The 57,671-nt window shown below is 42.5% G+C and carries 50 protein-coding genes; 25 read left to right on the forward strand and 25 right to left on the reverse strand.

Features of this window, described 5'->3' with window-relative positions; genetic code table 11:
* Positions 1-153: 153 nt before the first annotated feature.
* The gene (locus I6E84_RS02870) at positions 154-1,791 is read right to left on the reverse strand and encodes an ATP-binding protein (protein WP_197216016.1); all 1,638 of its coding nucleotides are present in this window, start codon (positions 1,789-1,791) and stop codon (positions 154-156) included.
* Positions 1,792-1,805: 14 nt separating this feature from the next.
* Complete coding sequence (locus I6E84_RS02875; protein ID WP_197216018.1) at positions 1,806-2,492, reverse strand: response regulator transcription factor; 687 nt, start codon at positions 2,490-2,492, stop codon at positions 1,806-1,808.
* Between the two features lie 244 nt (positions 2,493-2,736).
* Between I6E84_RS02875 and I6E84_RS02880 the strand changes: the two genes are divergently transcribed.
* A complete protein-coding gene (locus tag I6E84_RS02880; protein ID WP_197216020.1) occupies positions 2,737-3,273 on the forward strand; it encodes a Spy/CpxP family protein refolding chaperone in 537 nt (178 codons plus the stop codon).
* 109 nt (positions 3,274-3,382) lie between these two features.
* Here the strand turns inward: I6E84_RS02880 and I6E84_RS02885 are convergent, their stop codons facing one another.
* From I6E84_RS02885 to I6E84_RS02895, 3 genes are read right to left on the reverse strand one after another with little or no spacing between them, the layout of a single operon-like run.
* Positions 3,383-4,267 (reverse strand): exonuclease domain-containing protein, encoded by an 885-nt coding sequence (locus tag I6E84_RS02885; protein WP_197216022.1) that lies wholly within the window; start codon positions 4,265-4,267, stop codon positions 3,383-3,385.
* Positions 4,268-4,320: 53 nt separating this feature from the next.
* Positions 4,321-5,892 (reverse strand): hypothetical protein, encoded by a 1,572-nt coding sequence (locus I6E84_RS02890; RefSeq protein WP_197216024.1) that lies wholly within the window; start codon positions 5,890-5,892, stop codon positions 4,321-4,323.
* A 52-nt stretch (positions 5,893-5,944) separates the two neighbouring features.
* A complete protein-coding gene (locus tag I6E84_RS02895) occupies positions 5,945-7,984 on the reverse strand; it encodes a hypothetical protein (protein WP_197216026.1) in 2,040 nt (679 codons plus the stop codon).
* Positions 7,985-8,375: 391 nt separating this feature from the next.
* On the opposite strand from I6E84_RS02895, the gene ggt reads away from it, so the two are divergent.
* Positions 8,376-10,343, forward strand: a complete 1,968-nt coding sequence (ggt, locus tag I6E84_RS02900) for a gamma-glutamyltransferase (protein ID WP_197216029.1) — start codon at positions 8,376-8,378, stop codon at positions 10,341-10,343.
* Between the two features lie 23 nt (positions 10,344-10,366).
* Complete coding sequence (locus I6E84_RS02905; RefSeq protein WP_197216031.1) at positions 10,367-10,768, forward strand: hypothetical protein; 402 nt, start codon at positions 10,367-10,369, stop codon at positions 10,766-10,768.
* 103 nt (positions 10,769-10,871) lie between these two features.
* Here I6E84_RS02905 and I6E84_RS02910 read toward each other — a convergent pair whose 3' ends face one another.
* The gene (locus I6E84_RS02910) at positions 10,872-11,681 is read right to left on the reverse strand and encodes a helix-turn-helix domain-containing protein (RefSeq protein WP_197216033.1); all 810 of its coding nucleotides are present in this window, start codon (positions 11,679-11,681) and stop codon (positions 10,872-10,874) included.
* Positions 11,682-12,047: 366 nt separating this feature from the next.
* Between I6E84_RS02910 and I6E84_RS02915 the strand changes: the two genes are divergently transcribed.
* From I6E84_RS02915 to cysE, 9 genes are all read left to right on the forward strand, one after another.
* Positions 12,048-13,037: a proline racemase family protein gene (locus I6E84_RS02915; RefSeq protein WP_197216474.1), complete on the forward strand. Its 990-nt coding sequence runs from the start codon at positions 12,048-12,050 to the stop codon at positions 13,035-13,037.
* A 66-nt stretch (positions 13,038-13,103) separates the two neighbouring features.
* On the forward strand, positions 13,104-14,363 hold the full coding sequence (locus I6E84_RS02920) for an NAD(P)/FAD-dependent oxidoreductase (RefSeq protein ID WP_197216035.1): 1,260 nt from the start codon (positions 13,104-13,106) through the stop codon (positions 14,361-14,363).
* A 77-nt stretch (positions 14,364-14,440) separates the two neighbouring features.
* The gene (gene dapA / locus I6E84_RS02925) at positions 14,441-15,319 is read left to right on the forward strand and encodes a 4-hydroxy-tetrahydrodipicolinate synthase (RefSeq protein WP_197216036.1); all 879 of its coding nucleotides are present in this window, start codon (positions 14,441-14,443) and stop codon (positions 15,317-15,319) included.
* Positions 15,320-15,482: 163 nt separating this feature from the next.
* The gene (locus tag I6E84_RS02930) at positions 15,483-16,967 is read left to right on the forward strand and encodes an aldehyde dehydrogenase (RefSeq protein WP_197216037.1); all 1,485 of its coding nucleotides are present in this window, start codon (positions 15,483-15,485) and stop codon (positions 16,965-16,967) included.
* A 125-nt stretch (positions 16,968-17,092) separates the two neighbouring features.
* Positions 17,093-18,541 (forward strand): alanine/glycine:cation symporter family protein, encoded by a 1,449-nt coding sequence (locus I6E84_RS02935; protein ID WP_197216038.1) that lies wholly within the window; start codon positions 17,093-17,095, stop codon positions 18,539-18,541.
* Between the two features lie 290 nt (positions 18,542-18,831).
* Positions 18,832-22,530 carry a DNA polymerase III subunit alpha gene (gene dnaE, locus I6E84_RS02940; RefSeq protein WP_197216039.1) on the forward strand — a complete coding sequence of 1,233 codons (3,699 nt, stop codon included), beginning with the start codon at positions 18,832-18,834 and terminating at the stop codon, positions 22,528-22,530.
* Between the two features lie 179 nt (positions 22,531-22,709).
* Positions 22,710-23,087, forward strand: a complete 378-nt coding sequence (locus I6E84_RS02945; RefSeq protein ID WP_197216040.1) for an Hpt domain-containing protein — start codon at positions 22,710-22,712, stop codon at positions 23,085-23,087.
* The gene (locus I6E84_RS02950; RefSeq protein WP_197216041.1) at positions 23,088-23,957 is read left to right on the forward strand and encodes an RNA methyltransferase; all 870 of its coding nucleotides are present in this window, start codon (positions 23,088-23,090) and stop codon (positions 23,955-23,957) included.
* Positions 23,958-24,380: 423 nt separating this feature from the next.
* Entirely contained in the window at positions 24,381-25,274 is an 894-nt protein-coding gene (gene cysE, locus I6E84_RS02955; protein ID WP_197216042.1) for a serine O-acetyltransferase, read from the forward strand.
* 156 nt (positions 25,275-25,430) lie between these two features.
* On the opposite strand, the gene I6E84_RS02960 is transcribed toward cysE, so the two are convergent.
* The 3 genes from I6E84_RS02960 to I6E84_RS02970 form a co-directional block, all read right to left on the reverse strand.
* On the reverse strand, positions 25,431-25,955 hold the full coding sequence (locus I6E84_RS02960) for a hypothetical protein (RefSeq protein ID WP_197216044.1): 525 nt from the start codon (positions 25,953-25,955) through the stop codon (positions 25,431-25,433).
* Positions 25,955-26,380 (reverse strand): hypothetical protein, encoded by a 426-nt coding sequence (locus I6E84_RS02965; protein WP_197216046.1) that lies wholly within the window; start codon positions 26,378-26,380, stop codon positions 25,955-25,957. Before I6E84_RS02965 ends, I6E84_RS02960 begins: the two co-directional genes overlap by 1 nt.
* A gap of 113 nt (positions 26,381-26,493) precedes the next feature.
* On the reverse strand, positions 26,494-26,961 hold the full coding sequence (locus I6E84_RS02970) for a hypothetical protein (protein ID WP_197216048.1): 468 nt from the start codon (positions 26,959-26,961) through the stop codon (positions 26,494-26,496).
* Between the two features lie 727 nt (positions 26,962-27,688).
* On the opposite strand from I6E84_RS02970, the gene I6E84_RS02975 reads away from it, so the two are divergent.
* The 3 genes from I6E84_RS02975 (at position 27,689) to I6E84_RS02985 (ending at position 28,926) form a co-directional block, all read left to right on the forward strand.
* Positions 27,689-28,132, forward strand: a complete 444-nt coding sequence (locus tag I6E84_RS02975) for a hypothetical protein (RefSeq protein WP_197216050.1) — start codon at positions 27,689-27,691, stop codon at positions 28,130-28,132.
* Positions 28,133-28,309, forward strand: coding sequence for a hypothetical protein (locus I6E84_RS02980; RefSeq protein WP_197216052.1), 177 nt, complete (start codon positions 28,133-28,135; stop codon positions 28,307-28,309).
* Positions 28,310-28,383: 74 nt separating this feature from the next.
* Complete coding sequence (locus I6E84_RS02985) at positions 28,384-28,926, forward strand: hypothetical protein (protein ID WP_197216054.1); 543 nt, start codon at positions 28,384-28,386, stop codon at positions 28,924-28,926.
* A 142-nt stretch (positions 28,927-29,068) separates the two neighbouring features.
* On the opposite strand, the gene I6E84_RS02990 is transcribed toward I6E84_RS02985, so the two are convergent.
* From I6E84_RS02990 to pheA, 10 genes are all read right to left on the reverse strand, one after another.
* Complete coding sequence (locus I6E84_RS02990) at positions 29,069-29,701, reverse strand: hypothetical protein (protein ID WP_197216056.1); 633 nt, start codon at positions 29,699-29,701, stop codon at positions 29,069-29,071.
* A gap of 99 nt (positions 29,702-29,800) precedes the next feature.
* The gene (locus I6E84_RS02995; RefSeq protein ID WP_197216058.1) at positions 29,801-29,947 is read right to left on the reverse strand and encodes a hypothetical protein; all 147 of its coding nucleotides are present in this window, start codon (positions 29,945-29,947) and stop codon (positions 29,801-29,803) included.
* A 2-nt stretch (positions 29,948-29,949) separates the two neighbouring features.
* A complete protein-coding gene (locus I6E84_RS03000; RefSeq protein WP_197216060.1) occupies positions 29,950-30,579 on the reverse strand; it encodes a hypothetical protein in 630 nt (209 codons plus the stop codon).
* Between the two features lie 106 nt (positions 30,580-30,685).
* Positions 30,686-30,874 carry a hypothetical protein gene (locus I6E84_RS03005; protein ID WP_197216062.1) on the reverse strand — a complete coding sequence of 63 codons (189 nt, stop codon included), beginning with the start codon at positions 30,872-30,874 and terminating at the stop codon, positions 30,686-30,688.
* A gap of 234 nt (positions 30,875-31,108) precedes the next feature.
* Positions 31,109-31,648, reverse strand: a complete 540-nt coding sequence (locus tag I6E84_RS03010; protein WP_227681283.1) for a 2-amino-4-hydroxy-6-hydroxymethyldihydropteridine diphosphokinase — start codon at positions 31,646-31,648, stop codon at positions 31,109-31,111.
* The gene (gene folB, locus I6E84_RS03015; RefSeq protein ID WP_197216064.1) at positions 31,623-32,060 is read right to left on the reverse strand and encodes a dihydroneopterin aldolase; all 438 of its coding nucleotides are present in this window, start codon (positions 32,058-32,060) and stop codon (positions 31,623-31,625) included. Before folB ends, I6E84_RS03010 begins: the two co-directional genes overlap by 26 nt.
* Before the next feature lie 52 nt (positions 32,061-32,112).
* A complete protein-coding gene (gene rarD, locus I6E84_RS03020) occupies positions 32,113-33,075 on the reverse strand; it encodes an EamA family transporter RarD (protein WP_197100343.1) in 963 nt (320 codons plus the stop codon).
* 205 nt (positions 33,076-33,280) lie between these two features.
* Positions 33,281-35,587 carry a bifunctional prephenate dehydrogenase/3-phosphoshikimate 1-carboxyvinyltransferase gene (locus I6E84_RS03025; RefSeq protein WP_197216478.1) on the reverse strand — a complete coding sequence of 769 codons (2,307 nt, stop codon included), beginning with the start codon at positions 35,585-35,587 and terminating at the stop codon, positions 33,281-33,283.
* A 171-nt stretch (positions 35,588-35,758) separates the two neighbouring features.
* Complete coding sequence (hisC, locus tag I6E84_RS03030; protein ID WP_197216066.1) at positions 35,759-36,901, reverse strand: histidinol-phosphate transaminase; 1,143 nt, start codon at positions 36,899-36,901, stop codon at positions 35,759-35,761.
* A 138-nt stretch (positions 36,902-37,039) separates the two neighbouring features.
* Entirely contained in the window at positions 37,040-38,221 is a 1,182-nt protein-coding gene (pheA, locus tag I6E84_RS03035) for a prephenate dehydratase (protein ID WP_110922886.1), read from the reverse strand.
* A gap of 522 nt (positions 38,222-38,743) precedes the next feature.
* Between pheA and I6E84_RS03040 the strand changes: the two genes are divergently transcribed.
* Complete coding sequence (locus I6E84_RS03040; protein WP_110922887.1) at positions 38,744-39,685, forward strand: transaldolase; 942 nt, start codon at positions 38,744-38,746, stop codon at positions 39,683-39,685.
* A gap of 176 nt (positions 39,686-39,861) precedes the next feature.
* The gene (locus I6E84_RS03045) at positions 39,862-40,359 is read left to right on the forward strand and encodes a hypothetical protein (RefSeq protein WP_197100339.1); all 498 of its coding nucleotides are present in this window, start codon (positions 39,862-39,864) and stop codon (positions 40,357-40,359) included.
* Positions 40,360-40,441: 82 nt separating this feature from the next.
* On the opposite strand, the gene I6E84_RS03050 is transcribed toward I6E84_RS03045, so the two are convergent.
* Positions 40,442-40,957 (reverse strand): adenine phosphoribosyltransferase, encoded by a 516-nt coding sequence (locus I6E84_RS03050; protein ID WP_413786933.1) that lies wholly within the window; start codon positions 40,955-40,957, stop codon positions 40,442-40,444.
* A gap of 406 nt (positions 40,958-41,363) precedes the next feature.
* Here I6E84_RS03050 and I6E84_RS03055 point away from each other — a divergent pair, with 406 nt between their 5' ends.
* The gene (locus tag I6E84_RS03055; protein ID WP_197216069.1) at positions 41,364-41,528 is read left to right on the forward strand and encodes a rubredoxin; all 165 of its coding nucleotides are present in this window, start codon (positions 41,364-41,366) and stop codon (positions 41,526-41,528) included.
* A 27-nt stretch (positions 41,529-41,555) separates the two neighbouring features.
* Positions 41,556-42,605, forward strand: coding sequence for an alpha/beta fold hydrolase (locus I6E84_RS03060; protein WP_197216070.1), 1,050 nt, complete (start codon positions 41,556-41,558; stop codon positions 42,603-42,605).
* Positions 42,606-42,745: 140 nt separating this feature from the next.
* On the opposite strand, the gene I6E84_RS03065 is transcribed toward I6E84_RS03060, so the two are convergent.
* The gene (locus I6E84_RS03065) at positions 42,746-43,909 is read right to left on the reverse strand and encodes a WG repeat-containing protein (RefSeq protein WP_227681284.1); all 1,164 of its coding nucleotides are present in this window, start codon (positions 43,907-43,909) and stop codon (positions 42,746-42,748) included.
* A 512-nt stretch (positions 43,910-44,421) separates the two neighbouring features.
* Between I6E84_RS03065 and I6E84_RS03070 the strand changes: the two genes are divergently transcribed.
* Positions 44,422-45,354 (forward strand): DMT family transporter, encoded by a 933-nt coding sequence (locus I6E84_RS03070; RefSeq protein ID WP_197216071.1) that lies wholly within the window; start codon positions 44,422-44,424, stop codon positions 45,352-45,354.
* 111 nt (positions 45,355-45,465) lie between these two features.
* Here I6E84_RS03070 and I6E84_RS03075 read toward each other — a convergent pair whose 3' ends face one another.
* Positions 45,466-46,815 (reverse strand): solute carrier family 23 protein, encoded by a 1,350-nt coding sequence (locus I6E84_RS03075; protein WP_413786934.1) that lies wholly within the window; start codon positions 46,813-46,815, stop codon positions 45,466-45,468.
* Between the two features lie 738 nt (positions 46,816-47,553).
* Between I6E84_RS03075 and I6E84_RS03080 the strand changes: the two genes are divergently transcribed.
* The gene (locus I6E84_RS03080) at positions 47,554-48,987 is read left to right on the forward strand and encodes an L-serine ammonia-lyase (protein ID WP_197216073.1); all 1,434 of its coding nucleotides are present in this window, start codon (positions 47,554-47,556) and stop codon (positions 48,985-48,987) included.
* Positions 48,988-49,104: 117 nt separating this feature from the next.
* Here the strand turns inward: I6E84_RS03080 and I6E84_RS03085 are convergent, their stop codons facing one another.
* The 3 genes from I6E84_RS03085 to xthA all read right to left on the reverse strand — a co-directional run bounded on the left by I6E84_RS03085 (position 49,105) and on the right by xthA (position 52,111).
* On the reverse strand, positions 49,105-49,497 hold the full coding sequence (locus tag I6E84_RS03085) for a DUF4377 domain-containing protein (protein WP_197216074.1): 393 nt from the start codon (positions 49,495-49,497) through the stop codon (positions 49,105-49,107).
* Between the two features lie 390 nt (positions 49,498-49,887).
* Positions 49,888-51,111 (reverse strand): bifunctional glutamate N-acetyltransferase/amino-acid acetyltransferase ArgJ, encoded by a 1,224-nt coding sequence (gene argJ, locus I6E84_RS03090; RefSeq protein WP_197216076.1) that lies wholly within the window; start codon positions 51,109-51,111, stop codon positions 49,888-49,890.
* 178 nt (positions 51,112-51,289) lie between these two features.
* Positions 51,290-52,111 (reverse strand): exodeoxyribonuclease III, encoded by an 822-nt coding sequence (xthA, locus tag I6E84_RS03095; RefSeq protein WP_197216077.1) that lies wholly within the window; start codon positions 52,109-52,111, stop codon positions 51,290-51,292.
* 586 nt (positions 52,112-52,697) lie between these two features.
* On the opposite strand from xthA, the gene I6E84_RS03100 reads away from it, so the two are divergent.
* The 4 genes from I6E84_RS03100 (at position 52,698) to I6E84_RS03115 (ending at position 57,299) form a co-directional block, all read left to right on the forward strand.
* A complete protein-coding gene (locus I6E84_RS03100; protein ID WP_197216078.1) occupies positions 52,698-53,255 on the forward strand; it encodes a thioesterase family protein in 558 nt (185 codons plus the stop codon).
* A 15-nt stretch (positions 53,256-53,270) separates the two neighbouring features.
* The gene (locus I6E84_RS03105) at positions 53,271-54,158 is read left to right on the forward strand and encodes an ATP-binding cassette domain-containing protein (protein ID WP_197216079.1); all 888 of its coding nucleotides are present in this window, start codon (positions 53,271-53,273) and stop codon (positions 54,156-54,158) included.
* A gap of 187 nt (positions 54,159-54,345) precedes the next feature.
* Positions 54,346-55,137 (forward strand): ABC transporter permease, encoded by a 792-nt coding sequence (locus I6E84_RS03110; RefSeq protein ID WP_197216080.1) that lies wholly within the window; start codon positions 54,346-54,348, stop codon positions 55,135-55,137.
* Positions 55,138-55,601: 464 nt separating this feature from the next.
* On the forward strand, positions 55,602-57,299 hold the full coding sequence (locus tag I6E84_RS03115; RefSeq protein ID WP_197216081.1) for an AMP-binding protein: 1,698 nt from the start codon (positions 55,602-55,604) through the stop codon (positions 57,297-57,299).
* Positions 57,300-57,671 lie beyond the last annotated feature (372 nt).

Below are 57,671 nucleotides of genomic sequence, written 5' to 3' on the forward strand. Positions count from 1 at the left end.
AGAGCGTATTTACTATGCTAATGATAGTCGGTTCAATATGTTTATGGCTTTAGAATTTAACTATAGATAATACAAATGAGAGCATTATAGAAATTTAAAATAAATAAACCTCACACTGTATCCAAGTTATATATGGCTAACTATAATGACTTCTTAGCCCTCTTTAGATCCTATCGGCAATACTATCTGTACCACCAACCCTTGTATTCCGTCTTTGCGATTATAAGTATGGATATAACCCTTGTGAGCGGTCACTACTGCATGAACGATGGCCAGTCCTAGTCCATAACCACCCGTTTCACGATGCCGAGCAGAGTCCAGCCTTACAAATGGTTGGAAAATACGCTCTAAATCCTTTTCTGCCACACCGCCGCCTTCGTCCGTTATGCTGATCTGAATCGCAGGTGTCTTATCCTCTGTCTCTACTTCTTTAATTTCAGCAATAACTTTGGAACTAGGAGCAGTATGCATAAAGGCATTGCGAATAATATTCTCAAGGGCGCTATGCAGCTGTTCTTGATTGCCTAACACTGTCAAAGAAGTTGTTGATGCTGCTAATAGTGCAGAATCGGGCGATTGCCACTGCCATTGCACGTCTTTATTTTGAAACTCGAAACAGACATCCTGCCCAATCTCACTGATAATTTCAGCAATATCGACCGTGTCGTTTTCTAAGTTGTCAATGGTATATTGCTGCATTTGCAGTGACTGGATATGAATGATTTGCTCAATTAACTCATTCATTCGTGCTGACTCTTTGTCTATGCGGTCTAGATAGCGACTGGCATTAGGGGCAAAATCTCGAGTCAGCTCAGTCGCGACATCCAGACGTGCCAATGGCGAACGCAGCTCGTGCGAGATGTCACTCAACATCTGCTTGCGTGCCAGCTCACTTTCAGCCAACCGTGTTGACAGCTTGACCACATCATTAGCAAGTAAACCCAATTCGTCATCTCCCATTTTCGATAAATTTGGATGGGCTTGATAGTCACCATCAATCATACGGTGCACGGTGTTTTGTACACGGCGAATACGCTGAGTCATCGTACGACTGAGCCAAATACAAACCAAGATACTAAAGATAATAATCAACAACAGACGTATGGGAAAATTACTATGCTGCAGCTCCACTACGTCAGAAAAACGCAAATGCGGACGCAACTGTATAATAACCGTTTGTTCATCTGGTAGAGCCACAGTCACATCGGCCAGTTCAGGACGATTCTCAGAATCAGCTATCGTCGCGCTACTCGGAATCATAGGCGGCAAAAGATAGCTTAATGCCGATGGTTGAGCATTCAGCATATCTTTATCACGTCTAGGCTGTATTGGCAGCTTTGGCTCTAGTGATGGTGGCTCTGTTGCCTGCTGACCCTCTGGTCTAATTTTTGGTCTTGGCTCCTCTCCCTCTCCATCACGATAATAGTCTGGCTCTATCGCCTGCTGACCATATGGCCTAAGTTCCGGCCTCAGCTCATCCCTATCACGATAACGCGGAAATATAATGGCACCTTGCTCATCATAGACTCTAATTTGATTCATCAGCCATCGGTCTTGATGGTACATCTGCTTGACGGCTGTCAAGTCGCCAGCTTCTAGTGCCGTAACCATCTCTTGACGCTTAGTCAATAACGTATCGACCTGCACATCCATAAGAGCGGTGAGCGCTTTTTCACTCAACCAACGCTCTACCATGACCGATAGGATAGAAGTGATGAGGATAGTGACTAATAGGCTCAGAAACAGTCGCCAAAACAGGGTGATTCGCACCTTAAATTTAGGAGTATTCATCGATGATTCCATTATTAAAGTACTAGCTGATAACCTTTACCACGAACCGCTTTTATTGGCTCGTCATGAAAAGGTTGAAGTTTTTTACGCAGGCGTGATACATGCACATCTAAGCTACGATCAAAAGGTTGAAGTTCACGTTGCAATACATGCTCTGATAGCCATTCTTTACTCACCACCTCGCCTTTTTGTTTGAGGAGTGCCACCAATAGATCAAACTCTGTACCCGTCACTTGCAGCTCAATACCATCTATTTGACAACTTCGCTGATTTTGATCGAGATGCAAGCGACCTTCTGGTAATGGTGTGTGATCTGACACCGCCGCATTGGTGCGTTTAATTACTGCATTGATACGTGCCAGCAGCTCTCGAGGGTTACAGGGTTTGGTAATATAATCATCAGCGCCAAGCTCTAGACCGATGATACGATCAATCTCCTCGCCTTTTGCTGTCAACATAATAACAGGGATATCAATAATATTCGGTAATTGGCGCAGTACGCTGAGCCCGTCCATTTTTGGCATCATAATATCAAGCACCAGCAAATCATAAATAGGCGCCTGAGTACTCGCTATTTTCAGTTTTTTTATAACTGCCTCACCATCATGAACGCAGTCACATTGGATGCCGTGATTATGCAAGTACTCTTGTAATAATTGAGTCAACTCTTCGTCGTCATCACCTAACAGTATATTTGGCAAGATTATCTCCTTAAGCATTGAATAGCGTTGTTATTTATATTATCAGGCAAGAGCTTATCGTTATTCCATAAATGTTACTTTTCTTAATACTTCATAAATGTTCGTAACCTTCAACTGTCGTAAGATAGCACCTATCAACAGCAAGTATTGTGTTTATATTCAACGCTTAAAAACAATAATTGCCAGATAAAACGTTAAGTATTCATTCAATTAAACAACATGAAGTTAAATAAAGGACATCATTATGAAAAAATTACTATTGGGCTCAGTATTGGCATTATCTAGCGTATTTACTGTCACTGCCTGTACCAGTGTTAATGCAACTACCGATACCACACCATCGACGACTAAAATGCAAAAACAGCATAAAGCCGGTATGAAAAAGGGCGACATGAAAAAAGGTGGTATGAGAGGCCCATTGTCACAGCTAGATCTGACCGAAGCACAACAAACACAAATTAAAGCCATCATGCAAAAACAGCATGGCGATAATAAAGCGGATCGTACAGAAAACAAAGCAGAACGCGCTCAAATGCATCAGCAGATTCAAGCATTGACCAATGCTCGCACATTGAATAATGCAGCAGTAAGCCGTCTGGCTGATCAACAAGCAGCAAAAGAGAAGCAACGCTTTATTGAACGTGTGCAAACCCAGCATGCAATTGCTCAAGTATTGACTGCTGAGCAACGTGCCGAGCTTGCACAAATGAAAGAAGAAAGAAAAAATGACAGAAAAGGTGATCGTGAGCCACGTGGCGAACGTCCACAACCAGGCATGTAATAATCTACTCCGGAAAAGTATGATTTTTATCTAGCGACATAAGTTTTGAATAAAAAAGCGCCTCTATTTGATAGAGGCGCTTTTTTATTTGCTAATATAAATATTTAAATCAATCTGATATTTTAATTAATTTCAAAAACTCTTTCTCTGCCAAAACCTTAATATCTATACCGCTCTGTATAAGCTCTTCTACTTTTCGATGCTTACTACTTTTTTCGTGGCCTGCCAGCAATGTTAAATCTTGAACACCAACCACGAGGTAATCTAGCTTTTTTGAAGCACCTGCTTTCACATTAAACCCATTCTTGGCTGCTATCTCAGCAATCTCTGCTCTACCAATACTCAAGTCTCCCGTAAAACAAATATTAAGTCCTGCGTATTGACCTGCTTCATCTCCAGTTTTGGTAATATTACGTGGATAACTCTGATTGTTTACACGTCGCTGTTGATGATAAATACTATTATATTCACTAGCTTCTACCCAATCACGGATCGATAGACTATTCTCTCTGAGGATAGTTACGGTGATAAATCCACATGCTTTAGCATCCTCTAAGGCATCGTGATGAGTAAATCGATAATTCCATTCTTTACATATATTCGCTAGATTATAACCTTGAACCGCAAAGCGCTGACAAGTCCTACGCACTAATACAGTCGCATCTACCCACTGTAGCTCTGGTACCGGTAACTTATGGTTGTCAAGACTTTGCCTTAAAGCCCTTTGATCAAAATTCGTATAGCTAACAACAATATTTTCACCGATAAACTTCAGTATATTTCCATAGATGTCATGCATGTATGGGGCATCTTTCACCATACTGCTGGTAATACCATGCACTTCTATATTTTGACGACTGAAAGAGGTCAGAGGTGCGACTAAAGTGCAATAGGTATCAATCAACTTACCGTTTAAATATTTAGCCAACCCTATTTGGCAAATAGACCCTACATCACTATTTGCAGTTTCAACATCAATAGTCACAAAGTTCACTATATATTCCCTTATTTAATATAATTTTCCATACCATCCTCAATAGCAGCAAACTATCTTTCAGCCATCACTAACCTATCAAATACCATCTTGCCTATCATCGTACCATTGCCATCACGATAATATTGCATAAGCTCACGACCATACTGTCGCGCATCAATACTATTACTGGCATTCGGCACTTGCACATCACTTGGCAAATTTGGGAATGCCATGTCTTTAGAGCTGATAGAAGAATACTGCTGCAAAGCGTCCATTACGATGCCGCCTGACTTATTATCAGCAGACTGATATTTGCTTGGGAACGCACTACGCGAATGCTGCCATTTGAGCTGACCACGTTTGTCAAACCCATACAGTTCTTGTACGGTTGTATTGTCTAATAATTCTGACTCGTCCGTCTCAGCATCCTTATTCATACTGTCTTTCAGCATTGCCAATACTTGCTGTACCAATGCTTTACTGGTCAATTTATCAGTCTCAGTGGCGCTTGCCTCATAAGAAGCATCACTATCTTGGACCAGTTCAGGATATTGCTTACTGATACGATCGTAGAATATCTGCATATAATCTTGATAAAATTGCTCATAGCTATCAGCACTTTGCACACGGCGAATCACTTGAGCACTTGCTTGCATAACTGGTAACTGATGTTCCGGTAATTTAGGAGACAGTGATGCCAGTGTGTTGGGCGCGACATAATCAAACTGACTAACAGGTGCCGCTTCAAAGGTACGGTCTAGCGCCTCAAAATGGCTCTTTATCACCTCACTACCAAAACCTTTAGGCAGCGTGCCATCGTCAATCGCTATCTTTAACCACTTATTTCGCCATTTTGTACCGAGCTTGTCATCTAATAAATCTGAATTAAACATCGCAAAGTTATCTGCCCATAGATAGATATCACCGTTTTTGAAATCGATATAAATGGGCTGATTAATGCTACTGTGATGATTGCGCGCTTGATACTGCACACTGGCGAGCATGGTAGCCTTGCCAGCCATTGGCTGATAGACACCTTGAGAGTTGATAGACAGCGGCTTTAATAGATAAGCATCTAATAGCTTTGCTTTTTTCACGTCTACTGGTTTTGACTGCTCATCATAATTATCAAACAGCTGCTGGTACGATGCTGGCACGGTAATATCGCTATCATACTGACTGTCTACCCACGCTTCATAAGCATCTGAACATTCAAGGTAACTGTCTTTTAGTGTCGTTCTCTGAGCGTCATACTCCGTATCCAAAATATCTTTATTTTGCGTGTCGGCCTGAGAAATTAAGTCAGCATAAGCTTGATCGTGTGTGTCTTCGCAGTAATCATCTATATAACCTGACGCGACCGACTTTTCTTCTTTTGCATTGGCAATCTGCTGATCGTTATTAATCTCAATATTGCCGTGATAACTGAATGATTGGCGACGCTGTTTTTGTAACGCGGTTGCCAATGCTGTTTTGGCCGCGGTTGGTGTTTGCTGTGCCGTGATAGCCGTAGACTGGCCGAGACTAGTAGATTGACAACCTGTTAATAATAATGCGCCTGTTATGAATGCACTGGTGAATAAAGTGTGGCTTTTGAGCATTGACGGCAGACGACCTACGATGTCTTGTTGTACTGTTTTCATTTTTTGTCCTTAATAAATATGGGCTTGAACCGACGATAGTGCTAATGACGCTCTATCGGTTGTCCGTATCATCTTCAGCATCGTTGTAGTCTTCGCTATAGTCAGTGTCATAGTCATAGTCATAGTCATAGTCATCACTAGAGTCATACTCTGACGCATCACTGGCATAATCGTCACTGGCATCAGTATAATCACTATCGTAATCATAACGGGCATAACGGGCGGTATCTAGCCTATCTTCTGCTTGATGTTGTTCTGCCATCCACGCATTGCCATCGATAGCAGGTTTGGCGTTTTCACCGAAAGATTCTGCCAATAAAGGCGTTAATACATGATTTTTAAAACTGGTTTTATCGTAGCGCACCTGATTTAATACAGTGGTTGTAGAGCCCATCAAATCGCCACCGATATTCATGCGCTGTTGCTTGGCAAGCAGACGGTCTGAGCTGTCTAAGTAATAGTAGTTGATTTGATTGAACGAGATAGGACCGATGGCCTCAATCAATTGTAATAACGACCCCACATCTGCACTTTGATAGCCCTTATTGTATAGCTGCAATTTATCAATGGCTGTTTTTAGCATCGCACCATCAGGATACTTTTCTGGATTTGCATCGACATAATCTTGTAATGACTTGGACATGTACTTCAGCGTTTTACCGATCATCTCACCGCTTTGTTGACTACCGAAATATACTTTTACCGCTCGGCTAGCACCGACTTCTTTGGCAAACCGATCATTACGAATATCTACCGCACTAAAATGCTCAGGCGCCAGCTCTGCCATACTGTCCTGTATCGCAGAAATCGCCGCATCATAAAGTACTGCTGGCGGCAGTTGTTCCGTAATGCTCTCTGGCAACCCAAAACTAACGGTATGCGATGCCATCTCATTAGGTAGTGGCGTATGGTCAGGATTGGCAATTGCCATGATGGGCATAATGACTGAAGGATCGACCGTGATACGACTGTTGTCAAAATCAAGCGCGAGTGGTATTTGTACTGATGCGCTAATCGTTGGCGTCACATAATCATAGCTGTAGACGCTTTGTATTTGTCGCTGCTTAGGATTGTATTGACTGACACTGCTGAACATGAGGTTTTTATATTGATATTCATTTGATGCAGCTATCTGCTCAGGCGTACGATGAATCATGCTAAGCATTTGACCAAGCACGCCTGACGCTGACTCAGGGGGAAACGCGCTTGCTGTACCAGCCATTTCTGCTTGTTGTTTTGCCATCTGCATGGCTTCATATTGCTCTGTCATACTTTTGGGGTTTAATTCTGATAACTTTGAAAAAGCACTGTCCGATTCATAATCATCAGTTTCATAAGATTCTGCAGCATAGTCACTACGACTATAACCGTTTTCATCATAGCCATCTTGGTCGTAACCTTCATCATCATAGCCATACCAGTCATAACCATTTTCGTCATAGCCATTTTCATCATATGCAATGTCATCTGACTCCTCAGCATATTCTTCGACGACGACTTCATCTGCAGCATCGACATAACCATCATAATCTGATTCAGATTCATAGAAGTCCCCGTTATCTGAGTCATAGTCCGACTCATAGTCGCCTGAGGTTTCTTTTTTATAAACATAGGTCTCTAAAATAGTCTTAAGCAAACTGCTAGCGCCGGCATCGATACTGTCTGGACTGATAAAAGGCGCTGCTTGATAGTTGGCTTGCGAGACTGACACATGCTCCGTTGCTAGATGCTGGCGAATAGCGGTCAATAAATGCGATTTGGCTTGATTCTCTGTACTGGGATATTTTTCTTGGTCAAACAGTTGGACATAGCGTTCAGACTTGGCATGTAAACTGGCATTAAATGCACGGCCCTGTGCTTGGCTTTGTACGGTATCTGCCGTTTCAAAATCAATCATCTTTCCTGATACGGCAGCAGATGATGAGACGGTCGGGTTTGATTGACAGCCTGTCACCATGGTCGTCGCACCCACAGACAAAATGGCACAGCCAGCAATCATTATAGACTGACGCTTACTAGTGCTCGATGACTGGTGAGCGGATGATTGAGGTAAATTTGGCTGGTCATTTTTACGAAAAATAGGCGGTGACATGAGACTTCCTTAATCTAAGCTGACAAACAATTGTAAGTATCGTATTGGTAGTGTTATTTATATCACAAAACGTTACTCGCTAGCGATAATAGCGCAATTTTTCATTTAGTTTCCATAAATCATTGGGTTTCGCTATCCTATTTATTCATTGAACACTTAAAACGCTCTCGTATTAGACAGCTATCTATCTCTATGAAAATAAAAAGCAGTAGCACAATGAACAAAATACATTTTAAAACCACCATTTCTTCATATTTTTATAGACATATGTAGATAGCAACTCCCTATTCTCATGTTATTCTGTTATTTTGCGTGACATACCTCTCTATAATCTATCTATTGCTTGTCTATATACTTGTTGATTAACTTCTCTCATAAAAAGGACTTTACGATGTCACACCTGCCCTCACATTTACATCACGCTACCCAGCAATCCAAACTCAAGAAAAAATTATTACTTAACCCTAGTACGCTACTGATTACTGGGGCGTTATTACTGTCTGTATCTGCTCATGCGCTGGAACCAGTGGCATCGACTAATTCCATTAATAACAGCTCAATCAATAACACCTCAATTAATACCAGTGCGATAAACCTAGCCGTAATGGCTGATAACCCAACCATACTGTCTGAAACTCAGCGCATTACGGCCGCCAAATCAAGCAAGCTCACTGCTACAACTAACACGACTAATAACACAAATAGCGATCAAGCCATCTACTCTGCGGATGCGATTCATCATCCAGTTTGGGCTAAAAATGGCATGGTTGCGACTCAAGAAGCGCTAGCATCAGATATTGGCTTACAGATTCTTAAGCAAGGTGGTAACGCCGTTGATGCCTCGGTTGCCGTTGGTTTTGCATTGGCTGTTACTTTGCCACGTGCCGGTAATATCGGTGGCGGCGGGTTTATGATGATTTATGATGCCAAACAGGGCAAAACAGTGGCGTTAGATTATCGTGAAAAAGCACCCAGTAGTGCCTCACGTGACATGTATCTTGATGCCGAAGGCAATGCCGTCAGCGACTTGTCTCGTTATCATGGTTTAGCCGTTGGTGTACCGGGCACAGTGGCAGGACTGCTCAAAGCATTAGACGAACACGGCACGATGAGCCGCGGGCAAGTCATGGCACCAGCGATTGCACTGGCAGAGGATGGTATCGAAGTCACAGCAGGATTGTCCGAGTCGCTCACCGCCTTAAGTGATCGCTTGCAAAAATGGCCCAGTACTAAAAAGGTGTTTTTTAAACCAGACGGCAGTGCTTATCAACCGGGCGAACGTTTAAAGCAACCAGAGCTTGCCCGCTCGCTAAAGCTGATAGCGGCACAAGGGGCTGATGGGTTTTATAAAGGAGAGACGGCCAGTAAAATTGTCAAAGCTGTCAATGAAGCAGGTGGCCGTATGAGCCTACAGGATTTGGCCAACTATAATGCCGTGGCCCGTACGCCTGTAAAAGGCAACTATCGTGGTTATGAGATTGTCTCTATGCCACCTCCTTCTTCTGGTGGTATTCATATCATTCAGATTTTGAACATATTAGAAGGCTATCCACTCAAAGACTACGGGCAAAACAGCGCCCAAACCATTCACTTAATGGCAGAGGCCATGCAATTGGCTTATGCCGATCGTGCCGAATATTTGGGTGATGCTGATTTTGTAGATGTCCCTGTGAGCGGTCTAACTGCCAGACCGTATGCCGATAAACTGCGCACACTGATTGATCCCAATAAAGCCACGCCAGCTGCTACCATCAAAGCCAATAACCCACTACCGTACGAGAGTGATCAAACCACGCATTTTTCTATCGTGGATAAAGACGGCAATGCAGTCGCCAACACCTATACGTTGAATTTTTCTTATGGCACTGGGCTGGTTGCTGATGGCACAGGTATCTTATTAAATAACGAGATGGATGATTTTTCTGCCAAACCTGGTGTGCCCAATGGTTATGGCCTATTAGGCGGTGAAGCAAACAGTGTCGAAGCTGACAAGCGACCGCTGTCTTCTATGAGTCCAACGCTCGTGTTCAAAGACAGTAAGCCTTATATTGTAACGGGCAGTCCCGGTGGTAGTCGTATTATTACGACCGTGACGCAGGTTATCTCTAACGTGATTGATCACGACATGAATATTGCAGAAGCCACGCATGCCCCGCGCATTCATGATCAATGGTTGCCTGATGAAATCCGTATCGAAAAAGCATTAAATATCGATACCATCAAAAAGCTCGAATCTATGGGGCACACGGTGAGCCCGCAATCAGCCATGGGCTCAACGCAATCTATTATGATTACGCCAAGTGGTGTTTACGGCTCGTCTGATCCACGTATCGTTGATGCAGCGGTAGTTGGGTATTAGTCATAATACACAAGGATACAATTATGAAATCAATACAACTACCTCTACTCCTAACCAGCATATTAGGCCTCACTGCCTGTATCGATTTGGGTGCGCGGTTTATGTATGAACAAGACGATTTAGAAACTGACTCTGGCAATGCAGTAGGAATGTGTACCACAGAGATCAATCCAGCAACAGACAGACTTCTTTTTTCGCCACTACCTAAAAGTTGGGCAAAAGGTTACTGGGATCGAAATAACCTACCTAAAGGTACGCTGTATTTTACTTGTGATGGGAGCACACCTTTATTACCCAAAGGCTGTCAGGGCAACTCACTAACCACGCCACAGCTGCGTCGATACTGGAAGAAGCATGACTTAATGGTTGGTTCAGTAGAGTTTGATTGTCACAACGGTATCCCAAAATCATATAAGAATCACTAATTGAAAAGCAACAGTACTACCTATGAGCTGTAAGGAGACGTTAAATTATGAACGCACTCAGAGTTGGCTCAGCTGTGGTTGGTATCAATTTATTAATGCAAAATTAATGTTTCAGTGGCAAATGGTCGTGACGAAACTGAGTGGGTGACAATCCTGTAAATTGTTTGAACTGACGGCTAAACGCACTATGATCACCATAGCCGCAGTTCAGTGATATTTGCGTGATAGACATTTCAGGAATAGCCAATAATTTGATGGCATGTTCTAACCGCAGTTTTTGCACAAACTGTAATGGTGACATGTTTAATACTGCTTTAAACGTACGCTCTAGTTGCGATAAGCTCAAATTTGCCAACTCAGCCAATTGTGATATGTTGATTTTTTGGTCCAAATGTGCCCTAACAAACTGTGCAACTTTGGCCAAGCGGGCATGTTTACGTAAAATGCGTTCGTTGTCTTCATCAATATCAACAGAAATACCCACCATGGCCACAATTTGCTGTTGTTCATTGTAAATAGGCAGCTTATTGGTGATGCACCAACCTAATTGCCCCGAAGCATAACTATGCAATTCTAAATTATCGACAATGGATTTACCCTCTTGTAGTACTCGCATGTCTTGCAACATATAATCTTTACTTTGCCGATGAGAAAACACCTGCTCTGTCGTAAAACCGATGATATCTTGGCGCTTATCTATTTTGCAACGCTTTAATAGCGTCTTGTTTGCCAACTGATAACAAGCGTACTCGTCTTTGACGAAAAAAACTACATTGGGTAAAGTATCAAAAAGCGGTAATAATAATGACACACTACCAATAAAGGTCGCACTACTGTCAGGGTAGTAATGGCTTAAACTGTGCCGTAATGACGCGGCCGTTATTGTTGCGCTCTCTGCCGTCTCACTTATCATAAACTACTCCTTATCATGCTTGATGTGTTGTCTTCGTCATGCGTCAGCGCCTAGACACAGCTATTTTTTATACAAAATATCGTTCTAACTGCTGCTATCTATACTTCCAAAAGAGCTATACCTCGGTGCTTTTGAGTATGACATCGCATTTATTTTTGATACAAGCTTCTCTAGTGTACACCGATACATTGTGCAGAAATGCGCATTTTTTGCTAGAAAAACATCAAGACGACTTCATTCAAAACATTCATTCTATAAATAAGCCTTGATGACCCCTCACCTACTTTCCGCTTTTGAATGGTCATTTTTTAACTTGATAAATATCAAGGCAATGTGAATTTTTATGGATGAATGAGGATGGCAACCATGTCTGATACAGAGTACAGCTTTAAAATCATTGATTCGCATACAGGCGGTGAACCTACTCGTATGATATATGAAGGTTTTCCAGAAATTATTGGTAATACCATTCAAGACAAGCTGAGCTATCTCAAACAACATTTTGACCATTTGCGTCAAAGTATTATTTTAGAGCCACGTGGTAACGATGTATTGGTGGGTGCCCTACTTTGCCCCGTAACAAACCCTAAGGCCACTACTGGTGTCATATTTTTTAATAATACTGGCTATTTAGGCATGTGCGGTCATGGTGCTATGGGAGTCATCGCTTCGTTGGCATATCAGAATAAAATCACAGCAGGCACGCATTGGCTCGAAACCCCTGTTGGCTTGGTGAAAGCCATACTTCATGATGATGGCAGTTGCAGTGTCCAAAATGTGCCATCTTACCGATATAAAAAAAACGTCTTAATACAAGTGCCTCATCTTGGCCAAATTTGTGGTGACATCGCTTGGGGTGGCAATTGGTTTTTCCTAGTGAGTGACCACGGACAAGATATTCAAGCAAGCAACGTGAACACGCTGACACAGGTATGCATACAAATAAAAGATGCCTTGAATGCCGCTAACATCACAGGCGAAAACGGTAATGAGATTGATCATATTGAACTGTTCACTGCCAGCAATGACGACAATATAGATAGTAGAAACTTTGTGTTATGCCCGGGTGCGGCCTATGACCGATCACCTTGTGGCACTGGCACCAGCGCTAAGCTGGCTTGTTTAGCAGCTGAACACCAGTTAGAGGCAGGGCAAAATTGGCACCAACAAAGCATTATTGGCAGCCTATTTACAGGTAGCTATCAACCCGTCACTGATCTTTTAACCGAATCACCGTACCAATACCCTGCGCAAACCATTGTCCCAACCATTTGTGGCAACGCTTATGTGTGTGCCGAAACCACACTCATCATACAGAATCAAGATCCTTTTAAATGGGGTATTGCTACTCAGTAATTATGACCATTTAGATTGGCACACATATATCAACGCTATCAAACGCCCAAGTTATCGAGATCCATCATGACCACTCAAACATTCGACTTGCATATTATTGGTGGCGGTATTATTGGCCTAACGACCGCAGTGATGCTGCAAGCAAAAGGGATCAGTGTTGTACTGATAGAGGCCAACCAGGTAGGACAAGGTGCATCATTAGGCAATGCCGGACATATCGCCACAGAGCAAGTATTCCCAATCGCCGATGCCAGTATGCTACGTCATATCCCCGCCATGTTATTTAACCCAACAGGCCCATTGAGATTGGATTGGCATTACCTGCCACAGTTGATGCCATGGGCCATAAAGCTGTTAATGAACATGCGCCCTGGACCATTTTCGCGCATTCACGAGGCCTTGTTAACCCTCAATCAACATAGTCTACCAGCATGGCAAAGCTTTGCAGCGCAGTGGCAACTTAATGATTGGGTACAAGTGAAAGGATCATTATTGACGGTCGAAAAACAAGGTAGCCTATCGCCTTTAATCACTCACGGCAATCGGCTGAATGACATTGGCGTGGTGAACACTTTGCTAGAAAAAGAGGTGCTTTTAGCACGTGAGCCTGCCTTACAAGACAATCAGTTGGCCGCGTTGTTTTTTCCAAACACAGGGCATATCACAAATTTGACGGCAGTGATTAAACAGCTCAGTACAACGTTTACTGCACTTGGCGGACATATTATTGAGCACTGCCGAGTACTTGATGCCACTCCTCAGGCACAAGGTACTCTCTTGACTACCACTCAAGGAGATATTACTGCCTCTACCGTTATGCTATCGGCAGGCGCGCATTCTAAAAAATTGGCAAAACAGCTCACAGGAGTATCAGTGCCATTAGATACAGAGCGCGGTTATCACCTGATGTTACCGCATGAACATACACGGCTACAAATACCTGTCTCAAGCATGGATCGGCGCTTTATCATGACTCCCATGGAAGGCGGCCTACGCTTGGCTGGCACCGTAGAATATGCAGGACTTGACGCACCTGCCAATATGCAACAGGCAAAGATACTGTTGAAGCAGGCACAGCCAATGTTAAGAACACCGTTAAATACGACAGACAGTACGCCATGGATGGGCTTTCGTCCTTCAACATCAGACTCCCTGCCCGTTATCGACAAAATAGGCCACGTATTCTTAAATTTTGGCCATCAGCACTTAGGATTAACGCAAGCGGTGATCAGTGCGCAGATGATTACCGATTATTACTTTGATAATCAGCATGCCATCGACCCCAAACCTTATCAGATTAAGCGCTTTCAAAAATCATCGGCTTGAACCACTAATCTCGAATTAAAACACTATTAATTTTTTATTTCATCATCCATCAAACCCTCACTAACAAGGATAATTTTATGAACATCACCGGTATTTTAGTGCCAATCGTTACCCCTTTTGACGCCCAAGGTAATGTTGATGCCAACAAACTTACTGCACTGGTCAAAGCCTTTATTGATAAAGGCGTAGCTGGTATTGTCGCATGCGGCACAACAGGCGAATACTATACTTTTTCACCTGAAGAACGCGCTTTAGTCCTAACCACCATTGCCGATGCTGCCAAAGGTAGTGATAACAAAAATGCCATCACGCTAATTGCTGGTATTAACAGCTTATCAACTGACCACTCTATCGTACTGGCTGAACAAGCAAAAACCTTAGGTTATGATGGTCTAATGTTATCTGTTACCCCTTATAGTTTGCCGGAACAAGACGGTATTATCGCCCACTTTGAAAAAGTAGCCGACGTGAGCGAGCTGCCCATTATCATGTATAACTTCCCTGCCCGCGTTGGGGTGAGTATTGAGTTTGATACCATCAAACATCTGGCCAAGCACCCAAATATTATTGGTGTCAAAGAAAGCAGCGGCGACTTTAGTCATGCATTAAGGATGCTACAAGCAAACTTTAATGATTTTGAAGTGATTTGTGGTTGTGATGACCAACCCGTTGACTTCTTTTTTTGGGGTGCAAAAAGCTGGATTGCAGGGGCAGCAAATGTATTCCCAGCAGAACAAGTCGCGTTATTTAATGCCACACAACAAGGCGATTGGCAGACTGCCAAAAAAATAATGAGTGAGATTTACCCCGTTATCCATTCTATGGAATCTGGTAATTACAACCAAAAAGCCAAAGTGGGCTGCCTAAAAGGCACAGTTGATGTGGGCGCAGTTCGTGTGCCGCTCACACCCATGTCAGGCAGTGAAAAATCTGAGTTTTTAGCATTACTGTCTTAATTACCACTACTGGCTTTATAACCATAGTAGTGGGGGACATGATTGTTACCGACCGTAAATAGTAGATGATAGATCACAAATCAGAACCATTCACTTAAAGTCGCCGTCTCTACCATTAGTTGCAGTCACTTAGTATCAAAATCATCAGATAAGGATTACCTGCATGAACATCACCAAAGAACATGTGTTTGAACAAGCTAAACAGCAAAAGCTATGGGCAGGGCATTTAGTTGCTAGCAATGACCTATCAACCACCGTTATAGACAATACCACCCCAATTGACAACAGCCTAATTGGCAATATCGCATCTGGCAATGCCAATGATGTTGATATTGCCGTAAAAGTAGCAAGAGCTGCTTTTGATAATGGAGAATGGCGACGCTTGGCCCCTGCAGCACGTAAAACTATCATGCAACGTTGGTGCGCTTTGATGCACAAGCATTCTGAAGAACTGGCAGCTTTAGATTGTGTGGATGCAGGCAAACCCATCACAGAATGTCTGAACACAGACATTCCAGCCACGATAGAAACATTTGAGTGGTATGCAGAAGCTGCTGACAAAGTGTTCGGTAAAATTGCACCAACGGGTAATAGCGCATTGGGTTTGATTGTTCAAGAACCGATTGGTGTGGTTGGTGCGGTATTGCCATGGAATTTTCCAGCACAAATGTATGCATGGAAAGTAGCGCCAGCACTCATCATGGGCAACTCTGTCATTGTGAAGCCAGCCGAGCTTACCTCTTTATCAGCGTACCGTTTGACAGAGCTGGCATATGAAGCTGGCGTACCAAAAGAAGCCTTGCAAATGGTTTGTGGGCTTGGTGAACACGTTGGTGCAGCATTAGGTCAACACATGGATGTAGATATGGTGTCATTCACTGGATCAACTGAGGTCGGCCGATTGTTTTTACAGTATGCGGCGCAAAGCAACTTAAAAGAGATTGTCTTAGAGTGCGGTGGCAAAAGCCCGCAAATTGTCTTTGATGATGCCGTACTAGATGGCAATGCCATCAATGATATTTTATCTGCTGCTTTTTGGAACATGAGTGAAAATTGTAGCTGTGGTTCACGATTGTTGGTGCACAGCAGCCAAAAAGAACGTCTACTTGATCAGCTAAAAAAAGGCCTTGAAGGATGGAAAGTCGGCTCGCCATATGATCCTAGCACCGCCATTGGCCCTATGATTGAAGAAGCACATTTTGACAAAGTCACCCAGCATCTAAAAATAGCTCAACAAGAAGGTGCAACTCTCGTCACAGGCGGTACGATTCACGACAAGATGGGCAGTGGTTGGTATATAGAACCCACTATTTTTGATGGTGTCAGCCCAAGCATGACACTGTTCAAAGAAGAGGTCTTTGGCCCTTTACTTGCTGTGACTAGCTTTGAGACAGAAGAAGAAGCCATTCACTTAGCAAATGATACTAAATATGGTCTAGCAGCCTCTTTCTATACTCAAAATATTAAACGGGCTTACCGCGTGGCCTCTGCTATCAAAGCGGGTACGATTTCTATCAACGGGTTTTCAGAGGGTGATATTACCACACCCTTTGGTGGCTACAAACAGTCAGGATTTGGTGGCCGCGATAATGGCCTTGAAGCACTGGCCCAGTATGCACAAACCAAAACCATCTGGTTGATCAACTAATCTTATGATGTGCGGTTATAGCATGACAACAAATGGCTGCACAGCACCTAATGACTCGTTACGATTTTAATCTGAATAAAAATCCATTTATTCGCATTAAATCCCCCTTTAAAAGGACGTAGGCTATGGAAGCAATTATCAATACCATCGTTGGCTATATATGGAGCGATGCACTGGTTTATTTGGCACTAGGGGTTGGCATTTATTTTACGGTGATGACCCGTGGTGTACAGTTTCGCTATCTTAAAGAGATGGTCAGGTTGTTATTCGATAAACAAACCTCAAACCAAGGCATCAGCTCATTCCAGGCTTTTTGTATGGCATTATCTGGGCGCATTGGTGTTGGTAATATTGCGGGTGTTGCCACTGCTATTGCTGCGGGCGGCCCAGGGGCAGTATTCTGGATGATTATCATGGGTTTACTTGGCGGGGCTAGTGCTTTTGTTGAGTCAACCCTAGCACAGGTCTACAAACATAATGTTGATGACCAGTACCGAGGTGGTTCGCCTTTTTATATCGAACGCGGACTAAAAATGAAGCCGTTTGCGATATTAGTAGCCGCAGTTACTTGCTTGTCTTATGGTGTATTAGTGCCAGGGGTTCAAGCCAACACCATCGCAGATTCTTTTAATACTGCTTTTAATATCTCGCCCACCGTAACGGGCATTATCATTGTTGTTATGCTAGGTTTTATCATTTTTGGTGGTATCAAACGCATTGCCAATTTTGCTGGGAAGGTGGTGCCCTTTATGGCCATTGGCTATATTGTCATGATGATCATCGTACTGGCATTTAATGCCTCAAACTTACCAGCGATGTTTGCACTTATCTTCAAAAGTGCATTTGGGATGGATGCTGTATTTGGTGGTATTATTGGTTTGGCTATTTCTTGGGGTGTGCGCCGCGCTGTTTTTTCCAATGTGGCTGGTGCTGGTGAAGCAACTTTCAGTTCGGCAGCGGCCGAGGTATCACACCCTGCCAAGCAAGGGCTCGTACAAAGCTTTTCAATTTATATTGACACGGTGGTTGTCTGTACTGCGACTGCACTCATGATTTTATCAACAGGTATGTACAACGTAATTCCTACTGAAGGCTTGGTTTTGGTAGAGAACTTACCAGGCGTGGCAGCAGGAACAGCCTTTACCCAAGCCGCAGTGTCTACGGTATTTAGCGAGTATGGCAGCGGCTTTGTTGCTATTGCTATTTTCTTGTTCGCCTTTACCTGCCTCATTGCTTATTACTACATTGCTGAAACCACACTCGTTTATTTGGATAGCAAACTACGCTACCCTGTGTTAAAGCCATTATTAAAAATAGTATTTTTAGTCGTGTGTTTTGCTGGTAGCATACAATCTGTGGGCGTTATGTGGGCTCTAGGCGATATTGGGTTTGGCAGTATGTGCTATCTTAATTTCATTGCCATATTACTGCTAAGCAAAGTCGCCATTAAAGTACTCAAAGATTATGACGAACAGAAAAAGCTTGGACTAGATCCTATCTTTGACCCTAGAAAAGTAGGTATTGAAAACGCAGATTTTTGGATAGAATATAGTGATAAGTATGATAAACGCTAAATACTTATGAAATAACCCTTCTCTCTTATATATCAAAGCCCTTTCTATCACTATGATGCAGAGGGCTTTTCTTTCTAGTAAAACTCACTATTAAGTACATCCCATTTGATTTGATAACCCTGAATCAGTGGCTGTCTGCGGCAAATAATGCTATTATTAACGACCTGATTTGAAACAAGAAAATACGGTGAACAACGTATTTTCAGACTAAATTAAAATCTTAAGCCATTGATAATTAAAAATTTATTTCTTATCAGCCTATTTTCCGATCGTATCCGTAAGAGTCTTCTATGGCATTTGTACACCTTGGCATTCACAGCGAATATTCAATTACTGATTCTATCGTGCGTATTAAGCCGATGGTTAAAGCGGCGGCGGCTGACAATCAGCGCGCGCTGGCCTTGACCGATTTATCCAACCTTTATGCCACGGTAAAATTCTACCGTGCCTGCCTAGGCGCTGGTATCAAGCCTATTATCGGCAGCGAAGTCATCATGGAAAATGAAGACACACGACTGACCTTACTGGCGATGGACAATGAAGGTTATCAAAACATTACCCGTATTGTATCCCTTGGCTTTACCGAAGGGCGTGCCGATGATGCCAATCACGGTGTACCAGTGGTTAAGCGCAGTCATATTTTGGAACATGCGGCAGGCGTGATTGTATTATTTACCGAAAAATCTGATGTCGGCCAAGCATTGGTTAGCTCGATGCCAGAGAAGGCTGATGAACTGATTACCGAGTGGCAAGCACAGTTTGCTGATCGATTATATTTCGCCATCAAGCGCACCAGTCGCTCAGGCGAAGACGCCTTTATTCAGGCTGCTATTCATTCGGGTGCCAAACACCACATTTCTATCATCGCGCACAACGATGTGCGGTTTTTAGAGCAAGATGATTTTGATGCCCATGAGGCACGTGTCTGCATTGCAGGATCTTATGTATTGGCTGATCTCAATCGTCCGCAGACTTACTCTGATGAGCAGTACCTAAAGACTCAAGCTCAAATGGAGCAGCTATTTTCTGATATTCCACAGGTTATTGACAATACCTTACGCTTAGCCACCCGCTGTAATGTGACGTTGACACTAGGCATTAACGTCCTGCCCGACTTCCCTGTGCCTGAAGGTGAAACGATTGAATCGTTCTTTCGGGCAGAGTCTGTACGTGGTCTAAATAATCGCTTAGATAAGCTATTCCCTGTCGCCGAGCGTACTGAACATTGGAACGACTTTCGCCAGAGGTATGACGAACGCCTAGAATATGAGCTTGAGATTATCCTTTCAATGGGGTTTCCGGGTTATTTCTTAATCGTTATGGACTTTATCCGTTGGGCGAAAGCCAATGGCGTGCCTGTTGGACCGGGTCGTGGTTCTGGTGCTGGCTCGCTGGTCGCTTATGCGCTAAACATTACCGACCTTGACCCTATCCACTACGATCTATTATTCGAGCGCTTCTTGAACCCTGAACGCGTATCGATGCCCGATTTCGATATTGACTTTTGTATCGAAGGTCGTGACCGAGTCATTGATTATGTGGCACAAACTTATGGCCGTGACGCGGTCTCGCAGATTATTACCTTTGGTACGATGGCAGCAAAAGCCGTGGTGCGTGATGTAGCGCGGGTACAAAGCAAGTCATACTTTTTGGCCAATAAAATATCCAAACTAATTCCGAAAACACCCGGTATTACCCTCAGCCAAGCACTCGAACAAGAGCCACAGCTTAAAGACTTAATCTCTAATCCTGACAATATGGATTATGAAGATGCCATTGAGGTTTGGGAAATGGCACTCAAACTGGAAGGCGTCTGCCGAAATGTCGGTAAGCATGCTGGTGGTGTATTAATTGCCCCGCATAAAATCACTGACTTTAGTGCTATCTATTGTGATGATGAAGGACATCGCGTCAGTCAATTTGATAAAGATGACGTCGAGGCCGTTGGTCTGGTGAAGTTTGACTTTTTGGGTCTACGTAACTTAACCGTCATCAATGCTGCGGTTGAAAATATCAACTTGCGCCGTGCCAAAGAAGGCAAAGATGCATTGATCCTAGAAGATTTGCCGTTAGATGACAAAAAAGCTTATAAGCTATTGCAAGATGCCAAAACCACTGCTGTCTTTCAGTTAGAAAGCATGGGTATGAAAAAGTATCTGGCCAAATTACAACCGACCAACATCGAAGATGTTATCGCCATGTGTGCGCTATATCGTCCGGGGCCACTTGATGCCGGCATGGTAGAGATGTATATCGACCGTAAGCATGGTCGTGAGGAAGTCATCTATGACCACCCCAATCTTGAACCAATCTTAGAAAACACCAACGGCGTTATTGTCTATCAAGAACAAGTGATGCAGATATCACAGGTGATGGCAGGTTATAGCTTAGGCGGTGCTGATATGCTACGCCGTGCGATGGGTAAAAAGAAACCCGAAGAAATGGCCAAGCAGCGTGACATCTTCGTCACTGGTGCCACCGCGCAAGGCATCGATGAAGTCACCTCAGGTGGCGTATTTGATTTGATGGAAAAGTTTGCCGGTTATGGTTTTAACCGATCGCATTCTGCCGCTTATGGTGTCTTGGCTTATCAGACGGCTTATCTAAAGCAGTACTACCCTGCCGAATTTATGGCAGCGGTCTTAACTTCTGATATGAACAACACGGACAACGTTGTGTTCTTTATCAATGACTGCCGCGAAAACTTTGAATTGACCGTGGTTAATCCATCCGTGAATCGTAGTGAATGGCACTTTGTCGCTGACACGCCGACCAATATCATTTATGGTTTGGGCGCAATTAAAGGCGTGGGTGAAGGTGCGGTTGAGTCTATCGTGGATGCACGCCGCCGCGAAGGCCCTTTTAAAGACTTATATGACTTTTGTCGCCGTGTTGATATTAAGAAGGTCAATAAACGTACCCTTGAAGCATTGGTCAGTGCAGGCTGTTTTGATGACTTTGCCGCAACCTTACGACCTGACTTGCCAGCCGATGAAGCTTACGAGATTCGCGGTGCATTGATGAGTCAGTTGCCAAGCGCCGTACAGGCCGCTGAGCAAGACCGTCAAAACCGTGAAATAGGCATGATGGATTTGTTTGGTGAAATGGATGGTGTCGTCGCCGCACCGCCACTCGTTATGACACCAGAGCTAATCTGGGGTGACAAGCATCGCCTAAAAGCAGAAAAGAACACCTTGGGACTGTACTTAACAGGGCATCCAATCAATGAATACTTAGAAGAGCTCAAACGCTACACGTCAGGTGCTCGCCTCGATAAACTGACAGACACTGGCTATAACGGCAGCTGCTATTTTGCAGGGTTGATTATAGACATCGCTAACTTTGGTACTCGCAACGTCATTACCTTAGACGATGGTACCTCAAGGTTAGAAGTCAGCTGCTATGCAGAGCGCTTTAACCGCGTAAAAGACCAGTTAAAAGTCGACGAAGTGGTTATCATTAAAGGCAGCATTCGTGAGCGTGAGGGTCGTCTCTTTGCCCGTCTTGATAGTGCCATGAGTATGGTTGATGCACGCCTGCGTTGGCTCAAAAAAATAAGCATTAAAGTTCATGGTAGCGACATTAAGTTGCTCATGCATTTACAACCACTACTCAAGTCAGCACAAGCTGACATCATACCTACACCGCGCTTGGCTTATAATAGCGATCAGGATGAGCAAGACAGTAACAGTGGTAATGGCGCTTACGACCCTGAGATGGGTGGCAGTTTGTACGATGAAAACGGTAATGATTTACTGGCATTAGACAATGGCAGCACTACCGACCAAAATTATGCTAATAGTGCCTTAAGCAATACGGACACTTCTATTAATGATAATTGCCTACCGCTTGGGCTGAGCATTTATGAAGCGTTTGGTATTGCTAATGTGGGACTATCCGAGCATTGGCGAATCTACCCTAACGATGACAACTTACAGCAGTTAAAGACCATGATTAGTGAAGACAATTTACACTTTCATTATAGTTAAGATACTTAGCAGCTTTAAAAACCTATTATCATCAATCAAGGGCACGCTCAATACATCTTATAGTCTGTTCAATATAATTTGAATATAAGGAAGCTGAGCGAGGCTGACACCGTATTCAGTTTATAGAGGATTTGACTATAACCTTATTGCTTTAACTTTTAACAATTGGACATAACACCATGGAAAACAACCCAAATAACAATATGACTCAACAAACTGAAGAAATTATCAATCATGAGCAGTTTGAAGACATGCGTGACCTGCTCGAAGAAGACTTTGCCGACTTAATACAAGTGTATCTCATAGACAGTAAAAAACGTGTCGCAACGCTGCGAACCGCTCAGCAAGAAAACGATCATGCCAACGGTTATGAGACCGCTCATGCTCTAAAAGGTGCTAGTGCTAACTTGGGAACGACACAACTGGTCAAGCTTAGCAGTCAATTGCAAGAGTGCTGCCGTGAGCGCCGTATCGGTGAACAGGCCGCACTTATTGAAGACATCGCAGCCGCATTAGAATGCGCTGAACGAGAAATAAATTTAAGATTGGAGCAATAAATGCGTAGCGAGACTCCATCATCTGAAGCGTTACCATCTCTCTCAGAACCGTCAGCTCATAGCGTGAGTGATTACCTAGAGGCTGTGCAAGTCGTCATGGTCAATACGACTTTGCCTGCTAATATTGGCTCAGCAGCACGCGCAATGCACACTATGGGGCTCTCGCACCTAACGGTCGTTGAGCCCAAACTGCCGATTGATGACACCAGTGTCTCTCATGCCGCAGGTGGCAGTGAGCTGCTTTCATCAGCGACTATCACCCCAAATCTTGAGTCTGCTATTGCAGACTGCCAGCTCGTGTTCGCTGCCAGCAGTCGCAGCCGTCACTTGCCTCGACCTGTGGTCACACCCACGCAGGCAGCCAAGATCATGTTTGACTTTATGGATCAGCAAGACACAGCCATTCACGGTAAACCAAATATCGCGATATTGTTCGGTCGTGAGGATCGCGGCTTAACCAATGAAGAGTTGGCTTATGCAGATTATCATATTCAAATCGATGCCAATCCTGCTTATCCTGTATTGAATGTCGCCTCAGCAGTGCAAGTGATCGCCAGCTTTATCTTTGCTTACGCACAGACGCACACGAAAATGCCTGCTCATCATTCAAATACAGATGTCAGCACAACTGCTCAGCCAATGCTAGATATTCATTTGCGTCAGCAGTGGGACGAGCCAGCCATCACCCAGCAGCAGCTACTACAGCTCACTCAGCGTATGACTGACCTCATGGTTCAGCGTAATTTGGCAGATAGCGAACATCTAAAGTCATTGCCATCACGACTTTCTAGACTGGGTTCGCGTGTACAGCTTGATCAAAAAGAGTATCAATTACTAAGTGCATTGATTGCCAAACTGTCGAAAAACTAGATGTCTTATCTAGGGCGTGTCATCATTTAGATTGTGTGGCTTAAAATGAGAAAAATTGCAGTCAAACAAGGAAGAACTCGCCGTAAATATGAACATGTTGACAAGATTTCTGACGATGTTTGACAAAATTTAGCCATTTTAAGGCCACTAAATGTATCAATGTGCTAATTGATGACATGCCCTAGGACTGCTACCAAATATAAAATCGACACTCGCGAACTCATATTAATCGATGGGTTTGTGAGTATTTAATAGCTCATCACTATATTTTATCGTGTAAAACTGCTATAACTTGAAAGACCTGAGCGTAAGTAAAATCCAATATTTACGCAGACTTAACAACGATTAAAATCTAACAACTATAAATGAAAGAGATCGCTATTTCAGTAACGACACTCTACCGACAAATAGATAGGACGCTTTATGTCATTGCCAACCAAATTTTTAAAGACGCTTACCGGCATCAAAAAGGATTTAAAAGAAGATATCGATGCGGTATTCAAACGTGACCCTGCGGCGCGTAACAGTCTCGAAGTCATATTGACCTACCCTGGCATCCATGCGCTTATCTTACATCGCGGGGCGCACTGTCTCTGGAATAACGAACAAAAACTAGCGGCACGTGTAGTCTCTTATGGCTCGCGTATCATGACTGGCATTGAGATTCATCCTGCTGCCAAGATAGGTAGACGATTTTTTATTGATCATGGTGTCGGCGTCGTCATTGGTGAAACGGCCGAGATTGGCAACGATGTCACCTTATATCACGGCGTTACCCTTGGCGGTGTGTCATGGAATAATGGCAAACGCCATCCCACGCTAGAAGATGGTGTGACCGTTGGCGCTGGTGCAAAAGTATTAGGGCCATTCACAGTCGGTAAAAATGCCAAAATCGGCTCAAATGCGGTGGTGGTAAAACCCGTACCAGCAGGTGCTACGATGGTCGGTAATGCGGCCCGTATGATTTCCGATCATCATGATGAAAAAGGCAATCCAATTGCCGAAAAATCACAAGATGCTAAGCTCCAAGATACTAAGTCACAAGAAAAAACAGCAACCTCAAAACAAGCTACTGCACGCGATACAGCATTTCAGGCTTATGGTATCGATCCAACCTCACAAGATCCCGTTGCAGAAGCGTTTGCTAAAATGCTAGAACACATTCAGCAATCAGAAAACCGCCTCGATCAACTACAAGCCGCCATGTGCAAAATCGACCCTAGTTTTTGTAAAAAAGAATATGACAAACTGTGTTTAGAAGAGTTCGATGTGATTGGTAAAGATGAGGCTGATGACATAGCTACTGAGCAGAAGTAAATTTCATTTAATATACCGCAGCATCAGCGGCGTCTTCGACTCATGCTAATGATGATGCCTGCTGAATAATGTCTTTTAGCTCTTGAATCGTGAACTGCTTATCAGCATTGTTGATATAATCAATTAACTGCTGTCCTGACATCTCATTAATATTCATTATTTGTATCTCCCGTAGTCATTAGGTGCTGCCATTTTGTATGAGATAATAGGGTCTTCCCAAAAGTCTGATGCTGTCCAAGATGTTATGTCATTTTCACCTGAAGGTGTCGTGCCAATACTAACGACTAGTTCACAAATTTGCTGAATATCACTTTCAAGAGCTTCTGAGCAATAGAGCACCACAAACTGTTGTTCACGGTCAGGATCTATTGAATATATTTCATATGGTGGCGGCATAGGAAACCTCTCCTGCATAATCAATATAGAGCCATCTTTATTTAAGTAAACATACCAGTCTGATATTTCGTCTCTTCTCTCATGGTCTTCTAAAAATAAAAATAATTTCCATGCTTTTGTCGCACTGGGCTCTACTAAATTCATACTCCTCACAGCATTGTTATATTTTCTTAATGCATAATGTGGTGCTAGCCACTTTTCAGCTTCTGGTGAAGCGTAGAGTTCGTCTAAATCTTGTTCTGTAATGTCCCGATATATATATTTACTCATCTCGTTAATGTTCATTATAGATCTCTTCCTGTATCATTAGGCTCTGCCATTCTGTAAGTAACAATTGGATCAACCCAATAATCAGGTTCGGGTTTTCCTGTTAAGTAGACGCCCCCTTGGGTGGCAATATCAACCACCAACTCACAAATCTTTTGAATCGTATTTTCAAGCGATTTAGAATAAAAAAGAATAACGAACTCTTGCTCTCTATTGGGATACATAGGGTGTTTATCGTTTTCTAATGGCCATCTATCTTGCATAATTAACAAAGAACCATCTTTCTCTAAATACATAAACCACGCTGCTGTATCATAACGTTCGAAATTTTCTGAAAAACGAAACAACTTCCACTCTTCAGACGCTATAGGTTCTGCTATGCTTTCCTTTCCTTTCCAACATCGTAGTAGGTCTTTGGACCCTGATAGTATGGAATTAGCCATTTCTCAGCATCTCTCGAAGCATATAATTGATCGATATCTCGTTTGGTGATTTCTCTATAGATATAAGCACTCATCGTATTCTCTTTTAATCATTGGTTTAAAAGTGGTTAGGATTAACGAAAGTGCCGCTGCTTGCTTTCAATAAATGTATAAGTTCTACTCATAGCGATACGTTTTATCTCTTCAGGCAACCCCTTAAGATTGTTTCCCGTTAGCGTTTCTCCACCATAAATAAGCGCTTGCGTCATTACTTCTTTGATGTGAGGCAGGCTTTCCCGCAATATAGAAGAACAATAATATATGGATAGCTCATAACCCTCTGCTGTTTCAATCATAGTGCAGATACCCTTATTAAACAGATAAGCGTAACGTGGCGATTCTCCCTCTAGACCCGAAAAACCACCTAAACTAAAAATCATCTCGCCTGTTGCTTCAATGACAGCTATTCTCCAGCTAAAATCAATCATGCATCCAGCACCTTGTCTGCTAAAAAACATGCCATATAGCGCTTCTTTAACATCTGGTGAAGCGAAAAGTAAATCTAAGTCGTCGTCCGTAATTTCTCTAAATATAAAAGTCATTCAACCTTACCCTTCTGAAAAATATAATATAGAGATGAAAGATTCATAAAGAACTTAGCCCAAAACATCGATCCTACACCCTCGAAATTCAATCATTTAACTGTCAGTATTTTGACGCTATAGATTTCGATCATAATGCAGATACAATAATATCAGTCAGTGCTAACGACAGCACTTGTGAAACTGAAATCATTAAGTGGGAGGCTATTGAAAGTATATCTAAGACAAGAAAAAGAAAGGAGATAAGCTTAATGATTAATTTCGGTGAGCGTTTGGAGGGATTTTGATCACAGGCGGGTAATGAAGACGTCAGTGGTATTAGTACTAAAGTAGGTTGGCTACCGATTAAAAAATTACAAAGACAAACGGCATCAGATCATCTTAGGCTTTGGATGATTAGACCCGAACCACCAAACACAGAAATTGAGAACAACAGCTCTAAATAAATAAAAATCGCCGCAACTAGGGCGTGTCTTCATTTCAAAAATGGTGATAAAAATGAGATAAATTGCTGTCAAACAAGAAAAATAGCGTAGATAATATCGGGATATTAACCAGCTATTTGACGATGTTTGGCAAGATTTAGCCATTTTTAGCCCATTTAGATGACTATCGGGTGAATTGAAGACACGCCCTAGCTTTTATTTGACTATAAACCGTCGATATCAGCACCTAGATCTGATTAATATCGAGTCAAATATTACTTCAAAACATGAAGGATCATTAAATGGTGAACGTCATTCTATCAAAAGTATTAGTGCTCTCCACGATTACATTGCTATCAGTCTCTGCATATGCGACAACCTATCTGAAAAAAGACATTAGCGGTTATGGCGTTATTTATGATAATGATGGCGACACCAACTTGAGAGCGTTACCCAGTTTGGCTTCCGTTATAACTACCAAAGTAAAAAGCGGTACCCTCGTTTACTGCCATAATGAAGGTGGTAGATTTGGAGATTTTTGCTTTTCTACTACACCAAAAGGCGATGGTTATATTCATGCTTCTAGAATTAACGACTTGCAACAAGGAAATTCAGTATTAAGCACTGAAAATAATGAGATTCTTGCCAGTGACAACCTCAATGTTCACATTACCTATAAGAATAACGAATACCAAAGCATCTGTTTTAGCAGACCACACCAAATGACTTTGACCACAGTATCCTAAATGAATGGCCATACTAAGGGTGTTGAAAAAGGCACGCACATGGTTTATAGCGATACCACATCCAAAAAATTGTACTTAACAGCTAGCTATATTAATAAGCAGCACATTTACAATGTCATTTGGACGCTCAACCCTGATGATAGTATAGAGCGCTGGATCTACGCTGAACCGTTCTAGGATGTGTCATCAATATAAGATATCAATCCAAAACTAACTTAAGATCTAATCAAGAATAATCAGGGTAATTGAACATGACTAGATTACAATACGTTAGAACAAGCATTTTTAGCGCTTGTGCGATAAGTCTACTATTTCCTATGTCTAGCAATGCCATAGCAGCCCATAACGATAGCCCAAACCATTACATAGAAGTAGATATTGAGTCTTTAGTAACGAAATCTACTCTTGAGTGTGATTCTGTTTATAGACAGAATATCGCTGGTATTGCTTTTGCCTTGCAAGAAAGCACTGTGAATCGTATATCTCAGAATCAGTTTGCTATAGGTAATGACTACAAAATTAACGGCGTCAAACTAATAAGAACAACATACAAAAAATCTGAACAACAACGCACCGTAAATATGGATGTCGATTTTACTAAATTTGGGGTAAGAGTACTTCGTATTTCAAGCTTTGTGTATGATGGTGAAGCTGAAGGCTTTGGTTATTACTTTATTTTGAAAGGCAAGCCATCCATGAACAAAAACTTTTTAGAGAAAGAAAATATCGACATGGATTTAGCCATGAAGACAAAAGGTGGTAATACCCGCATACCTTGCGTCATAGCAGGCTAAAGTGTTCTCACCACGGTAAAGGGCTTTAATATGAAGCTATCACTTTTCATCATAGCCATATCTGACATCCCAATATACGTTGTCAGCTAATAACGCGTAAACTGCTTTCTCTGAATTGGTTAAGTTACTCATATTCTTTCCTCTATTTAGATGCCTTAGTAATTCGTTTGAATCTTTCAGATTGCTGACTTTCTAACTCAATTTTTTCAGACCATGTTATTTTTTTACCGTCTAATGGTCTCGGTACTGAACCCCAGTCTTTTATGCCAATTGGATATAAGATATTCCAACCTTTAAAAACTAATTTTTCACTATTTGAGTCAGGTTTGAAAAAGCCCTGCGAATTTATAGCTACAGTACAGCCGTTACCATAAGAAACACCTACTTCAGTACAATTCAAACTTTCATTAATTATTTTACTGTTTGTCATGCCTTTAGAACCTGTGACGTACCATTCTCCATCATATTTAGAGACAGACATAACATTATCAAAAAACACCGACTTACGCCCCACCCCCTCAAAGCCCGTATCCCAGCTAATCTCAACGTCGCTTGGTAAATAGTTAGAGCTTAGCGTAGCAGAGTCCCCTAATGCACCACCTGTCAAAAAGTAATGCCGCGTAATATGTACCCATATCATCTCACCATCGTGGAGCTTGACCTCTTCATCGTATTCGATAGTCATAGTTTTTGGCTGAAACCATGAGCTGCATGCAGATAGCGGTATCAGGCTTAAGGCAAGTAGCAGGGGTTTGAGGAAAGATTTTATGGTCATGTGATGTTTTCTCTAATAGTGAGAGTGATTTATCATTTTTGTTTACGCCGCTCGCATAGAACAATCTGACGCTAATGAGTCAAATTGATCTAACACCGTCTAACTTTCAGGCACGGGTGGCCAGTTGGTGTTGCTGAAGTCATATCCATCAATACCTTCATCTTTATAACCATATCTGACATCCCAGTAAACATTGTCGGCAAGCAAAGCATAAGTAGATTTTTGCGCATTGGTCAAATTACTCATAATTATTTACCTTGTTCAGAAAAAAGTTTTAAATTAATTGTTTGGTCTTTTTTAGACTTTCCGTATTGCATGTCTAACTTTTTTTGCCATGTTATTAGTTGTTTGTCTAAAGTTTCATCTTCAGTAAAACCATTCGAATATAAAATATTCATGGTCTTTAACTTATAAATTTCATCATCAGGCGATTTCAAAAATTTACCTGACGAATTAACTCTAACAAGACAGGCATCTCCATTAAAATAAAATTTGCCTACATCATTACAGCTAATAGATTGGTTGTATGAACCTTTTACATTCCTATCTGTTGCTCCATAGACATACCATTCGTTATTTAACTTCTCTATAGTTGTAATCTGTCTTTTAAAATAAACCGACTTTCGCCCCACCCCCTCAAAACCCGTATCCCAGCTAATCTCGACCTTGCTGGGCATATAAGCGCCACCTGTAGATGGTTCGCTAGTATAGAAATAATGCCGAGTAATATGCACCCATATCATCTCACCATTATGCAACTTAACTTCTTCATCATATTCGATGGTCATCGTTTTGGGCTTAAATAATGAGCTGCAAGATGATAACGGTAGTAAGCACAAAGCCAGTAGTACGGGTTTGAGGAAGGATTTTATGGTCATGTGATGTTTTCTCTAATAGTGAGAGTGATTTATTATTCTTGTTTACGCCGCCTGCATAGAATAATCTGATGCTAATGAGTTAAATTGACCTAACACCGTCCAACCCTCAGGCACAGGTGTCCAATTGGCGTTTACCAACGGTAAAATTAGTTAACTTGGGATTAACGACGACTGAATGTCCTAACGGCATATTTGCTACAGGATATTTGTCTTCATTCAAGGATTGAAGATGCTCGGAAGGGGATTTATCACAGTCAGACAAAGTAAACATCATGAGTATGATTGCTAAACTCATGATTGGTTTTATCTTCAGAAAATTAATGAGTTTTTGCATGAACGGAAGAATTTCAGAGATAATTAGTAACTAATACTAACAATTGTTTACATACGTGTATAGTTTTTTAGTTTGCGATTACTACACAGATGAAATTGATATTGTTTTAAAAAACGAGGATTTTCAAGCAAGAAGAATGTAGCAGGCTACTAACCATGGGGGTACAGATAATAAGCCAGTGAATTAGAGATGATTCTAAACTAACTCCTCAACCCCTGCGCGTTCATGCGCTTTAAACGGATAGCGATCGGCCATGATTAGCCATTCGGACTTGTGATCAGAAAACGAATTTTTGCTTAGGCTATTTTTATCAGTAACTACTTCTATCAACAGAATATCAATATCCATGGTGACTTTCTTGACTGACGTTTTTGCTACTGCCAAACGTTCTCTACCGCACTCACCTTCCATCTGCTTAAACAACGCTTGCAACTGTTGCAATGTCACAGGTTTTGCCAAACGTAAATAGACACACTGATTGGTATAGTCAGGTTTTGGTAGCTCGATAGTCGCTGTAAAGTCAGGATTTTGAAACGGCGTTGATAACTGTATCTCGCCTAGGGCTGCTAAATCCTTACGAACACGTGGCAAGTGCTTATCGGCTTGGTAATTACTACCCAGTGCCAACATCACCGCCGTCACAGACTGCGCTTGCAACTGTGACGGTACCTGCTTTTCTAGCGTTGCTAAATTCAGCTCAACTGACATTTTATGCATCATCGGCTTGGCTGTCATTAACTTCTTTGGCAGCTTCTTTAGTAGCTAGCTTGTCTGTTGACGCTGATGCATAGCGCGTGATTTGCACCCCAACGGCATCCGCTTGTGCAATAGCAGTCGGCTTCGCAACGCTCAGCGTAATTTTATGACAGGCGTATTTTGTGAGTAGCTTGTCAGCAATTTGACCTGCCAAATGCTCAAGCAGTTTCGCTTTAATCTCTTTACACCACTCGCTGACATCATCGCAGACTGCTTTATAGTTCAGTGCATCATTGACATCATCTGACACAGCAGCAGCGCTAATATCGGTTTCCAGCGCGATATCAATCAGCAGCGGTTGCGTAATCGCCCGCTCCCACTCGTAGACACCGATGACGGCCTCTACTTTTAAACCTTTTACAAATACCACATCAGATTCAGTATGAAACATGCTCTCATCCTTGCTTACTAAGTGTTTAATTAGAGTTTTGAACTTAGTTTTTTTAATTGGTTTGCTGCAGTGCTTCTTCACGCAAGCGCGCTGCTTTTAAGGCCTTGCTTGGGCGATGACGCCATAGGTCAATGCTGAATAATAGCAGACCTAACCAAATCAAGCCAAAGACCGCTAAACGATGTAAATCAAATGGCTCTTTATAATAAAATACAGCCAAAAAGAAAATAAAGGTCGGGGTCAGATAATTCATAAAGCTTAAAATACTAAAAGCGACCATCTTAGTCGATTTATTAAATAGCAATAATGGTATCAGTGTAATAGGACCTGCAATCATTAACAGCCAAATATCCGACGTAAACCAAAAGCTCAGTTGGCTACTGACCACATCAGACTGCCAAAACCACCAAAGAAAAATAGGGACGAGCATCGTGGTTTCGACAAACATCGCATCGACAGGCGTGAGCGGCGTTTGACGCTGAATCGTACCATAGGTACTGAAACTAAAGGCTAGCACAAGCGATAGCCACGGTAAACTACCGATCATAACCACTTGAATGACCACAGATAACAGTGCAAATCCAATAGCGACCCACTGCAAGCGTCGCAAGCGCTCCTTGAACAAAATCATCGATAGCGCGACACCAACGAGCGGGCCAATAAAGTAACCCAAACTCGCCTCAAGGATACGGTCATGATTGACCGCCCATACGTATGTGAGCCAGTTAGTCGCAATGATAATACCTGATATAAAAGTTAATGCGATCCATTTTGGATTTTGCTTCAGGGTATCTATCCATTGCCAGCGCTTGGTCACGACCACTACGATGAGTAAACATGCAAACGTCCAAACAATACGATGACCGATAATTTCTGTCGCATTGTAGGCAGCCAGTTGTTTAAAATAAAGGGGAAAAGCACCCCAAATACAGAAAGCGATAAGCGCGGTGATGATACCGCTTCTCGTCGTTTTGATAGGGACTACGGGTTTTTTGACAATATTTTGGGTGGTCATAATAAAATACAACGTGTTAGAGCAAAGCGCGATCTCACCTACTTCTATCAATCATATAAACATAGAAGCAGGTGCGCAGGGTTACTACAGATAAGGTAAAAAGTAAAAAAGCAATGCGTTGATACCAGTTTGGGCATCAACACATTGCTAACGATAAACGCTGTTTTAAAAAACTATTTTACGTAAAGCTCAATCAATAATCATACTAGGCATTAGTGCTATCAACTTGGATAGACATACCAATATGATTGGCCAATTCTGCAAATCCTGGGAAGCTGGTGTTAACGGTCTCCACCCCTTCGATAGTGATCTGCTCAGACGCACGTAAACTCGCAACCGCAAAACTCATGGCAATACGGTGGTCATGGTGCGAGATAATGTGACCACCACCGAATACAGGCTGGCTGTTATTGACTTCGTGGTTCTCGCTTTCTGTACCTTGACCTTCAATGCTCTTACCCTCAATAATTAGCCCATCATCCGTCACGGTACAATCAATACCGAGAGTATGCAATCCTTCAGCCATGACCGCAATACGATCAGATTCTTTAACACGCAACTCTTTGGCACCAGTCAATACCGTACGGCCTTTTGCACAGCTAGCAGCGATAAACAATACTGGGAACTCATCAATCGCCAACGGTACGAGATGCTCTGGTATCTCAATACCCACTAGGTTTGAACCACGAATCGTAATATCAGCGACTGGTTCGCCACCGACATGAGTCTCATTGCTCAAGCTAATATCAGCCTGCATCAGCTTTAAGATATCAATAATGCCCGTGCGGGTCGGATTGATACCCACTTGTGTTAAGGTCAACTCGCTACCTTGGCTAATCGCAGCAGCGACCATAAAGAATGCTGCTGAAGAAATATCAGCAGGCACAGCGATATCACCGCCTGTTAGCTGACCACCACCTGTGACACTGATACGATTACCTTCTACCGTCACTGGATAACCAAAGGCGGATAGCATACGCTCGGTATGGTCGCGGCTGACTTCAGGTTGGATAACAGTCGTTGTACCTTCGCTCCACAGTCCCGCCAGCAATAAGCAAGACTTGACCTGTGCAGACGCTACTGGCATATCATATTCAGCACCTTGCAGCGGCTTACCAACCGTCTCACGACCAGTAATGCTAAGTGGTGCGGTACCACTATGCCCTGTGCTTTGAATCACAGCACCCATGGCGCGAAGTGGTGCAGCCACACGTTCCATCGGACGTTTGTTTAAACTGGTATCACCTGTCAATACGCTATCAAATGACTGTGCCGCCAAGATACCTGATAGCAGACGCATACTGGTGCCTGAGTTGCCCATATATAACGGTGTCTTACTTGGTTTGAGTCCATTCATACCAACACCATGAATGGTCAATTTGCCGTTATCAGGCCCTTCAATCGTCACACCCATGTCACGAAATGCTTGCAAGGTCGCAAGTGCATCTTCCCCTTCCAAAAACCCAGTGACATGCGTGACACCTGTTGCAAGGCTGCCAAGCATGATACTGCGATGAGAGATAGATTTGTCACCAGGAATGGTAATGGTGCCTGAAACGGTATTGCTAGGAGTAATATTATAAGATGCTGACATGGCAGAAGTATCCGTATAAGGGGTGCTGGCTAACATATGGCCAAAATGTCGCCGTGCGGCTTGCGCTCGGCCTAAAAGTCCCATCAGGGCGGTTGAATCTTTATCAATGATAAGCTGACGCATGGTCTGTAGATAGACGCCATACTCATCAAGGGCGCTAACAATCGCGCTTTCGTTGGCAAAAAATATATCGTGCCACATTTTAGGATCGCTGGCAGCAATGCGGCTGAAATCACGGAACCCGCCCGCTGCATAGCGAAACATATCTAAATTATCATCATGACTGGCTAACTGCTCAACCAGATTAAAAGCGAGCAAATGCGGCAAATGACTGGTATGCGCTAAGATCGAATCATGATGCTCGGCTTCCATTGACATGACATTTGCACCCACTGATTCCCATAATAGTCGCAACTTAGCAATAGCTGCACTACTGGTCGTCGGTAGCTCACAGATAATGACACTATGATTGACAAATAAACTGGCGCGTCTGGCATGATATCCTGAATTCTCAGCACCAGCAATCGGATGCGCTGGCACTAGTCCCGTCGGTAGCGAACCAAACACCGATTTGGCGGCATCGATGATATTGACCTTGGTACTACAAACATCACTAATAATGCAATCAGTCGCCAGTTGTCCATTGTCCATCGCAGTTTTGATATCGACGAGCACTGCTTGTACAGCTTGTACTGGCACAGCGATGACGATCAGATCACTGCCAGCGACCACATCACTCAATGCTGAACTTCCCGCGTCTAGTAAGCCATGTTGAATGGCCTCCTCAATGCTTGGCGTGTGTCTATCAACAGCGACCAAACGCTCACTGAGACCATTGTCTTTGATGCCTTGAGCAAGACTGGCACCAATGAGTCCAAGTCCAATGACACAAACTTGCTCGAATCGTGGCATCTGCATATTGGTAAGCGATTTTTTATTATTTTGTTGACTGTCTTTTTGGCTATTCACGGCTTTTCTCATTGAACAAATTAACGTCCGTTTAGATATATCAGTGTCGAAAAAACTCACGTTCTCGTTATACATTTAAGGGTAGTTTGACTTACTTTAAAAATACACGAATAGTATTATTTAATCGTCAGTTAAAATAGAGCGTAACGTATCGATTAAGCGTAGATTGTCTTCTGCTAAACCAACAGTGATACGTAGCCAGTTATGTAGACCATAAGCAGCTAATGGACGGATGATAACACCCTGCTCTAGTAACGCTTCATGGATAGAAGCAGCAGTTATATCTTCCATCTCAACCTCTATTTTTACCATAATAAAGTTAGCATGTGACTTGATAAACCCTAACCCTAGCGCATCAAACTGCTTTTCCAACCAACGCATTTGCTCATCATTCATCAGACGCGTTCTTTCAATAAAGTCCTGATCCGCAAGTGCGGCGGCTGCGGCTGCCAAACCGATACGACTGACATTAAAGGGCTGACGAATACGGTTCAGTAGATCAGCAACGGCGACTGAGCTCAGAGCATAACCAACGCGCAAGCCAGCCAATCCATACGCTTTGGAAAAAGTACGGACGATGACGACATTATCAAACTCGTCGAGCAGCGCCCGATTGTTACTTTCAGGGCTGTACTCGATATAAGCTTCATCTAACACCACCAAGACTGAGCTTGGCACACTCGCCATAAACGCGTACAACTCTTTATGCGCAAGCTGAGTGCCTGTTGGGTTATTAGGATTGGCAATAAACACGAGCTTAGTATTAGGGTTGTCCTGAACCGCTTGGCTCATGGCTTTCAGATCATGACCAAAGCGCTGAGCAGGCACTTCCACATCCATAGCACCTTGCATCTTCGCTAACATCGAATACACCACAAAGGCATACTGACTATAAACGATCGCATCACCAGCACCAACAAAGCTACGCGCCAAGATATCAAGCAAATCATCAGAACCATTACCCAAGGTAATCTGGTCGACATTGACGTCATTAAAATCAGCCAATGCTTGCTTTAAATAATAGCCATTACCATCAGGATAACGTGCCAGCTGTCCTAGTTGCTCAGTAATTGCGAGCGTGACTTTCGGCGAGCACCCTACTGGATTCTCATTACTCGCAAGCTTCACCACATCTGAGATGCCGTATTCACGCGTTAATTCTTCTACTGGCTTGCCTGCCTGATAAGGTGCCAATGATAAAATACTGGCATAGGCAGGTACAAGCGGTGACAAGCTTGACTCTATCGACTGAGATGATTGCATGATTTATCCTTAGATGTGAGAACGCACCTATTATGGGTTAAGCCTGTGAATCTTAGTGGTGGCGACCAGTTGTTATACGCTATGACTGAAAGACAATAGCTTAAAGACAGTAGCGTATAACGATAGCGCTTATGAGATCTATAATACCGCTTTTGGATATGAGCCCAATACACGTAAATCTTTCACTAATGGACGGATATCATTGATGGCCGCACTGACATTTGGATTGTCAATATGACCGTCCATATCAATAAAGAAAACGTATGCCCACTTATTAGGACGTTCAGGACGTGTTTCGATACTGGTCATAGACACGCCATGATAAGACAATGGCTTGAGTATCTCGATTAGCGCGCCTGCTTTATCATGGGCAGAGACGACGATAGAGGTTTTGTCTTGTCCTGATGGCGCAATCGCTTCATGACCAATGATGAGGAAACGTGTGGTATTACTTGGATTGTCTTCGATGTTTGAGTAGAGCTTATGTAGGTCATACTCTGCCGCCGCTACATCGCCGGCAATCGCAGCTGAGTGCCATTCGTTTTTCAGACGACGCGCCGCTTCACCATTACTCGATACAGCAACACGCTCAACATTAGGGAAATTTACATCGAGCCAATGACGGCATTGTGCCAATGATTGCTGATGAGAATAGATACGACTTAACGCCTCTACCTTAGTGTGTTCAGCGACCAAGAAGTTCTGATGAATAGGCAGCTCAACTTCACCAATAATCTTTAAGGTAGACGATAAAAAGCCATCTAAAGTATGGTTGACCACACCCTCTGAAGAGTTTTCAACAGGTACCACACCATACATCGCTGTGCCCGCTTCCACTTCACGGAACACATCAGTAATGGTCGTCATCGGTACCGTGTCAGCAGCCTTGCCAAAATGTTTAAGCGCGGCAGCATGCGTAAAGGTGCCAACAGGACCCAAGAACGCAATGCGTTGCGGCGCTTCTAAATCCAAGCAAACTGACATGATTTCGCGGAATAAACGTGCCATCTTTTCATCAGCGATTGGGCCAGCGTTACGCTCCATGACAGCTTTTAGCACTTGAGCTTCGCGCTCAGGACGATAAAAAATAGGATTGCTACTTTCAGTCGCCGAGCTATTAGCAATATGATTTTTCTTAACTGCGGCCACTTGCTGAGCCAGCTTGGCACGGTTATTAATCAACGTCTGAATTTCACAGTCTACTGCATCGATGTTTTGACGAATATTATTCAAAAACTCTTTTTCAGTCGCGGTATCGCTAGTGCCTGCAATGCCCTGATTTAGGTTATCTATGTTTTGCTCTGGTGACTGCTCACTCATTACCGCCCATCCTTTTTCTAATATTATTACTGAGTTTTATAACTGTTAGGTACTACTAATATAAATACTAATATATTGGTTCTAAATACTTGGCATATCGTCAAAATTCATAAACGTTTAGGTAGTCGCTGTTAAGATATCGCTATTGAGATAAAGCATTCTAGCAATCATGCTTAGGATAAATGACATTCTATCAAATAATCTATCAAAAACACGTTAACTGCCTAAACCTGTCTAGCACTGTTGCGACAGGCTGACAATACATCAGCTAGCAAATGTAGCGGCCAAACCACTGACCCGCTCTACTATAACAAAAACTATGGTCAGTGCCCATGTGTAAATACGTGTAAACCCGTGAATATTAGCAAAGTTATAAGATATGACAGAAATGCACGGTCAAACTATGGGGCAATATTGGCTCAAAACTGTGTTACAGTTTAAAACCAACAACAGATAGCACTATAAATAAGAAAACAACCAATTAATGAATGGCATTATAAATTGAAAAATAGAGGATATTAGATGAACGCATTACAACAGCTTCGTACCATGACCACCATTGTCGCTGATACCGGAGACCTTACCGCCATTGCGCGTCTAAAACCTATCGATGCAACCACCAACCCAAGCTTAATCACCAAGGCACTCATCCATCCTGATAATCAAGGCATGCTATCAGAAACCATGAGCCGCCATAATGGCGATATAGATGCTGTGATTGATGCACTTACCATTCAGATTGGCTGTGATATTCTAGAACTCATCGAAGGCCGAGTATCTACCGAAGTCGATGCACGCTTGTCTTATGACACTCAAGCAACGATTGATAAAGCCTTAGCGTTTATGGACGCTTATCAAAAGGCAGGTATCAACTCAGACCGTGTGTTGATTAAGATGGCCGCGACTTGGCAGGGTATTGAAGCTGCTCGCTATCTTGAGACCCAAAATATCCACTGTAATCTGACACTATTGTTTGGACAGCACCAAGCGATTGCGTGTGCCGATGCTGGCGTGACATTGATATCACCGTTCGTGGGTCGTATCCTAGACTGGCAAAAACGCCAACAGAATCGCCAAAACGTGCCAGCCTCTGACGACATGGGCGTACAGTCAGTGAAGCGTATCTACCAATATTACAAACAGCATGACTATTACACCCAAGTCATGGGAGCAAGCTTCCGCTCAACAGAGCAGATACTGGCGCTAGCAGGTTGTGACCTATTAACCATTGCACCTAATCTCATTGATGAGCTTGCAGCGATGGACACTGAAGTCGTGCAGCAGCTGTCATCGAGCATGTCATTGGATATGGCAGATATGACCCGCGTGAGTTTGACGCACGAAGAGTTCAGTGCGGCCTATCAAAAAGATACGGTCACACAAGACTTACTACCAAAAGGTATCGATGGTTTTATCAATGCGCGTGATGAGCTTGCTAAGATGCTAGCGACTATACGTAGTTAAGACACGAAGTTAAAACACGAAGTTAAGATTCACAATCACTGATGCAGTCACTGGCGCAGCCACTAATAGCGATAATACTCTGCAAACTGTAACAACAGGCAATAAAAGAAAGTTGCCTGCTAATAGCAAGTTGGCTATTATGGCCCATTTCCAACAACCAGAAGCAAGGCTTGATTATGAAGCGGCTATCAATGTTATTAGTAAGCGGTGCTCTCGCAGTCAGTGCGCATGCAGTGGACTGGTCAAAAGTATCAGAGAGTCAAACTGGATCAATTTTTAGCTTAGACTTGGAATCTATCGAAGGCTCCGACATCAATATCATAGACGAAAAAGACGTCGAAAATATCACTGTGTCTATTCGTCGAACCTATCCTACACAAACGAATGAGCCGAAAGAAGATAACGCAAAAAAAGATAACGTCAAGAAAGACAAAGCAAAAAAAGACAACATTCATCATAGCGACCAGCAACTACTAATTTCTTGCAAAGATGCCAGTTACTACAGACGTGCCTATGTGAACTACGGAGCTAAGGATAAAGTATTGGCCTCTTGGCAGTCAGAAAAGCCAATACTAACCACCAAGGACTTTAAAACCACGACGCCCAATACAGTCGGACGGACACTAGTAGAACAAGCTTGTGAAAACTACGAGCAAGCCAAAGAAACCGCTTAAAATAAAAAAGCGCGCTGAATAATATCAGCGCGCTTTTTTATTTTAAATACCTAGGGCGTATTTTAGCCTGTAAATACTACTGCTAAGCTTTCAACACCGTATAAACAGGTACTGGAAATTCACCATGCAAATCAATCAAGTCTAGCAATACCAAAGCACCAACGACAGTATGTTCTGCTGAGCAGCACAGCTCATAAGCAGTGGTTAGCGTACCACCAGTCGCTAAGATATCATCAACCAGCAATACACGCTCAGGCGGCAAATTATTTTGCATTTCCAGCGTATCTTTACCATACTCTAAAGCATAGGCTTTATTCGCAACGGGTGGTGGCAGCTTACCGGGTTTACGTAGCAAAATCATACCCTTGCCCAAACGGCCTGCCAGCAAACTTGCAAACACAAACCCACGTGCTTCTACAGCCCCAAAACAATCTACCTCGTCCATCAACCCTTCTGGCAGTGCGGCAAGTAATGCATCAATGACCTCGTTGATATGACTGCGCAGTAACGGTGTAATATCATAAAAATCAATGCCAACTTTTGGGAAGTTTGGTACTGTGCGAATAACTTGCCAAAATGGATGATCGGTATTGAGCATATTAGACGGCTCGTTTTCGGTGTTTGTAGATGTAGCAGCGGCACTAGTGCTCATGGACAACCCTTAGCTTATATGGCTTAGACAATAACTGAATAGTAACTGGATGATACTGTATCAACGATAAATGATGGCTAATACGGTGAGTTTAGTGGCAGTCATTATAGCATAATCGATATTAGCATTGAGGCTAGGCTATCAGGCTTGTCGCTTATCAGTTTTGGGACAGAACCAATCTCTCTCTTGATAAAAGCAAAGCAATCTCAATATACAAGTGTAAACTTAACTACGAAAATCACGGTTATATGCTAAACTACGTGCGCTTTCGCAGTCTAATATAATGACTGTAATCCCAAATATAAGTGTCAATAGCGCACTGTAACACTAGTAATGATCGATAGGACTATTTATGAAACGTTATGAATGTATTGTCTGTGGCTGGATATATGATGAAGAGCTCGGCTGCCCAGAAGAAGGAATCACACCAGGTACCAAATGGGATGACATCCCTGATGACTGGACGTGCCCAGAGTGCGGTGTAGGAAAGCTTGATTTTGAGATGATTGAGCTGTAGTAGACGACTCGCTAATTAGGACACTTCATGACTATATCAAATGATATCAATAATGCCAAAGTAAGTGCCAAGCCATCTGCAAGCCTTGATGACAGCGTAGGGAGCTACCCTACTGCTGAGTGGCAAAAGTTTGGCGCGCATCAATGGTGCGACTCTGACTTGAGCAAACACCTGTATCAATCGATGATTAACATCGGTGATGGTATTGAACTCTGTGTCGAGGCTGGTGGCAATCCTAATAACCCACCACTGCTGATGATTATGGGGCTTGGCTCACAGATGATATTTTGGCCAGATAACTTCATTAAGCGCCTTATTGATGCGGGATTCTTTGTGATTCGTTTTGATAATCGTGATATTGGCTTGTCTTCTAAAGTTCAAATTGATGGTCTACCGCGTATCAGTCAACTAAAAATGATGATGCGTTTGCAAACAGGTCTGTCTAATAAAAGTACGCAAGTTGCTTATAATTTGACAGACATGGCAGAGGATACCGTGCGCTTAATTAAGGCACTGCAGTTGGGTAAAACACACATAATAGGCGCTTCTATGGGCGGTATGATTGCCCAAATCGTAGCGGCACGTTATCCAAGCCTAGTACAACGCATGGCATTGATGTTTACCACGACCAACCGTGCTTTTTTAAAGCCACCAAAACCAAAGCAGCTATACACACTCATTAATCGTCCTGAAAGCCATTCTGAGCGTGATATTGTGCGTCATAGCGTCTGGTTTATGAAAACCGTCGGCACACCCGGACATGTCAATGTGCGTATGGTGCGTGAAATTGCCAAAATTCGCTATCAACGCAATTTTCATCCGCTCGGTACGGTGCAACAACTCAACGCTATTTTGGCATCAGGTTCTATCAGCCGGTTTAGCAAACAAGTCAAAGCACCGACTATCGTGCTACATGGTAGCGCAGATGGCTTAATTCCTGCGTCACAGGGCCGAGTCGTTGCCAAGACCATTCCTAATGCCACGTTCCATCTAATCGAAGGCATGGCGCATGACATTCCTGAGTATTATCAGCCATATATGGTTGATTTGATTGGCTCGCACTTATTAGAAAAATAGTTTTTAAAACGCTAGTGGCTTAACTGCTTCACATAAAAAAGAGTGTAAAACCTATTATCAACTCATAGGCTTACACTCTTTTTTATTGCTAGAATACGACCTAAATATTTTACATGGGTCTTTAAACATAAGGGCAGCCTCTACTCACAACTGATACTAGTCCCTTCTTTATCAATGCACATTTTATTACCATTTTTTAGATTACCAATCCACGCCTTACCATCCGTAAATACAAACGCAGGCTTACCTTTGTAGCTGTCATTCTCAGACACACCGCTGTCAGAAAAACGAAACGGAATCACAAGCTCACCACCAAGACTGAGAAACCCCCAGTCTTTACCAATTCGTATGCCAGCTAAGCCTTCGGAAAATGACTGCACCTCATCAAACGAATACGTAATCATAATCACGTTATTATCATCAACAAAACCCCACTTACCATCTTGTTGGCTCGGCTGCAATGTCGTAAAACGATTGAGAGGTGCTGTCTTTGATTGGGCAAGACCGGATTTGGCAGAATTAGATTCTGATGAAGAGGGTCCATCATCATCTTTGCCATTTGGATCACTGGTCGTATTGCCGTTTTTATCCAACCAACTGATTGCTCGGCTTTTATTGACGCGAGCTACGCCACCTCGATAATCATCGATATCACTAATCGCTGCCGAAAATGGCACAATGGTTTTATTGGCGGTGTTAATTACTCCATAGTTACCATTTTTTTTCACGACTATACGGCCTTCCGAGACTCCTCTTGCCCAGCCTGCTGACTCACCTAATAGGTCATAAACGACTGGCACAACCTCACGACCCTGCATATTGATGTAACCAACTTTATTGCTGCGTTGTACGGGGATTAGGCCGCCAGCGATTTTATCTGCCTTGATCTCTTGATAACGTGATAAATCAACGACAGCTTTGCCTTTACTATTAATCAAAGCCACTGGCGCACCGAAATCTTTTATTGCCAAAAAATAACCGCTACTTGACGTACAAGAGACGTTTTTATAATAGCTCTTGGGCAATTTACAACTTGCAGCATGCGCGGGCATACCCATCACAATGGCCAATAAAGCTCCAAGACACAGGTAAAGCGCATATGTTGGAGATGACCATAAACGGACTAAAGCAGATAATGGTGAAAAAGACAAAGAACGTTGACGCATAAATAACCCTAAACTAAAAGTATGGTGGCGTTTTAAACCTTCACGACTGGCTGACAACTCACTTAGCACTAATATCGCACTTAATGCGATTAACACACTTAATATAGTGCCATCACCTAGTGAATATAGTAAGCCCATGCTAGGGCGTGTCATCGATTAGATTGTGAGGCTTAAAATGAGAGAAATTGTAGATAAACAAGGAAGAAATTGCCATTAATATGAATATATTGACAAAATTTCTAACGATGTTTAGCCATTTTAAGGCCACTAAATGTATTAATGTGCTAATTGATGACACGCCCTTATAACTTATGACTATTATAAACCCTCACATTGATAAATAGCGAATAGCTACCTAGTTTTAAGATTGCTAGCATGACAATGTCATAGTACAGCTATCCGAATAAAAACCTTAATCTATTTATTTCTAATATTTTTTTATGATTCTTGTTTTTCTTTAAAAATGTTTGCTAATTGCCTAGCAAGGCATTCATTTTTTAAGCCAAAACGTTTACAGTGAGACTTATATAAAATCGAGCATTACTCAAATTAGCTTGTCGTACTATTACCATCATTTTATTGTCTATAAATGATATCACTCCAACAACGTAACATCACTTTAGTCATAAGTATTAAAGTAAGGATAATTTATGGCAGTGACCTCTTCGCGCTCTGCATCTATCGGCTTGGTCATCGGCTGTATCATTTTTGGTTTGGGTAGTTTGATTGTGGCTCATGTGGATGTGGGCGGTTGGGCAATGGCCTTTTGGCGACTGGCCATCTCTGGTGTCATATTTACCGTACTGGCCAAACTAACAGGGCAACATTTGCCACGTTCAAGGCGTGCCATCATTTATGGTTTATTGTCAGGGGCGTTTTTGGGGTTAGATTTGGCGCTATGGCATGAGAGTATTTATGCGGTCGGACCTGGTATTTCAACCCTGCTTAATAGCTTACAGATTTTCTTTTTAGCCGCTATCGGATTTTTGTATTTTGCAGAGCGTCAGTCTATCTTGCAACTGATCAGCTTGTGCCTTGCCATGTTGGGTGTGGCCATGATTGGCAGCCCTGAGTTTGCACATAACACAGATGCCATTTGGGGCTTTGTGACGGGTATTCTATCAGGAGCTATGCTAGCTGCTTCTATGACCTTTATTCGCAAAACTCATGACACAGAACCCACACCCATATTTGTATTGATGCAATTGGTCAGTATTGGTGGCGTATTAGCCATGATTGTACCGATGTTCATATTTGATATGGGACACATATTACCCAATACCTGGTCTGAGATTGGGTGGATACTGATTTATGGAGCCGTCATGCAATGCTTGGCATGGGGCCTGATTGCTTACTCTATCCCTAAGATGTCACTGGCATTGACAGGATTGCTCCTATTGAGTGAACCAGTAGCCGCATTGATAATTGACTATAGCTGGCTAGACAAACCTATCAATACCTTGCAATGGAGCGGCGCATTATTGACCATGTTTGCCATTTATTTAGGATCGTTAAAGCCCAAACCACGTGCCCTACGCCGTTATCGGTTTTTTGCACGCTTTTATAAACGTAAGTATAAATAATCTTGGCAATTTTATCCAATAAAAAGCACCCATGCTATCGATAGCATGGGTGCTTTTTTAAAACTATCAGTTTAGTTCAGATATTCGATAAATACTCTGAAACTTAACCTATTATTTAGCTAACGATTTATTAGCAGCCTTCATCTCAGCACTTTGATTAAACAATGCATTTAATACGATAGCTGCCAACGTAGCTGTACCGATACCGCCCAAATCAAAACCACCTAGGTGTAAGCTGAAGTTACCTGTGCCCATGATGACAGTGACCGCAGCAATAATTAAGTTGCTGTTTTTGCTAAAATCAATATGATTGTCTATCCAGATTTTCACACCTGCAAGTGCAATTAAGCCAAACACGACGATGGACGCGCCGCCCAATAATGCCCCTGGTATCGTCTGAATGATGGCACCAAACTTTGGTGATAGCCCAAGTATGATGGCAACCACACCCGCTACAACAAATATCGTCGTGCTATATACTTTAGTCACTGCCATAACACCAATATTTTCGGCATAAGTGGTTACACCTGTACCACCAAATCCTGCTGAAAAAGTCGTCGCTAAACCATCTGCAAAAAATGCGCGACCCATATAAGGCGTTACACGAGCCTTGGTCATGCCTTCAACGGCTTTAAAATGCCCTAAGTTTTCAGCGACCAAAATAAAGGCCACAGGCGCAATAAGAATAATGGCATTTTTATCAAAACTAGGCGTATGAATCGTTGGTAAACCGAACCATGAAGCGGCTGCCACACTACTAAAATCAATCGGCGACCCAAAGCCTAGGACGTTAGTCATTACAAAATAGGCAAGATACGACAGTATCAGACCAACCAATAGTAGTAATCGACGCAACATACCACCTGTAAACACAGCCACACCACTAATCAATAGTACCGTCAATGTCGCCATCCAAGCGTCAAACTGATTACTAGACACTCCCTGAATAGTCACTGGTGCTAAATTAAGACCAATAATCATCACGATAGCACCAGTAACGATAGGTGGCATCAGACGCTCAATCCAGCCGGTGCCTGTTTTCATCACCAGCAGTCCAATCAACGAATAGATGATACCGCACGCCATAATGCCACCCAAAGCGACACTTAAATTATCATTGAACCCTGCACCTGCATACGCGGTAACAGCAATGACTGGACCGATGAAAGCGAAGCTTGAGCCCAAGTAACTTGGCATACGCCCGCCTGTGATCATAAAAAACATCACAGTACAGATACCTGACATCAAAATAGCCAAGTTAGGATCAAAACCCATTAGCAATGGCGCCAGTACCGTCGCCCCAAACATCGCAAACGTGTGCTGTACACCTAGCAATACACTTTTTGATGGTGGCAAGTATTCATTGATACCAACTGGATCACGATCCAAATCACCCTGATAAGAACGCCAAGTTGGAAACCAACGACCGTTTTCAAAATCTGGGTTTTTTGGATAGCTCATGGCTGCTGAATCAATACCTGCAGCTTCTAGTGCGTTGTGAGCCGATGGCTCTTGGGCGCTATTTTCTGAATGTGAGGAAGGGTCTTTTTGAGAGGGCATGCGCTTATCCTATGTGAGCTGAGCTAAAATAATAGGCGACAATAAATGATGGAATCAAAACTGAGTCAAATCGTGAATTCAATAGATAAAGAGATGGAGGTAAAGATGAATATAGTCGATTCAATTTAAAAGTAGTACAAGGCAACCGAGTGCAGATGTATATCAAATACTTCAAGCGAGGTTAACGCTGTCATGCTTTTATAGTGGAATGACTATAGCAAGCTTTACATCCTTTCATTTATAATATGTCGCCCTAATTCATTCATTTATGTTGCAATATGGCAAACCAAAAGTATTATTTGGTATGATGACCATGTTTTGCTAGATGTATCAGGTCGGATATGTTCTACTAAAAACGATTTCGGCCGTTATGTACTCAACGTACTTTATAGCGACAACCAACTTACAGGATGTTACACGGCAGTTGACTCCGAGCATGATAACGGAGTTTCAAAATAAATAAAAGTTATTATTCATTCACCAGTTGTACCCCTTTACGCTAATACTTTCATAGGTGTTGCCCTGCACACGTTTGCTTTCGGTGCATAAGGGTGGTGGCTGTCTATCATATTCTCAATAAAAGTGCCTAAAGCAATCAATACAACAGGCTAAAGCACTCAAAATTCTTGGTAACTTATTATGATCAGTGTTTTCGATTTATTTAAAATCGGCATAGGACCATCAAGCTCACATACCGTCGGGCCAATGCTTGCTGCAAATCTTTTTTTGGCTTCACTAAGTAAGCATCAAGAACTGACCACGGTTAAAACGATTGAAATTGAACTTTATGGGTCTTTGGCTGCGACGGGCAAAGGACATGCCACCGATACTGCCATCTTGCTAGGTCTGCTTGGACACGCTCCTAGCACCATTGATACACGCATGACCAGTAATTATTTATCGCCTATATTTTCTGACAAGACATTAAATATATCGGGTACTCATGCCATTAACTTTGATACGGAGCGCGATATTTATTGGTATGACGATACGGTGCTTTCTTATCATCCCAATGCCTTGATGCTTCGAGCCATATCGACAGACGGTACTCACTATCAGCAGACTTATTACTCAGTCGGCGGCGGATTTGTGATTAATGAAGAAGATGCCACCAATCCAGATGAAGATCATGCCAGCCCAACGATTGATGTGGTTCCTTACCCATTCAATAGCGCCGGAGAGCTTTTAGAGCAGTGCCGTCAGCATGGTCTAAGCATCAGCGATCTGGTACTGGCCAATGAGTGTCACTATCGCAATCAAATAGAAGTATTTGCCTATCTAGATTCTATTTGGGCTTCTATGCAGGATTGCGTGACACGCGGGTGTCAAAATAGCGGCATATTACCTGGTGGCCTAGATGTGAAACGTCGTGCTCAAGCCTTACATCTACAACTGTGCGCTGAAAAAAACCAACCTGTGACGAAAAACGATAAGCTTGCGGCAATGGATTGGATTGATCTGTACGCACTAGCTGTCAATGAAGAAAACGCCAATGGTGGTAATGTCGTGACCGCTCCTACCAATGGCGCTGCAGGTATTATTCCTGCTGTCATGCATTATTACCGTGACTTTCTATCAACTTACAGCATAGAAGGCGCTCGCAAGTTTTTATTGAATGCCACTGCTATCGGTAGCTTAATCAAACAAAACGCTTCTATATCTGGTGCTGAGGTCGGCTGTCAGGGTGAAGTTGGATCAGCCTGCGCGATGGCTGCATCGGCATTGGCTGAAATCCTAGGTGGCGATCCTGCTAAATGTCTCAATGCTGCCGAAATTGGCATTGAACATAATTTAGGTCTCACCTGCGATCCTGTTGGCGGACTAGTACAAGTGCCTTGTATCGAGCGCAATGCGATGGGTGCCGTAAAAGCTGTGAACGCAGCGCGCCTCGCTTGCCGCGGTAATGGACAGCACTTCGTTTCTTTAGATAAAGTAATCGAGACGATGAAAGTAACCGGTGCTGATATGCTTGATAAGTATAAAGAAACATCGCGTGGCGGACTTGCTGTCTATGCTGATAATCGTATTCCTACGGCAACCCGCGGCTTTACCGTTAATTACAGCCAGTGTTAAAGCTACTCCATGATTGATTAAAAAAAGACAATAAAAAAGGCCTCTAATTCGTTAGAGGCCTTTTTTATTGTCTTTTCTATAGAGAAGTTACAAAACATTCAGTAAACCAAGCAAGTTTTACTCAGCAGTTTTTGAGATAACTTTATTTAAGATCCAAACAGGCTGTACGACATCAGAGCCTTCTTCGGTCATTGCTTCTTGGCGTATATCGAGCATATAACGATAGTTAGGCTCATAAGTAAAGCCTTGGATGTTGCCGTTTAAAGTGGTGTAGTTTTTCTGATAATTTTGACGATACTGCAAGCACTGAGATTCAACCATAGAGCCATCAGTTGCCGTCAAATCACATACGGCTTTGCGCGGTGCAACTTCTACTTCAAAACTTGGAATATTAACCACTTTTACATTCATAGGCTGCCCTTCAACCACCATCGTACGTTCATTGTCCATGGTAGAACAACCAGAAAGCGCAAAAGTCGTCATCAATGCTGCGAGTGCTAATTTTTTCATTATAAAATCCTCAGTGAGTTGTTATTAATTATAAGTAGCTTATTTAAATTTATTTTTTTACATCTAATCTTTGTAATAGTTGGTCTTTGTAATAGCCAATCTTTTTAATAGTAAGTACGGCACTACAAGTACGTTATAAAGAAATACGTCATCAAAATTTATGAGCCCTGCCGTGTGTTGTTTACTAAAATTAGTATAAGGTGCGAGTCCTCTATCCCTCTATAACTGCTTTGTAAAGTAACGTCAGCTTTTGCAACTGATGTTAATGACACGTATTAACTAGTAGGGCAAATTGATACTGAGTAAGCGTCAGATAGCAAAAAGCCAGAGTGACTGTCACTCTGGCTCAATCGTAAACCTGTTCAACGATAATTTTACACCTAACAACTTCTAACTACGATAATCAGCATTTATCTTAACGTAATCATAAGATAGGTCGCAGGTATATACCGTATCACTGGCATCGCCACGTGCAAGATTAATGTGAATGGTAATCTCAGGACGACTCATGACTGCCTTGCCCGCCTCTTCCGTATAGCTAGGCGCAACACCACCACTTTGGCAAATCATCACATCATCCAGATACACATCGACCTGCTCTGTATCTAAATCTTCGATACCCGCATAACCAACCGCAGCCAATATACGACCCCAATTGGCATCACTGGCAAAGAACGCAGTCTTTACCAGTGGTGAATGCGCCACTGCGTACGCTACATCGCAGCATTCTTGCGTTGTCTGGCCACCAGTGACTTTCACTGTCATAAACTTAGTTGCACCCTCACCATCACGCACGATTAATTGCGCCAAACGCACAAACACTTCTGTCAACGCCGTGAATACTGACTGATAATGCGGATGTTCTGGGCTATCGATTACCTCTGAGCTAGCAGCGCCAGTAGCTATCAATACACAGCAATCATTGGTAGAGGTGTCACCGTCGACAGTGATGCGATTAAAAGACTGCTCATTGATGGCACTTAGCATCTCTTGTAACAAGTCAGCTGCGATATTGGCATCAGTCGCCACGTAACCCAACATGGTCGCCATGTTCGGGCGTATCATACCTGAGCCTTTTGACATACCCGTTATATGATAACTGATACCCGCTACATCAACTTTTTGGCTAGCAAGTTTTGGAATAGTATCCGTCGTACGAATCCCATTCGCGGCAGCAAGCCAACTGTCAGGGGCTAAAGTAGCAAGTGCATTGTCTAAGCCTGCGATCACTGCGTCGCTATTTAGTGGCTCACCAATGACGCCTGTAGAAAATGGCAATACAGTATTGCTATCTACACCAGCCTTATGAGCCAATGCAGCACAGATATCGACAGCACGACGCTTGCCATCAGCGCCCGTCCCTGCATTGGCATTGCCTGTATTGGTCACCAAGTAGCGAGGGCTGGCTTTAGCGAAGTGTTCGCGCAATACACGCACAGGTGCAGCACAAAAGGTGTTTTTCGTGGTTACTACCGCAGTGGTCGCAGCATCAGCTATCTCTATGACGACTAAATCATCACGGTCTTTATAGCGCACACCCGCTGCAGTCGCACTTAACTTGATACCTTCGATAGGATAGATCGTATTGGGTACTTCAATATTTCCGACAGCCATCATTACATCCTTATTGTTCAAGTCTTATTATGATTTATAGACTATGTTTTGATAAATACTATAGTCTGTTCAATATAATTTGGATACAAGGAAGCTGAGTGAAAGTACTAGAAACAATAGACTAAACGAAGCTGACACCGTATCCAATTTATAGAGGATTAACTATATAAACGTATTACTATTTTTTTAAGTCAAATGCCGACCAAATTGGTGCATGATCAGACGGTTTTTCCATAGCGCGCAGATCATAGCTGATACCTGCATCAACACATGCTTCAACTAGGTCTGCGGTACACAAAATATGGTCGATACGCAGTCCACGCTTAGGCTCGTCATTGAAACCACGACTGCGGTAATCAAACCAGCTATAGAGCTCAGTACTTTCTGGATAATGCAAACGATACGTATCTGTCAGCTCACGCGACATCAGTGCACTGTACCACTCACGCTCTTCTGGTAAAAATGAAGTCTTTCTGTTTTTGAGCCAGCGCTTGGCATTGACTTCACCGATGCCGATATCGATATCTTCTGGAGCGATATTCATATCGCCCATAATTACAAGCGAGCGGCCTTCTGCTTTTAACGTATCAATATAAGCCATCAAATCTGCGTAATAAGCACGCTTCATTGGAAACTTGGTCGGATGGTCTTGGCTTTCTCCTTGCGGAAAATAACCGTTAAGCACATCGACTTCACGGCCTTCAAACTCATAGCGGGCATGGATAAAACGCTTTTGTGCTTCTTCCTCTTCACCCGGAAAGCCTTTTTGCACAAAAATAGGCGCGACTTTAGACAAGAGTGCAACACCATAATGCGCCTTTTGACCGAAATACTCTACATGATAACCCAAGCTTTCTATGTTTTCTAAGGGAAACTGCTCGTCATGTACTTTGGTTTCTTGCAGCCCCATCACATCAGGATCGATGACGTCTCGCATAGCCTCAAGCTGATGTTGGCGAGCACGAATACCATTAATATTAAAACTGACAAAACGGGTCATAAATTATCCTATACTGATTGATGAAATACGGTGCTAATACGAATAGTTGAGAGGCAAAAGATACAAACCACTATAGTCGATTCAATTTAAAAGTAGTACAAGGCAACCGAGTGTCGATGTATATCAAATACTTCAAGCGAGGTTAACGCAGTAATATTTTTATAGTGGAATGACTATATGATAACAGACGGAGCGCAACCTAACTATTGCGTGTCCTGATATCTTAAGCTAGAGTAGCTCTTATTATTAACTGTTATTTCTATAATAGTTTTGAATGACGCTTTATTATCGTCAAAACCCTATTATTAAAAGCAGTATTGTTATTTATTCAAAAGGCAATACTAAGGCGTGTCTTCATTTTAAAGATGGTGATGAAAATGAGATAAATTGCCGTCAAACAAGAAAAATAGCTCAGATAATATCGGGATATTAACCAGCTATTTGATGATGTTTGACAAGATTTAGCCATTTTTAGCCCATTTAGATGACTATTGAGTGAATTGAAGACACGCCCTAACCTTTATTAAGCAAAAACTTTTAAGCCATTTCTATTTATTTATACTGATAAAAAATACTGAGCATGATTATGACAACCACTAACAGCAAAAACTCAACTGCCGCATTGACGCCATTATTTGCTAAAGATTATAACGTCTATATTAACCATACTGATGCCGGTGGTATAGTCTACCACGCCAATCACTTGGTGTTTTTTGAAAACTGCCGCCGTGATTGGTTTGGCCAAATTGGTTTGAATGGTTATTTTCTACAGACGGACAATGGTGATATACAGCACTTTGTCGTGAGTCAGGCAGACTTGCAATACAAACGAGCCATTCTCTTAGATGAAGTGATCAGCGTGCGTGTCGATAAAGTCGAATTAAAACCTGCCAGTATGATTTTCCATCAAAGCATCCATCGCCATATGGTAGGTAGCACCGCTACAGACAGCAGCAACAGTTTACTAAGTAGCGGTAAAATCGTTATCGCCTGTGTACAAAATCAAGTTCAAGCAGAGCCTATATCTAATGATAAATCAGATGCTACCGCTGCAAACAATGCACCCATGCGCCCTATCCGTGTACCACAAAAATTACGTAGTGCTATTGAGCAAGCTATTAGCGAGCAAATGGGTAGTCAATAATCCTAATAGATGAGCGTGCTCCATAATAAAGGTGTGGCTGATAAGGGTGAGTTTGAAGTTATGCTTACATTCGAAAATGTTTGGGTACACAGCAGACGTACAGCGACCTCATCTTCTTCTGACAATGCGTCCAACAATGTGTCTAATAATGTCACTAGCGTTCAAACAAACCCTTTTACACCATCTCATATTTATCAAAAATGGTCTGACAAATTAAGAAAAACAGTAAGGCCAGATCCTGTCTTACCTGCTGATAAGCGAGTATTGATAAATGGCATGACTGGTACATTGCTATCAGGACAAGTAACGGTGTTGACAGGGTCTTCTGGTAGTGGGAAATCTGTGTTGTTACGAGTATTAGCGGGGCTATTGCCAATGAGCAACGGTGACGTCTACCTAAACAATGATGATGCATCAAATGTCAGTGCGTCTCAGAGTATTCACGACACATTACCCACACAATGGCGCACGCAAGTTGCTCTGCTCGCACAGCATCCACAGTTGCTAGAAGGCAGTGTCATTGACAATCTAACAATGCCCTATCGCCTACAAGCTCATCAGCATCTCGATTTTGATATAGATTGGCACATCGCACAGCTCGAACGCTTGCAACGAAACGCTGATTTTTTACAGCAAGATACCTATCACTTATCAGGTGGTGAGCGGCAACTGGTCAATACCCTGCGCCTTTTACAGTTAAATCCACAGGTATTATTACTAGATGAGCCTACAGCCGCTCTAGACATTGACACTTCGGCACAGCTGGTACAACTACTACTGAACTGGCTACAACTAGATACGCAGCGCACATTACTATGGGTCACTCATGATACGCAAGATATCATGCCACTCGCCAATCATCATTGGCATATGCAATCAGGCGTATTAACTGAAGTGTTTTAATACCAGAACATAGTCAACACCTCATGTCATATCTTCACTGACTGGTTCTACCTAGTATTTATATTATAATATAGTCGGTGCAATATAATTTGGATACAAGAAAGCTGAGTGCAAGTGCTACAAATAGTAGACTAAGCGAGACTGACACCGTATCCAATTTATAGAGGATTAACTATAATGAGCACTTATGAGTGGTACGGATGATATACAAATGGTTCTGACTTATGGGGATGTCGCTTTAGCTAGTAGTCTAATTCTCATCGTACTTCTCGTATCATGGCGACTGCGCTTGCATCTGACTAAGATACTACTAACCGCTGCTATTCGTACCGTGGTTCAGCTTAGTTTCATTGGTTTGATATTGGCATGGATCTTTGCACGTGAACAATGGTATGAAGTACTCCTCATTTTAACCATCATGACCTTAATTGCAGGCAGCGCTGCCAAAAACCGGGTCAAGCGTCGCTATAAAGGCTTATTCACCGATACGTTTATCGCAGTCAGTACTTCAGCAGTATTCGTTACGGCAATCGCAATTCTTATTATTTTGAGGGTGCAGCCTTGGTACACTCCGCAATTCATCATTCCTATACTGGGCTTAATACTGGGCAACTCGCTCACTGCCATTTCTTTGACCAGCAACCAATTGATTGAATCCTTTCATGAGCAACGCGGGCGTATCGAGATGATGCTCAGCTTATCTGCGCGACCATTTGAAGCCGTACATGAGCCCATACGTGCAGCGATCATCAATGGCATGACGCCAACGTTAAACTCAATGTTAGTCGTTGGTATTGTCAGTTTACCGGGTATGATGACAGGTCAAATCCTTGCTGGCGCCGACCCTACTCAAGCAGTTCGCTATCAGATTGTAACCATGTTTTTGATATGTGTGAGTAGCACACTTGGCTGTACAATCAATGCATTGCTTATCTATCGACGTTTTTTTAATAAAAAACATCAGTTTATCCTACCTTAAATACTGCGGTATTAATGTCTAGTTATTAAAATTACCTCATTTTTTAAACACACCTCTATATATTTAATATTAGCTATATATTTGAGCTCAATTTATGTACTGACCAGTGCTGCAAACCAATATTTCCTTAAGCCACATTCGTGCTAATGTGTTGAATAGATATCTATTTATTTTTGGATACTTCAACCATATAAAATAGACTTTTTTATTATTAAGGCATCTGTTTTTTCAACGCTCTTAATGATAAATTATACTTTCTAAAAATCATTCTCTCGAATGATTTATTTTTTTGAATGATAGCTAGATTCCATTATACAACGATGAAACAAACCCATCAGTCAGTCAATCGATAAGAATTTATCACTCTCAACAGCAAACGATCACGTCAGTGCTGATGAGTGTCATTGACACGGATACGACTGCCACATCACAATTTTAAATAGTAAAACTCAAGGACGCTGACTATGACGCCGAATAAACCATGGCTTGCCCATTACCCTAATATTGTGCCTAAGACGATCAATCCCGATAGATACAACAGCATCATAGATCTATATGAAGAGTGCTTTGATCGCTTTCGTTTGCACCCTATGAGCATCTGTATGGGCGTGACTCATACTTATGGTGATGTTGATAAAGCCTCACTGGCAGTTGCGGCATGGTTACAATCACAAGGTATCCCTAAAGGCAGCGTCGTCGCACTAATGATGCCAAACGTTCCACAGTACTTGCCTACGATGATTGGTATCTTACGCGCAGGATATGTATGTACCCCTATTAATCCACTTTATACCGGTCGAGAATTGCGCCATCAATTGAATGATTCAGGTGCGCAGATTATTTTTGTGGTTGATAACTTTGCCCAAGCACTGGAGCAAGTCATTGATGAAACCAATATCAAGCGCATTGTCCTCTCAAGAATGGGCGATATGATGGGTCTCAAAGGTATCTTGGTCAATACAGTTATCCGTCAGGTCAAACGCCTCGTTCCTAAATATAAGCTGAACGACCCTAAGCACGAATTGACCAAATTCCCTGATGTGCTCAAAAAAGGTAAAGTTCTTCCGTTCCATAAACCAGCCATGCAATTAAGTCAAAAAGCATTTTTGCAGTACACAGGTGGAACGACTGGACTGTCTAAAGGTGCGATTTTGTCGCAGCGTAATATCGTTGCTGCGGCCTTGCAGTCAGAAGCATGGACTCGGCCAATTACCTCAGAGATTAATGAGGTTTATATCAATATGGTTATGGCCCTACCGCTATATCATATATTTGCATTTATGCTCAGTATGTTAGGCATGCGTTCGGGCTACACCTTTATATTGGTACCCAATCCACGTGATATACCAGGATTTGTCAAAACACTATCAAGGCAACCATTCCATATATTGCCAGCAGTTAATACTTTGTATAAAGGCTTACTTGATAATCCAAACTTTAAAAACTTAAATTTCAGTTCCCTGCGTCTCTCTCAAGCGGGTGGTATGGCTGCGACTGAGCAAACAGCTGCACGCTGGCTTGAAGTAACTGGCTGCCCTATGGTTGAAGGTTGGGGTATGACTGAAGGTGTGGCAGCAGGTACCGCTAACATTGTGACGGATCACAAATTTAATGGCACTATTGGTTTGCCGCTCCCGAGCGTTGATATCATTGTGGTCGATGATGAGGGCAATCGTCTTGCTATCAATGAAACGGGGGAGATGTGCATCAAAGGCCCCAATGTCACCTCTGGATACCTTAATAGAGACAGTAGCGAGGACTTTACCAATGATGGTTACTTCCGTACTGGTGATATTGTCAGCATGGATGAAAGAGGCTATATCACCCTACTTGATCGCAAAAAAGACATGATTTTAGTCTCAGGTTTTAACGTATTCCCGAATGAGATTGAATCTGTCATGTTGGATTGTAATGCTATCGTTGATTGCGCAGTCATTGGTATTCCAGATGAACATCAAGGCGAAGCCGTCAAGATTTATGTCGTTCCTGCTGATAAAAATGTCACCAAAAGTGATATTAAAGAATTTGCTCTAGATAATATGACTGGCTACAAATGTCCACGTTATATCGAGTTCATTGACGAGCTACCAAAAAGTAATGTCGGCAAAGTATTGCGTCAAAAACTACGTGAAAAACACATATCAGACAATCCGAAACCTTAGATAGAAGTTCTATAATAAGAAAGCGTTCTATATCAATATAGAGCGCTTTTTTGTGCAGAGCTAATAATTGTTATTAAAAAAATTGCAGAATTGTAACAATGACATCAAAGTAATTATGTAGCGAACTGTTTTACCAGAGAGATACTTGGTATAATAATTTAACAAATTTCTCGAAAATAAACCGTTTATCAGTTTTTTTAACCGTTTATCTCAGTATTAGTTACAACATATATTGTTATTTTTATCAAATTTAAGTATAAACTATCAAGTTCTTGTATTGTCATAACGAAATCAATTGTAGTTATGTTAATGTATTACCAAAATAAGTTACTTCACTTTTTTTGGCAGTAAAGAAATAACCCGCCGTTTAAT

This window comes from Psychrobacter sp. SCQQ22 (genome assembly GCF_015864605.1).
GTDB classification, from domain to species: domain Bacteria; phylum Pseudomonadota; class Gammaproteobacteria; order Pseudomonadales; family Moraxellaceae; genus Psychrobacter; species Psychrobacter fozii.

Bases quoted from the DNA above. Each gene is read 5' to 3' on its own strand.
- I6E84_RS02870 (WP_197216016.1), bottom strand. From the start codon at position 1,791: ATGAATACTCCTAAATTTAAGGTGCGAATCACCCTGTTTTGGCGACTG.
- I6E84_RS02880 (WP_197216020.1), top strand. From the start codon at position 2,737: ATGAAAAAATTACTATTGGGCTCAGTATTGGCATTATCTAGCGTATTT.
- I6E84_RS02890 (WP_197216024.1), bottom strand. From the start codon at position 5,892: ATGAAAACAGTACAACAAGACATCGTAGGTCGTCTGCCGTCAATGCTC.
- I6E84_RS02895 (WP_197216026.1), bottom strand. From the start codon at position 7,984: ATGTCACCGCCTATTTTTCGTAAAAATGACCAGCCAAATTTACCTCAA.
- ggt (WP_197216029.1), top strand. From the start codon at position 8,376: ATGTCACACCTGCCCTCACATTTACATCACGCTACCCAGCAATCCAAA.
- I6E84_RS02905 (WP_197216031.1), top strand. From the start codon at position 10,367: ATGAAATCAATACAACTACCTCTACTCCTAACCAGCATATTAGGCCTC.
- I6E84_RS02910 (WP_197216033.1), bottom strand. From the start codon at position 11,681: ATGATAAGTGAGACGGCAGAGAGCGCAACAATAACGGCCGCGTCATTA.
- I6E84_RS02915 (WP_197216474.1), top strand. From the start codon at position 12,048: ATGTCTGATACAGAGTACAGCTTTAAAATCATTGATTCGCATACAGGC.
- I6E84_RS02920 (WP_197216035.1), top strand. From the start codon at position 13,104: ATGACCACTCAAACATTCGACTTGCATATTATTGGTGGCGGTATTATT.
- dapA (WP_197216036.1), top strand. From the start codon at position 14,441: ATGAACATCACCGGTATTTTAGTGCCAATCGTTACCCCTTTTGACGCC.
- I6E84_RS02930 (WP_197216037.1), top strand. From the start codon at position 15,483: ATGAACATCACCAAAGAACATGTGTTTGAACAAGCTAAACAGCAAAAG.
- I6E84_RS02935 (WP_197216038.1), top strand. From the start codon at position 17,093: ATGGAAGCAATTATCAATACCATCGTTGGCTATATATGGAGCGATGCA.
- dnaE (WP_197216039.1), top strand. From the start codon at position 18,832: ATGGCATTTGTACACCTTGGCATTCACAGCGAATATTCAATTACTGAT.
- I6E84_RS02945 (WP_197216040.1), top strand. From the start codon at position 22,710: ATGGAAAACAACCCAAATAACAATATGACTCAACAAACTGAAGAAATT.
- I6E84_RS02950 (WP_197216041.1), top strand. From the start codon at position 23,088: ATGCGTAGCGAGACTCCATCATCTGAAGCGTTACCATCTCTCTCAGAA.
- cysE (WP_197216042.1), top strand. From the start codon at position 24,381: ATGTCATTGCCAACCAAATTTTTAAAGACGCTTACCGGCATCAAAAAG.
- I6E84_RS02960 (WP_197216044.1), bottom strand. From the start codon at position 25,955: ATGAACATTAACGAGATGAGTAAATATATATATCGGGACATTACAGAA.
- I6E84_RS02965 (WP_197216046.1), bottom strand. From the start codon at position 26,380: ATGGCTAATTCCATACTATCAGGGTCCAAAGACCTACTACGATGTTGG.
- I6E84_RS02970 (WP_197216048.1), bottom strand. From the start codon at position 26,961: ATGACTTTTATATTTAGAGAAATTACGGACGACGACTTAGATTTACTT.
- I6E84_RS02975 (WP_197216050.1), top strand. From the start codon at position 27,689: ATGGTGAACGTCATTCTATCAAAAGTATTAGTGCTCTCCACGATTACA.
- I6E84_RS02980 (WP_197216052.1), top strand. From the start codon at position 28,133: ATGAATGGCCATACTAAGGGTGTTGAAAAAGGCACGCACATGGTTTAT.
- I6E84_RS02985 (WP_197216054.1), top strand. From the start codon at position 28,384: ATGACTAGATTACAATACGTTAGAACAAGCATTTTTAGCGCTTGTGCG.
- I6E84_RS02990 (WP_197216056.1), bottom strand. From the start codon at position 29,701: ATGACCATAAAATCTTTCCTCAAACCCCTGCTACTTGCCTTAAGCCTG.
- I6E84_RS02995 (WP_197216058.1), bottom strand. From the start codon at position 29,947: ATGAGTAATTTGACCAATGCGCAAAAATCTACTTATGCTTTGCTTGCC.
- I6E84_RS03000 (WP_197216060.1), bottom strand. From the start codon at position 30,579: ATGACCATAAAATCCTTCCTCAAACCCGTACTACTGGCTTTGTGCTTA.
- I6E84_RS03005 (WP_197216062.1), bottom strand. From the start codon at position 30,874: ATGAGTTTAGCAATCATACTCATGATGTTTACTTTGTCTGACTGTGAT.
- I6E84_RS03010 (WP_227681283.1), bottom strand. From the start codon at position 31,648: ATGACAGCCAAGCCGATGATGCATAAAATGTCAGTTGAGCTGAATTTA.
- folB (WP_197216064.1), bottom strand. From the start codon at position 32,060: ATGTTTCATACTGAATCTGATGTGGTATTTGTAAAAGGTTTAAAAGTA.
- rarD (WP_197100343.1), bottom strand. From the start codon at position 33,075: ATGACCACCCAAAATATTGTCAAAAAACCCGTAGTCCCTATCAAAACG.
- I6E84_RS03025 (WP_197216478.1), bottom strand. From the start codon at position 35,587: ATGCAGATGCCACGATTCGAGCAAGTTTGTGTCATTGGACTTGGACTC.
- hisC (WP_197216066.1), bottom strand. From the start codon at position 36,901: ATGCAATCATCTCAGTCGATAGAGTCAAGCTTGTCACCGCTTGTACCT.
- pheA (WP_110922886.1), bottom strand. From the start codon at position 38,221: ATGAGTGAGCAGTCACCAGAGCAAAACATAGATAACCTAAATCAGGGC.
- I6E84_RS03040 (WP_110922887.1), top strand. From the start codon at position 38,744: ATGAACGCATTACAACAGCTTCGTACCATGACCACCATTGTCGCTGAT.
- I6E84_RS03045 (WP_197100339.1), top strand. From the start codon at position 39,862: ATGAAGCGGCTATCAATGTTATTAGTAAGCGGTGCTCTCGCAGTCAGT.
- I6E84_RS03050 (WP_413786933.1), bottom strand. From the start codon at position 40,957: ATGCTCAATACCGATCATCCATTTTGGCAAGTTATTCGCACAGTACCA.
- I6E84_RS03055 (WP_197216069.1), top strand. From the start codon at position 41,364: ATGAAACGTTATGAATGTATTGTCTGTGGCTGGATATATGATGAAGAG.
- I6E84_RS03060 (WP_197216070.1), top strand. From the start codon at position 41,556: ATGACTATATCAAATGATATCAATAATGCCAAAGTAAGTGCCAAGCCA.
- I6E84_RS03065 (WP_227681284.1), bottom strand. From the start codon at position 43,909: ATGGGCTTACTATATTCACTAGGTGATGGCACTATATTAAGTGTGTTA.
- I6E84_RS03070 (WP_197216071.1), top strand. From the start codon at position 44,422: ATGGCAGTGACCTCTTCGCGCTCTGCATCTATCGGCTTGGTCATCGGC.
- I6E84_RS03075 (WP_413786934.1), bottom strand. From the start codon at position 46,815: ATGAGCTATCCAAAAAACCCAGATTTTGAAAACGGTCGTTGGTTTCCA.
- I6E84_RS03080 (WP_197216073.1), top strand. From the start codon at position 47,554: ATGATCAGTGTTTTCGATTTATTTAAAATCGGCATAGGACCATCAAGC.
- I6E84_RS03085 (WP_197216074.1), bottom strand. From the start codon at position 49,497: ATGAAAAAATTAGCACTCGCAGCATTGATGACGACTTTTGCGCTTTCT.
- argJ (WP_197216076.1), bottom strand. From the start codon at position 51,111: ATGGCTGTCGGAAATATTGAAGTACCCAATACGATCTATCCTATCGAA.
- xthA (WP_197216077.1), bottom strand. From the start codon at position 52,111: ATGACCCGTTTTGTCAGTTTTAATATTAATGGTATTCGTGCTCGCCAA.
- I6E84_RS03100 (WP_197216078.1), top strand. From the start codon at position 52,698: ATGACAACCACTAACAGCAAAAACTCAACTGCCGCATTGACGCCATTA.
- I6E84_RS03110 (WP_197216080.1), top strand. From the start codon at position 54,346: ATGAGTGGTACGGATGATATACAAATGGTTCTGACTTATGGGGATGTC.
- I6E84_RS03115 (WP_197216081.1), top strand. From the start codon at position 55,602: ATGACGCCGAATAAACCATGGCTTGCCCATTACCCTAATATTGTGCCT.